The following is a 56,499-nucleotide window of genomic DNA, read 5'->3' as shown; positions in this document are numbered from 1 at the left end:
CTTCGGCCGGGCACAGGCTCACATCGATGAGGTCGCTCCAGCCGAGCTTCTCGATGAGTGTGTCCTGCGTTGCCCGGGAGAATCCGGTGACGAGGGCCACCTTCACCCCGGCGTTACGGAGTTCCTGGAACAGGTCGGCGGCGCCAGCGATAGCCGTCACACCGACCTCGTCGACGAGTTCCCCGTAGGCGGTCTCGAATGCGGCGGTCGCTGCGACCGCCGCCTCTTCGGAATCGGTGAGTTCGCGAAAGACATCGAGCTTGGACTGGCCCATCGTCTCGCGCACGAACGCGACGGCTTCTTCGAGTTCGTCGGCGGTGTCGGCCAGGCCGCTGCGCTCGGCGGCGAGCACGAACGCCCGCTCAACGAGGCCGTCGTCGCTCACCGTGGTGCCGGCCATGTCGAAGACGACGAGCTCGACGTCAACATCTTCCGTGTCGAAATCGGCGGGGTCGAAGTCATCGGAGCCGTAAAGGGCGGGGTCCAGATCGAGAGAGAGGGGTGCGGTATTCATGAGATTCCTTTCAGGATGGGGATGGATGAATCGCAGACGGAGGCAATGACGTGCTCGGCCAGCCCGAGACCGGTCGTCATGCCGATCCCGGTCGTGGCAGCCACCAGGTGCACGCCGGGTTCGGGCTCATCGATGAGAAAGTCGTCACGGCCACTGGCGTAGACGCCCTGCCACCGTTCGAGCACCCGCGGGCGCGGCACACCAAAGAGCTCGGCGGTGAGCCGCAGCAACTCCTCGAACGCATTCTCATTTTGGAATGGAGAAACGGATGCCCCGCGATAGTGGGTGTCACCTACGATCAGCGAGCCGTCGGGCAGCTGGGTGTACATCTGGTTGAGGTCCAGCTCGGCGAGCGCCGGATACTGCCGCCTGAGGCGATCGCCGAGCAGGGCGGCGGCCGGCAGCTCGGCAAACGCTCCATAGCGCAGCAGTGACCAGCCGGTGAGTACGGGTGCGGGCAGCGGCGAACGCAGGCCCGCGTCGACGCGGAGCATGTCCAGGCCACACCGACGGATACCCTCGCGTAGTGCGACCTCGGGGTAGAGCTGGTCGATGTCGTGGTTCACCGCCACGATCACCGTTCCGGCGTCGACCGATCCTCGCGTGGTCGTGACCCGCCCGGGACGAACGGCCGTGACTGCGGTGCGGTAACGAAACTCGACCCCGCGACCGGCGAGGCCGGCGGCGAGGCCGGCGCCCGCCTGGCGCGGATTGACCTGCAGGTCCCAGGGCAGCAATGCCCCACCAACGGCCATGCCGGCGGCCAGGGGCAGGCGGGTCTCGACCTCCGCGGCGCTCAGCAGCATCACGTCGGGCTGGCCGGAGCCGAAGACCGACTCGCTGCCCCGCTCGGCCGCAAGCTGACGCAGCACCGCCAGTTCGTCATCGTGGCGGGCGACGACGACCGTGCCCGATTCACGCAGCCAGAGGCCGGCATCCGCTGCCAGCCGCAGCCAGACCGGGCGGGAACGTGCGGCGAATTCACGGGCCAGCCCGCCCTGCGGGGTGAAACACAGATGCCCGAAATTGCGAACGGATGCCCCGCCCAGGGCTGCCGCGCGGTCCACGACGACCACGGACAGCCCCCGGTCGCTGGCGGCGAGCGCGTGCCCGAGGCCCACGATGCCGCTGCCGACGACGACCACGTCGAAGGCCGTCATCGGAACACCCGACGCATCCACATGGCGAGGCCCTCGACCAGGAGCACCGTGACGAGAATCATCGCCACGATGGTGGTGACCAGGTCGTAGCGAGACCCCTGCCCAGCGTTCAGCAGGTAGTAGCCAACCCCGCCGCCACCGACCAGTCCGAGAATGGTCGCCGCCCGAATGTTGGTGTCAAGCATATAGAAACTGTGGCCGACGAGTGCTGTCATGCCCTGCGGCACGGTCGCGCCAGCATAGACCTGCAGGCGGGTCGCGCCGGCGGCGGTCAGTGCCTGTTCCGGACCGGGCTTGACCTCTTCGAGCGAGTCGGCGAGCAGCTTGCCGAGCAGGCCCACTCCACCGATCGCGAGGGCGATGGTGCCGGCCTGGGCGCCGAGGCCGGTCACGACGATGAGCACGATGGCCAGGATGATCTCGGGGATGCCCCGGATCGAGACGAGAACCAGTCGCATCCCGCTGCGCACCCGACTCGAAGGCGCAACATTACGGGCGGCGAGGGAGCCGATCACGATCGAGGCGACGATGGTGAGGATCGTCGCGGCGAGGGCGATCGCGATCGTCTCGCCCATTGCGGCCAACATGACGGGCGCGGTGTAACTGCCGAAACTCGGCGGCCAGAACTTCGCGGCAGTCTCGGGCAGGTACGACCAGACCATGAGAAAGTCGCCCCACTTGATGTCGCAGATCCAGACGCTGCCGACGACAATCAGGGTGGCAAGCACGCCCCACACGACGTTTCGCACCCGGGCGTAGGTCCAGGGGCGAAGCGAGGCATCCGCTTTCATGCCGGTGACGCCGAGACGCCGCAGCAGCCGGTCGCCGAGCCCGCGGCCGGTCGGGGACTGGCCGAGCATGACGACACGTATGGCGCTCGACACGATCTCCATGACCACGCACAGCATGAAAATGACCAGGGCGATGCCGAGCCCGAGCGAGTAGTTGAGCGATTTGAAGGCGTACGACATCTCCAGACCGAGCCCGGCCACACCGACGTAGCCGAGGATGACCGAGCCGCGCAGGTTGATGTCGTTGCGGTGCAGCACTGTGGCGACCCAGGAGGGCAGCACCTGCGGCAGCACGCCGGCGCAGAACTCTTGCGAGCTGCTGCCTCCGGCTGCTCGGATGGCCAGTCGGGGCCCTTCGTCGATCTGCTCGATCGCATCGGCGAACATCTTGCTGATCATGCCGATCGAGTGGATGCCGATGGCCAGGATTCCGGGCAGGGTGCCCAGCGAGAACATGAGCACGAATACCATCGCGAACACGACGTCGGGTACGGACCGGGCCAGCACGCCGAGAAAACGGGCGAGGCCCATCCAGCCCCGGCCGGGCGAGGTGTTCGCGGCGGCCAGCCAGGCCAGCGGCACCGAGCAGAACGCGGCGAACAGCGTACCGAGCAGCACGAGACCCACCGTGAGGCCGGTCAGGTAGAGCAGCTCGCCCGGCGCGGGAAAGCTGACGACCCCGACCCGGTCGAAGAAGCGGGCAGCGTTCGACCAGCTCGCCGCCATCTGTGGCAGTGAGATATCCACGCTGACCAGCGAGAGAACGGATGCCACGACCAGCGCCACCAACGTCAGCCCGGCCGCGATCTTCTCCGGCTGGGCGCGGTGCCGCGGGGCGCGCACCGGCGCGGTGGCGGCATCCGCTTCGCCGGGCTGGGGGCGGTCGAGCGCGAGGGTCATCTGCGGTTGTCCCGCGAGGAGGTGAACGTCTGCAGGTCGAGCTCACCGGTCGACGTTGTGACCCGGCCGTAGATCTCCATGACGTTCTGCTTGGAGAGGCCCTGCGTGGCGGTATCGAGCACAACCTCGCCGTGGCGCAGGCCGACGATGCGATCGCCCCACGAGAGGGCTAGGTCGACCTGGTGCAGGCTGCACACCACGGTGAGGCCACTGTCGATCGCGATTTCCCGAATGAGCGCCATAACCTGGGCGCTGGACTCGGGGTCGAGCGAGGCGACCGGTTCATCGGCGAGGAGGATGCACGGATTCTGCATGAGCGCCCGGGCGATGCCGACCCGTTGTTGCTGCCCGCCGGAGAGGGTATCGGCGCGCTGGTAGCTCTGCGCGAGTAGCCCGACGCGGTCGAGGTGGCCGAGCGCTGCCAGTTTCAGATCGAGACGGTAGCCCCAGAGACCGAGTCGCGGGCCGCGCACCCGGAACAGCGCCCCGGACAGCACATTTTCGAGCACAGTCAGCGACCCGACCAGTTCGAACTGCTGAAAAACGAAACCGACCTGCCCGCGCAGGGCCCGCAACGACCGGCCGCGGAGTCGCGATACCGCAGCACCGAGTACGGTCACCGTGCCGGTATCGGGCCGGTCCAGACCGTCGAGGTGGCGGAGCAGGGTCGATTTGCCCGAACCCGACAGCCCGAGCAACACCACAATTTCGCCGCGGGCAACCGTGAGCGACACGTCTTTGAGGGCCGTGGTTTCCCCAAAGGTTTTCGTCACACCGCGCACGTCGATCACCGGTTCCGCCGCGAGGGCGGTACCGGTCACAACGCCAGGAGTCGCTGTCAGCCCTGGCACTGCGAGGCCGACGTCTTCACGCAGATGTCGCGAATGGTGTCGTAGTACTCGTCATCGACCGGTTCGGTCGCATAGAACGTGTCGCGGAAGGCTTGGGTATCGGCGCTCTCGATGCCGGCAGCGATGATGTCGTCGATGGTGACCTCGGCGAGGATCTCGATGAGCTGGGACTTCAGGTCGTCCGGCAGGGTGTCGGAGACGACGATCGGGGCACCGGGAACCATGGTCTCGCCGATCACCTTGACCTTGTCACTCTTGGCGACCTCGCTGTCCTCGGCGAAGCCGACCTCGCACTCCTTGCCCTCGCCCACCTTCTGCACGCTGACGTCGTGCTTGCCCGCGAACACCGGCGTGACGTCGGCGACCGGGTCGACGCCCGCTTCGAGCAGGTTGTAGGAGGGGAACAGGTAGCCGCTCGTCGACGACGGGTCGACGAAGCAGACCTTCTTGCCGGCGAATTCCTCGAGCGACGTGATGTCGCTGTCGGCCGGAACGATGGCCTGGGAGTAGTAGCCGGGCACCTCACCCTCGGTCGTGACAATCGAGGAGATCGGGGTGATGGCCGCGCCGTTGTTGGTCGCGGTGATGTAGGTGAAGCCGGAGAACGACGCCACGTCGATCTTGCCGGCGATCGCGGCCTCGATCAGAGCGGCGTAGTCGGTCGACTCGTGGTACTCGACGGTCTTGCCCGTCTCCTGCTCGATGTAGTCCATCAGCGGCTGATAGTTGGTCTGCGTGTCGACCGAGTCGGGAACCACGCCGAAGACGAGGGTGTTCTCATCGGCGGCGTAGCTCACGCCGGTCGCGTCGTTGTCCGCCGCGTCGGCGCTTGCGCCGGAGCAGGAGGCCAGGCTGAGGGTCAGCAGAACGGCGGCACCAGCGGCGACCGCCGTCCTGGTGAGCATGCTGCGGGTGCTTGGAGCGCTGTGGATTGCCACGTGAAACCTTCCAGGGTTGAAGTCGATCCGTTGAGGTCGATACGTTAAGTCACGTTAGGCAGCCGACGCCAACAACGATGGCGAGCGGGGTTACCGGGAGGTGAACGAGCAATGGCAGGTGAACACCGACCACTGGGGCCACACGCACAGTTTCAGTGGAGCACCGAGCGGTACCGTGAAACGTCGCATCTGATCAAAGGAGATCCCCGTGTTCACGAGCCCCTACGCTCCCGTCGAAATTCCCGATCTGAGCATCTTCGACTACCTCTTCGGTGACTTGAGCGAGGCAGAACTCGAGCGCACCGCCGTCGTCGACGGGGCAAGCGGCGAAAGCTTCAGCTATCGCACCCTGATCGACCAGATCACCCGGGTGGCCGGAGCTCTCGCCACGGACGGCGTCGGCCCCGGCACGGTCGTTGGCCTGCTGTGCCCGAACACACCGCAATTCACGGCCGTATTCCACGGAATCCTCCGCGCGGGCGCCACGGTCACCACCATCAATTCGCTCTACACGCCCGACGATATCCAGCGACAGCTGGTCGATTCCGGTGCCACCTGGCTCGTCACCGTCTCACCGCTGCTGGCCGGCGCCAAGTCGGCAGCGCACGCGGCGGGCCTGGCGAACGAGCACATCGTGGTGATCGATGGTGAGCCGGGATATCCGTCCCTAGCTGATCTTCTCCAGGCGGATGCCGCCGCTCCCGTTGTGGACATCGACCCGTCCGCACACGTCGCGGTTCTGCCGTACTCGTCGGGAACCACCGCGGCGCCGAAGGGCGTCAGGCTCAGCCACCGCAACCTGGTCGCGAATGTGCAGCAGGCGCGCGACCTGATCGGCGTCGTTCCAGAGGACAAGGTACTCGCACTGCTGCCGTTCTATCACATCTACGGAATGACGGTGCTGCTGAACCTCGCCTTCAAACAGCGGGCCGCCCTCGTCACCATGGCCAGGTTCGACTTCGCCGAGTTTCTGCGCATGATCCAGGATCACCGCTGCAGCTACGTCTTCATCGCGCCGCCGATCGCGGTAGCCGTGGCGAAGCATCCGCTGGTGGAAAGCTACGACCTGTCGAGCGTGCACACCATCCTCTCGGGGGCAGCACCCCTCGACGGAGCCCTCGCCGCGGCCGTGGCCGCCCGACTGGACTGCCGTATTCTGCAGGGCTATGGCATGACCGAGGTCAGCCCGGTCAGCCACCTGATACCGATCGACGCTGCGCACCTGTCGCGCGCCTCGGTCGGGGTGACCGTGCCGAACATGGATTGCAAGCTGGTCTCCACCGAAACCGGTGCGGAGATCGAGGTTCCAGAAAGCGGAGTGAGCGAGCCCGGCGAGCTACTCGTGCGCGGGCCGAACGTGATGCTCGGCTACCTGAACAACGATCAGGCCACCCGCGAGACCATCGACGCCGACGGTTTTCTGCACACCGGCGACATCGCCACGGTCAGTGCGCATGGCGAGGTGACCATCGTCGATCGCAGCAAGGAGCTGATCAAGTACAAGGGGTACCAGATCGCGCCAGCCGAGCTTGAGGCCCTGCTGCTCACCCACCCGCAGATCGCGGATGCGGCCGTGATCGGGGTAGCGGATGCCGACGGTCAGGAGATTCCCAAGGCCTTCGTCGTGATCGTGGCCGAGTCGGCCCTCACCGCCGACGAGGTCATGACGTTCGTCACCGAGCGGGTCGCCCCGCACAAGAAGGTGCGGGCAGTGGAGTTCATCGAGCGGATTCCCAAGTCGGCATCCGGCAAGATCCTGCGGAAGGACCTGCGCGCACAGGAGCGTGCAGCGACGGTTTAGCGGCCAGCACGGTCACTCGTGGCGTCGATCCCGGTTGTGCGTTTGTGAAGCGCGCAATCTGCTGCTGCATCCGGCGCAGATGGTGAGCATCCACAGCGAGGCGAAGGAGGGTGCACGATCGTGTCGCTTTTCCTGATCTGCAGTGATGGGTCAGCCGATGCGGATGAGTTTCTTGTTCACGAATTCGCTGGCACCGTAGCGTCCGAGTTCGCGCCCGAAGCCGCTTCTTTTCACCCCGCCGAACGGTAGCTCCGCGCTGCCGGCGTCGACGAGGTTGACGTAGACCATGCCCGCATCGATGCGGTCGGCAACGCGCAGTGCCTGCTCGGAATCGGTCGTGAACAGGTAGGAGCTGAGTCCGAACGGGGTGTCATTTGCGAGGGCGATGGCGTCATCCTCGGAGCTTGCCCGGTAGACGAATGCTATGGGTCCGAAGAACTCCTCGTGGTATGTGTCGTTGTCTCGCGTGACATCGGTGAGCACGCCAGACGGGTAGAAGTTACCAGACCGTTTGCCAGTGCTCGCCAGGGTCGCTCCCTGTGCAACTGCGCGCTCGACCTGCTCCGCGAGATGTTCGGCCGCGTCGAGGGACGAGAGGGGTCCGTAGTCTGCCCCGGGGACGGTCGGGTCGCTGGGGGAGCACGCCAGGATGGCGGCGGTGAACTTCTCCGTGAACTCATCGTAAAGTTCATCGATCACGATAAATCGCTTGGCGGCGTCGCAGGCCTGCCCGCCATTGCGGAGGCGACCGGCAACGGCGGCATCCACTGCGGCGGCCATGTCGTCGGTGCTCAGCAGAATGAACGGGTCTGATCCGCCCAGCTCCAGCACGACCTTCTTAAGGTGACGACCAGCCACCTCGGCAACGGCCGCGCCGGCGCCCTCCGAACCGGTGAGGGAGACACCCTGCACCCGCGGGTCGGCGATGATCGTGGCGACCTGCTCGCTGTCCGCGTACACATTTGTATAGGCGCCAGCCGGGAAGCCTGCGTCATGAAAGATTTGCTCAATCGCCGCGGACGACTCCGGGCACTGCGACGCATGCTTGAGGATGATCGTGTTGCCCGTCATGAGGTTCGGTGCGGCGAAGCGCGCAACCTGGTAATACGGAAAATTCCACGGCATGACACCGATCAGCACACCCAGCGATTTGGGGCGCATGAACGCGGAACCCTCGCCGCCGAGCAGGGTGATTGGTTCGTCCTTCAGAAATTCCTGCGCGTTGTCGGCGTAGTACCGGTAGATGTCGGCGGCGTAGTCGACCTCGCCGAGCGCTTGATCGACGGGCTTGCCCATCTCGCGCACGATCATGGCCGCCAGCTCTGCGCGGCGCTCCTCATGCAAATCGCCGACCTTGCGCAGGAGTGCGGCCCGCTCGTCGATTGAAGAGTTCCGTGACCAGCCGACGTGGGCCTTATCCGCCGCTGCGATGACCTGCTCGAGTTCATTTTCCGAAATCTGGGGGTACGTCTTGATGGTCTCGCCTGTGGCGGGGTTGATAACGGCGTGGTGGCTCACGAGCCACCTCCTTTCACAATCGGGTGGTCTGCCGAAAATTATCGCGTGGTACGAGCCAATCATGGTCGCGGAATTTGTCAAGGCGAATGAGGCCAGTGAACGTCTAACCGGCTGGTTTCGTCGCGGAGGCTTATTTTGAGTTGCGCAGGGGACCCTCGAAGCCAGGAGGCGATGCAGCCAATCGAATAGAGCGTCTTCCCAAAGATGGCGGCACGTCGGACGCTTCACACGACAAACCACACCAGCACGACCACCCCGATCACACCGGAGTAGGCGGCTGGGGCGATGAGGCGCAGGCGCCACTGCTTTGTCCAGGGGGCGAGAAGCAGAACACCAGCGGAGAGAGCTGCACGTATTGGGACCGCGCCAGAGCCTCCCCGACCTGCGACTCGGGGCTACCGACCCAAGAAATGCGAGTCCCAGTCCCGCGAAAGTGACCCCGAATCGGGTCGCGACGCCATCCAACGCAAGGCTGCAGGAAGTCACCGAGACGGATTCTGAAGTTCCGGCAGCGACCAGCGTTTCAGCGACACGCCCTCCCCGAGCGGCCCGGTTATGGCTGGGCCTGCTCCCCTGCGTGGCTGGACACTTCGGCGATCCGCTTGATCGCGGCGAGGGTTTTCGGGATGCCATCGAGGGCCTGCTGGGTGCGGTCGGTGATCTGAGCGTGCGCCTCGTCGCCGAACTTCTCTTCGAACATGGCGATCCCGTCCGGCAAGAACTCCCAGGACTCGGTGAGCATGGTCCCGGTCTCCGCGGCGGTGAAGCTGAAGCCCCAGCGCACGAAGCTGCCGCCCACCACCCAGGCGAACTCGCGACCATGCTCTGCCGCCACCACCTCGGACCGGGTCTGCCAGGTCCGGTGTGGGAGCTCGTTGTGCCCGGTGAACCAGGCACCGACCCGGCCGGCCTCGGCCTCGTCGTCCCACCAGCACGACGTGCAGACCGGGCTCCACTCGCCGGTACGGGTGATGTCGGAGAGCAGATCGTAGAGAAACGCGGCCGACGCCTCGACGATGACGGACTCCTGGTGACTGAGGATGCGTGTCTCACTCATGCTTTTACTCTAGGGAACGGGGTCATTTCTTCTGCCGCCGACTGCCGCCGTGCCAGTCCTCCTGCTTTCCGACCGTGTCCGCGTCGACTCCGAACGCGGCCAGCTGTGGCTGCTCGCGCAGGCTGCGTTTGAGCTCGGCAAATCCCGGGAAGCGGGCCAGTCCGACCACGTGGTCCCACAACTCGACCGCTGAGTCCTCGTGGGGCAGCCGGCTGATCACCGGCCCGAAGAAGGCCGCACCGGCGGGCGGCTCAAAGTGGATGATGGGCGTGCCCACGTCTTTTCCCGTCAGTGAGAGCGCCTCGTCTGTCTCCCGCTGGATCTCCCGGTCCCACGACTCGTCATCGAGAGCTTCCGCCAGCTCGAGCGGCAGGTCCGCCTCGGCGAGGATCGGCTCCGCAAACTCACGCGTCCCGCGGAGCTCACGCACCTCGCCCTCGGTCCGATGGTCGTCCGGGCCGGGGGCAGTGTCGAAGATGTGGGCCCCGAAGGCGGCGTACAGCGGCGCTATCGCCTCGCGGCCGTGCTCCGCTCGCGTCCGGGCGGCTACCCGCAGGAGCCGGAGCCCGGCGGTGTGACCGGCCTCGTACTCGGGAGGGAAGTGCGCGTCGTAGTCGACCTGGGCATTGATCAGGCGTAACGAGATGAACCGCCAGTCCACGGTGTAGTCGCGCTGCTTTTGCACCTGCCGCACCCACTTGCTGGTCATCCAGGCGAAGGGGCAGACCGGGTCGAAGTAGAAATTGATGTCAGCGTCCATGCGTCCACCCTAGGTCAGGGCCGCAAGCACGGCCGAGATCGATCTGGCGAGGGGGCTCGACTAATGCCTACCACCATTTGGACAGGCGCTCTTCTTGCAACCCCGGCGATCCTCCGGCCTCACCCCGTTTTTCGGAAGTTCCCTACTTCCTCACCTCAGGGCTCTGGTGGCTCTCCCGATTGCCCTCGCCGGCCTAATTTGCGGTCTTGTCCTCGCCCGGCCACCTGCGTCTAAGCCCAACAAGCCCTAGCGGGTCGGTTCAAGGTTAGGAAGCGGACTGAGCTGCCGCCCGCCGGCGGCGACTACCCGTGACTATCCATCTGAACACGGCAGCATTGGTCGCAGCCAAGAGGAAGAATCCCAGATAATGCAGTGCCGCGTTCGCGGACAGCACCCCATCTGGCGAATCCACCCTGGCCCGAGCCTTGCGAAGGACCAGTGTACCGACGACATGGTAGGCAGTTGACAGTGGCAACGTCAGAATGACGATGACCAGAACCAGCACTGCGAATGATCCCGCCCGGGGTTCATCTCAAAGGCGCGCATCACGGACATCTGATGGAGGTCTAAGGCGCCAGAAGGCACACAACAGCCGAGCTTGCTGAGCTCGTCAATGTCGCCCGCTCCATTTTCTATCGCACCATTCAGCGCCAACATCCGGCACCTGTTTTCGTTCTGCACCCCGAAAGTGTTGCCGCTGGCGTTGACGCCCCAGGGAACGTCGTTTGCTCCTGTCGGCAGTACGGCGGCAGGGTTTAGAGCGGGAATTTTTGTCTGTCGCGGGGCCAGCAGCTACAGCTAGTGTGGAAAACGGCGTCCAAGTAGACGGGAACCTGCCGGACATTCCAGATAAAACGCGACGACGGAAGCGTTCATAAAGCGCAGTTCATGTTCCGCACATGACCACAACAAAGTTTGGTGAAGTGATGACACCGAGTTGGGGCCGGCCCTTACTCTGGGTTGCAGTCCTCGTTTCACGGTCTGCGCTCATCGTCGGCGGACTCAGCTTGATTGGGATTGGCCTCAACCAAACCTGGTACTTCGAGCCGACCGGCGAGGCTCTCGAGGACGCCCGCGTCGGAAGGCTCCTTATCCTCGCTGGTGCGGTCGCACTCATCGCGGCAGCGGGCTGGGCGCGATGGATGCACACCCCGATTTGGGCGTGCATTCTTGTAGCCGCCCCAGCCGCCCTTGTGGGCGGGCTGTCTCTCCTGTTCGAAAATTCCCTATTTCCCCAACTCAGCGCCTTAGTGGCTTTTCCGGTGGCCCTCGCCGGCCTGATTAGCGGGATTGTCCTCGCCCGACCGCTGCTTCGCGCGGGCTCCGCACGCCGCAATGCCTCAGTTGGCCGTCACGAGTCGGACTGAGCGGCCGTCTTCCGTCGGCGAGTGCCGAGGACTACCCACCTGAACACGGCGGCATTGAGCGCAGCCAACAGGAAAAACCCCAGGTAGTACAGCGCTGCACTCACGGACAGCGCTCCGACGGCAAATTCTCCCGGCTCCGACCCTTGCGAAGAACCCAGTGTACCGACGGCATAGTACGCAGTAGACAGCGGCACTGTCAGCACGACCATCAACAAAATCAGCGCTTCGGATGCTCCCGTCCCGGCACCCACCCCAAAAGCACGCATCACGGACACCGTCGCCACGAGCCCGGCGACTGCCGCCAAGTAAGCGCTTATCGATGCCACGGCCCACGCGGACAGGCGGCCATTCCCTCTCGGAGTTGCGCGACCAGTGGTCATATCCGAAATCTACACAGGTGTCAGTTGACGGACGTCTTTAAACGCAGAGTCGGTGCCAATCGGCCGACGTTCCGGAGTCTCGGGAGTGGCGTTTGGGAACCTTCTACTGGAGTGTCCTGTGGGAGCGACCGAGTCTTCCGGTGATTCGTTGCAGGCGGGAAGGTCTTGTTGAGAGCGCAGGTGCGGCCGCTCAAAGAACAGTGGAGGGGCTTTGCGAATGACCCTCGTCATGAGGGGACGCTGTCAGCCGCAGCGACCTCGTTGATCAGCATGGATCATGGGTACACCGTCGACGGTACAGGCGACAGGGGGGCGGAACCCTCGGCGGGACGCCTTGTCAGTCGATCACTGCCGCGACGGTTTCCATCTCAACGAGCTGCTCCGGGTAGCCGAGGAGGGTGACTCCCAGTAGTGTGCTCGGTACGTCATGCGTGCCGAAGGCCTCGCGGGAGACGGTGACCTCCGCCTCGGTCAACACGAATCCCGATCCCGATCCCGACAGGTTACGCGCGCTGCGGGCCATCAGCTCGGCGGCGAGGAAACTCATCAGAGCCTGGTGCTCGTCGACGCGGCCCGAACCGAATGCTCCGGCCGCCCTCGGTGTCTAGCTCCAGAACACGTACACCGAACGAAGCAGGACCGGTCGGGTCTTCGCGAAGCACTAGCCGCAGGGCGCTGAACTCAGCAGCGTCAGCCAGTGCGCCGGCGACACTCACGACACTCACGACACAATACACGCGCCTATTCACTGCCTGCGGGCGGGGTCGGGGCGACCGGTAGACTTATTGGGTCAAGCATCCGCTATCTCGGGGAGAATTCCACACGTGACCGCTGTTTCCAAAACTTCTTCCCACGGCGTCGCCGACACCGTTTCCAACGCCATTGCGACGCCCGAGAAGGAGCAGCCCTACGGCGCGCTCGGGCTCAAGGCCGACGAGTACGCGAAGATCCGCGACATTCTGGGCCGCCGCCCGACGAGCGGCGAGCTCGCCATGTACTCGGTCATGTGGAGCGAGCACTGCTCCTATAAGAGCTCGAAGATGTACCTGCGCCAGTTCGGCGACAAGGTCACCCCCGCCATGAAGAAAAACCTCATGGTCGGCATGGGCGAAAACGCCGGCGTGCTCGACGTCGGTGAGGGCTGGGCGGTCACGTTCAAGATCGAATCGCACAACCACCCCTCTTACATCGAACCGTTCCAGGGCGCCGCGACCGGCGTCGGCGGAATCGTGCGCGACATCATCTCGATGGGCGCCCGCCCGGTCGCCGTGATGGATGCCCTCCGCTTCGGCGATATCAACGACCCCGATACCGCCCGCGTCGTGCACGGCGTGGTCTCGGGCATCAGCTTCTACGGCAACTGCCTCGGCCTGCCCAACATTGGCGGCGAAACCGTGTTCGACCGGGTCTACCAAGGCAACCCGCTCGTCAACGCTCTCTCGGTTGGCGTGCTGCGCCACGAAGACCTGCACCTTGCCAACGCCCGCGGTGTCGGCAACCAGGTCGTGTTGTTTGGAGCCCGCACCGGCGGCGACGGCATCGGCGGGGCATCCATTCTCGCCTCGGACACGTTCAGCGCCGGCGGGCCCACCAAGCGCCCCGCGGTGCAGGTCGGCGACCCGTTCGCCGAGAAGGTGCTCATCGAGTGCTGCCTCGAACTGTTTGCGGGCAAACTCGTCGAGGGAATCCAGGACCTCGGAGCGGCGGGCATCTCGTGCGCGACTAGCGAACTCGCCTCCAACGGCGACGGTGGCATGTTCATCGAACTCGAGAAGGTGCTGCTGCGCGACCCCACGCTCACCGCCGAAGAGATTCTCATGAGCGAGAGCCAGGAGCGCATGATGGCGATCGTCACGCCCGAAAAGCTCGAGGGCTTTCTCGCCGTCACCAAGAAGTGGGACGTCGAGACCAGCGTGCTCGGCGAGGTCACCGATACCGGCCGGTTGATCATCAACTGGCACGGCGAAGAAATCGTCAACGTACTGCCACGCACCGTCGCCGTCGACGGCCCGGTCTACGAGCGCCCGCTCGCCTACCCGACCTGGATCGACGCCCTGCAGGCCGACACTGCCTCCGTGCTGCCGCGTGCGCTCGACGGCGAGACCCTGCGAGAGCAGTTCCTCGATCTGCTCGGCTCGCCCAACCTCGCCGACCCGAGCTGGATCACCGACCAGTACGACCACTATGTACAGGGCAACACGGCGCTGGCTTTTCCCGACGACGGTGGAATGATCCGCGTCGATGAAGAAAGCGGACTCGGCTTTAGTATCGCCACCGACGCGAACGGCCGCTACTGCCAGCTCGACCCGTACCGCGGCGCGCAGCTCGCCCTCGCCGAGGCCTATCGCAATGTCGCCGCGACCGGCGCGATCCCGGCCGGTGTCAGCGACTGCCTCAATTTCGGCTCCCCCGAGAACCCCGAGGTCATGTGGCAGTTCCGTGAGGCCGTAACGGCTCTCGCCGACGGATGCCTCGAGCTGGAGATCCCGGTCACCGGCGGCAACGTCTCGTTCTACAACCAGACCGGCGACCAGCCGATCCACCCCACCCCGGTCGTGGCCGTGCTCGGCGTGATCGACGACGTCGCACGTCGCATCCCAAGCGGATGGCAGGACGACGGGCACAACATCTACCTGCTCGGCACGACCCGCCTCGAACTCGACGGCTCAGCCTGGGCCGGTGTCGTGCACAACCACCTCGGCGGCCGTCCTCCGATGGTCGATCTGGCAGGGGAGAAGGCCCTCGCCGGCCTGCTGCACGCCGCGTCGAAGGAAGCCCTCATCGACAGCGCCCACGACCTCAGCGAGGGCGGGCTCGCCCAGGCCCTCGCCGAAGCCGTGCTGCGCTTCGGGGTGGGCGCGCGGGTCTGGCTGGGCGACATCCTGGATCGGGACGGGGTGGACGCATCCACTGCCCTGTTCTCGGAATCAGCCGGTCGCGTCATCGTGAGCGTGCCGCGCGAAGACGACGTGAAGTTTCTTGGTTTGTGTGCCGGTCGCTACATTCCGGTGCTGCGCATCGGCGTGACCGACGCCACCCTGCACGCCCTAGAGGTGCAGGACGTCTTCGCTGCTTCACTCGCAGAGATGCGCAACCGTCACGCGTCCACCCTCCCCGCAGCCTTCGCCTAACCCTGCCTCCTCCCCGCGAGAGCGCAAAAAGTGCCCGATTGAGACGTCCAATCGGGCACTTTTTGCGCTCTCGTGAACCTTGATGAGCCCTCGGGTGTGGATAACTTGATGGACACCGAGACGTTCGGTCACACTATGGGCATGAATCGGTCTCGCAGGCTGCCGCCGCACATTGAGGGACGTCCATTCAGCACGGCCGAGGGTAGTGGCGCCGGTCTGTCAAAGAAGCGGATGCGCGCGTCCGACTTGGCGCGCCCCTATCCGGCAACCCGCACCCCGCGTGGAGATGGCCACTCGATAGACCTGCTCATCCACGCATACGCACACCGCATGTCCAAATCAGACTTCTTTAGTCATCTGACGGCTGCGCGCGTGCACGGGCTTCCTTTGCCTTTTGCCGTCGAACGAACCCAAACTCTTGATGTATCGACCGAGGCACCCGCCCTGCGCGACCGGGTATGCGGCATCCGCGGCCACCATGTCGCACCCAAGACGATCGCCGTGGTTGAAGTGCAGGGCCTACGCGTCACGAGCGCGGTGGACACTTGGTGCCAGCTGTCCACCGTGCTCGGGCTCGACGACCTCATCCGGATTGGCGACGCACTTGTGCGCCGCCGGCATCCGTTCGCCGTGATGGGTGACCTGCTCGCCGCCGTTCGACGGTATTCGGGGCACCGGGGCGTCAAGCTGCTGCGTGAGGCGCTCATCTGGATTCGACCGGGCGTCGATTCACCGCGCGAGACCGACCTGCGGCTGCTCCTCGTGCGGGCCGGCCTGCCCGAGCCCGAAGTCAATGGCGTGATTCTGAACCGCATGGGCGTGAAACTCGCCACCGGCGATCTGGTCTACCGGCGTTATCGCGTTCTGCTCGAGTACGACGGTGGGCAGCACCGCACTGACGAGGAGCAGTATCACTGGGACATCGACCGCCTGGACAACCTCATGGAGGACACGTGGCGGGTGATTCGCATCAACAAGTCCCACCTGCGCACGCGCCCCGCCCTAGTCATCCGCAAAGTACAAACGGCCCTGCGAGCCGCAGGTTGGCAACCCGATCCCCGTCTAGCGAGAGCGCAAAAAGTGCCCGATTGAGAGGTCCAATCGGGCACTTTTTGCACTTTCGCGGTCATGAGAAAACCTAGAGGAAGGGCTCCCCGATCAGGGTTTCGGCTCGCTCCCACAGGCGGGAAGCCACGGCTCGGTCGCGGGACGTGCGGGTTGCCGGCTGGCGCGTCGGTGCACCGCGGGTGAGCAGACGCGGGCCGAAGTAGTCGCCGCCGTGGGCATCCGGGTCGATCGCGGCTCGCACGGTCGACCAGGCTCCAAACTCTTTGCTCTGCGCTCCGACGAGCAGCTGCAGGCCGTCCATAACCCGTTTGCAACGCGACACCTCGTTGACCGATCGGATGCCGGGGGTCAACCCCGAAATGGAATATCCTGGATGCGCGACCAGCGACTGAACCGTGCCGGCACCATTGGCCCGTAAGCGCCGGTCGAGCTCGAATCCGAACACCTGCATCGCGATCTTGGACTGCGCGTAGGCTTTCCACCCGTTGTAGGTGGTGGCCAACTGAAGATCGTCGAGGGAGGAGTCCATCAGCCGCGAAATCAGCGACCCAAGGGATACCACTCGGCTGCCGGGCGTGCGGCGGAGCGCCACGAGGGTGCCAGCGGTGAGCGCGAAGTGCCCAAGAAAATTTGTGGCGAAGATCAGCTCGTTGCCGTCGAGACTCACTTGGCGATCCGTGGACGGATGCACGATTCCAGCGTTGAGAATCAGCCCGTCAAGGCGCGGCAGAGCGCGCAAGGTCTCACTCGCATCGCGCACGGACTGCAGGTCCGCCACATCGAGTTGCAACATCGAAACGGATGCCCCCGGCACGCGGGCGCGGATGGCCGCCGCCGCGGCATCCGCTTTGGCGAGGTTGCGACAGGCGAGCACGACGTGGGCGCCGGCACTGGCGAACTGTTCGCTCGTGAAGTAACCGAGGCCGGCGTTGGCACCGGTGACGACGAAGGTTTTGCCGGCCTGGTCGGGCAGCGAGCGCGGGTTCCAGCTCACCCGGCTAGGAGGCCGCTCGGGGCGCAGCGTTCGGGGCAACGCCGGCAGCTCCCGCTGACCGCGTCGCGTCCATCGGCTCGCCGCCCGCGATCTTCACGTGGTGATGGATCACCTCGGCGATGATGAAATTGAGAAACTTCTCGGCGAAAGCCGGGTCGAGGTGCGCCTCTCCAGCGAGGCCGCGCAGACGGTCGATCTGCATGAGTTCGCGCGCCGGATCGGCGGCCGGCAGCCCGTGCGCGGCTTTGAGCCGACCCACCGACTGGGTGAACTTAAACCGCTCGGCCAGCAGGTGGATGAGCGCGGCGTCGATATTGTCGATACTCTCGCGAATGCTGTGCAGCTGCAGGATCGCAGCCGCGTCGGCATCGGCGGGTAGTTCCTCGTGTACGGCCATACTTTTACGATAATGCATGCCCACGCGGTCAAACGGATGCCGCAGCCTCCCGACTGCGGGCACCGAACGACCCGAGTCGCATCCGTTTCTGCGTGAGCAGTATGCCCACGAGCACGAGGAACGCCCCGGCCGGCTCGTGCCAGGAGAACGTTTCGGCGAGCACGAGCACCCCGAGCACCACGCCGACCACGGGCGTCACGTAGGTCACCGTGGACGCATTGGTCGGCCCCCAGGCGCGCAGCACGTTGATATTCCAGATGTAGGCCAGGCCGGTGCCGAGCGCGCCGAGCGTGAGCAGGCACAGCACGATCGGAACGGTCAGCGTTACCGCGCTCCAAGCCAGAACCGGCGTTAGCAGCAGCATGATGAAACCGGCTATGCCGATGTTTAGAAAGGCGAACGTCGATGCGTATATCGCCCGCCCACTCAGGAAGCGGCGGGTGTAGCCAAAGGTGAAGCCGTAGCAGACGGCCGCGCCAAGGCAGGCGATCTGACCCCAGAGGTCGCCGGTGAGCGAGGAATACTGCCATGGACCGATGATCACGATGACGCCGACGATGCCGAGCACGATGCCGGCGACCTGCGCGCGCACGAGTTTCTCCACCCGAAAGGCGAGCGTGGCCATCAACGCTGTCATGATCGGGGTGACGGCGTTGTAGATGCTTGCGAGGCTTGAGGAAACGTATTGTTCGGCCCAGGCGAAGAGCAGGTGCGGAATCACGCATCCGCTGACCGCGATCACCAGGAAGTGCAGCCAAACCACGCGCTCCCGCGGCAGCACTGGCCCGTTCCCGATGCGTGGACGGGTCACGAGCACGATCAGCCCGAGGGTCAGCCCACCGAGCACGAGCCGCGACCAGGCGATCTGGCCGAAGCTGACGCCGTCAAGCGCGATCTTCATGAACAGAAAACTCGCGCCCCAGATCAGCCCCATCCCAAGAAATTGCAGTACGACGAGGGTCTTGCTGGCGGCAGGGGTCAGAGGCACGATCCGAGCCTATAGCGCAGGCACCCCGCCGCCGGTCGGCACGAACTCAACGGCCGAAAAGCGCCGAACAATGGCAGCCGATGCCGCGACTACGAGGCGTCGGCCCCCGCGTTGCTCTGCGTATCGGTTCCGGCCGGGCTGCCGCCGCGAATGCCGCCCTGCGGTCCGCCGCCCGTGATAGTGCCGCTCGGACCGGTCGGGCGCAGGCTGCGGTACGAGACAAACCGGCCCTTGAAAGCGTCGAGTCGCGCTTCGAGCCCGGCGCGCACGGCCGGCCATTCGTCGGCGAGGATGGAGTAGATGGCGCTGTCGCGCCAGGTTCCGTCGGCGCGGGGGCGATCGCGGCGCAGGATGCCCTCGAACGTGGCGCCGATGCCGAGGATGGCAGCGCGGGAACGCAAGTTGATGGCATCCGCCTGAATTTTGACCCGGCCGAAGCCGTTCTCGAAGGACGTGCCGAGCACGAGCAATTTGGTTTCAGCGTTGACGACGGTGCCCCAGACGCGCGGGTCGTAGGCGGTCCAGCCGAGGTGAATCGACTCGTTGACGACGTCGATGTCGCCGAGGGTTGTCGTGCCGACGACATCGCCGTCGTTCGGACCGCCGAGCAGGCGCACCACATAGGGCAGGCCTTCCCACTGAAAGTAGTCGTCTGCCCACTTGATGAAGCCGTCGACATCCCGGCGCAGGGCCGCGAGGCCGCCGCCGTAGCCGGCCGCGAACACCTCGGGGTGCGCGATGGCGCGCGCCAGTTCGGGCAGCACCGCACTTCCGAGCGGTTGCAGCTGCACAAAACGACCGGTCAAGGTCAGGGAATGGGGTCTCACGGCGTTCACCCGCTTAGTTTGGCAGGTCAAAGTGAGGAATCGTGCGCGCTTCGCGGCAACCCGCAAAGAAATTCAGTCGATCAGGTCGTGGCGCACCACAATGGCTTCGCGGTCGGGGCCGACGCCGATCGCCGACACGCGCGACCCGCTCATCGACTCGAGGGCGAGCACATAGTTCTGCGCTGCCTGCGGAAGCTCCTCGAAGGTGCGCACGCCGGTGATGTCCTCGGTCCAGCCGGGGAAGTTCTCGTAAATCGGAGTAGCGTGGTGAAAGTCGCTCTGCGAGACCGGAACTTCGTCAACGCGCACACCGTCGACCGAATAGGCGACGCAGACCGGTATCTCAGCCAGGCCGGTGAGCACATCGAGCTTGGTCAGCACGAAGTCGGTGACGCCGTTTATGCGCGCGGTGTAGCGGGCGATGGGGGCGTCGTACCAGCCGCAGCGGCGCGGGCGGCCGGTGGTGGTACCGAACTCGAAGCCGTTGACGCGCAGGTACTCGCCCGACTCGTCGGACAGCTCGGTGGGGAACGGGCCGCTGCCGACCCGTGTCGTGTAGGCCTTGACCACGCCGATGACCCGGTCGATGCGGTTCGGAGCGATGCCGGAACCGGTCACCGCGCCCCCCGACGTAGCGTTCGACGACGTGACGAAGGGATAGGTGCCGTGGTCGACGTCGAGCATGGTGGCCTGGCCGCCCTCGAACAGCACTGTCTTGCCGTCATTCAGCGCCTGGTGTAGCAGCAGGGCGGTGTCGGTGACCATGGGGCGCAGGCGTTCGGCGTAGCTGAGCAGTTCGGTGACGATCTCCTCGACCTCGATGGCGCGGCGGTTGTAGACCTTGACCAGCATGTGGTTCTTCTGGTCAAGGGCTCCCTCGACCTTCTGCCGCAGGATGTTCTCGTCGAACAGGTCCTGCACACGAATACCGACGCGGTTGATCTTGTCGGCGTAGGCCGGGCCGATGCCGCGGCCGGTGGTGCCGATCTGGCGCTTGCCGAGAAAACGTTCGGTGACCTTGTCGAGGGTGCGGTGATATGCGGTGATGACGTGGGCGTTGAGGCTGACCTTGAGCCGGGAGACGTCGACGCCGCGCTCGGAGAGGGCGTCAAGCTCTTCGAACAGCACCTCGACGTCGACGACGACGCCGTTGGCGATGACCGGGGTGACTCCGGGGCTCAGGATGCCGGACGGCAGCAGGTGCAGCGCATACTTCTCGTCGCCGACGACGACGGTGTGGCCGGCGTTGTTGCCGCCGTTGAACTTGACGACATAGTCGACCCGGCTGCCGAGCAGGTCGGTGGCCTTACCCTTGCCCTCGTCGCCCCACTGGGCTCCGATGAGTACGATCGCGGGCATTTAGTCTTCTCCTCGAATTACAAAAGCTTCGGTGGGCGGCGCCGGGTCGGACCCTGGGCTGCCGGTGTGCAGGGTGGCGATGATGGAGATGGCGCTCGTATCGGCATCCGTCAGAAAAGCCGTGAGGCGGGAGACTTCGTCGGCCTCGCCGATCTCTTCGGCGCCGCGGCGCAGCGCGAACAGGGCGCGCAGCACTCCGCGGTTGGGTTCGTGGCGCCACGGAATGGGGCCGTGGCCGCGCCAGCCGGCCTTGCGCAGGGCGTCGAGTCCGCGATGGTAGCCGACCCGGGCGTAAGCGTACGACTCGAGGATGCGACCCTCAGCGTAGGTGGCGTCGGCCAGTTCAGCCCAGGCCAGCGGGGAGGTCGGGTGCACCTGAACAACGCCGGCGATCTCGCTTCTCGCGGTTCGGCGCAGGGCCTCGAGCACCTCCGGTTCCGCGGGAAGAAGGGTCTCGGGCTCTGAAATCAAATTGTCGCCAGTCACACTGAATCCTACCAAGGCCGCAGGCCCCCACCGCGGCGACGGGCCCGGCCGGCCATAACGGCTAGGCCGGGCTTTGTTGCCGGGCCGCGACCCGCCAGCCGCCGTTGACGAACAGGTAGGTCGTCGACATGTTGAGCTCGGCCACGATATCGCCGCGGCGGGCGATCGCCTTGTACACGACGACGCCGGCACGCTCGCCGAGGCGGATGATGGCTGGCTCGTGAATTCCGTAGCTCTCCCACGGAGCGGCCTGGTCGAAGTAGGCGGTGACCTGGTCGCGGGTGATGACGGCGCCCGGCACGATCATCAGGGCGTCGTCGGTCATCTCGCGTTGGTAGTACGCGCCACCCTGGCCACCCAGGATGGCCTGCCATCCTGCGTTTTCTTCGTGAAGGAGCCGTGCGGGGAGATCGTCAGTGATCGCAGTCATACCGCCACGCTAGCCCCAAACCGTCACCGAATGCAGAAAAGGTCAGAACCGGTGCTGAACCACCCAGGAGTGCATCGTGACGGCGGCGGCGGCCGAGGCGTTGATCGATCGGGTCGACCCGAACTGACTGATTTCGACGACGGAATCGGCGGCGGCGATGGCCTCCTCCGATAGTCCGGGGCCTTCCTGGCCGAACAGGAGCACGCAGCGTTCGGGAAAGCTGAACGTCTCGATGATGACGCTGCCCGGCACGTTGTCGATCGCGATAATCGGCAGCGACCCGCTCGCGCACCACTCGACGAAAGCGGCGACATCCGCGTGGTGCAGCACATGCTGATACCGGTCAGTGACCATGGCGCCGCGCTTGTTCCAGCGCTTGCGGCCGATGATGTGCACGGTGTCGGCGCCGAACGCGTTGGCGCTGCGCACGATCGAGCCGATGTTCATGTCGTGCTGCCAGTTCTCAATAGCCACGTGGAACGGATGCCGGTGCTCATCCAGGTCAGCCACGATCGCCGCCATGGTCCAGTATCGGTAGCGGTCGATCACGTTACGGGTGTCGCCGTGTTCGAGTAGCTCGGCGTCGTAGCGGTCCTCCCCGGGCCACTCTCCCGGCCACGGACCGACGCCGTAGGTGGATCGCTCGGGCGTGGGATTCTCAGCCGACGCGGGCACTGGCAGGTTGACTATTCTTTCGTTCACTGCTTAACCGTATCCCGCGGCCGAGACGGTCTCACCCGCTGCGAGACCGGCCGCGCCCTTCCCCGATACTGCTCGTCGGCAGTCCTTACTAAGGTGAAGCTGTGAGCGAGACCATGATCCTGATCAAGGACTTTCGCAAGTCCTATGGCGGCTTCATCGCGGTCGACGGGATCAGCTTCGAGGTGAGCCGTGGAGAGGTCTTCGGCCTGCTCGGACCTAATGGTGCCGGCAAGACCACGACGCTCGAATGTCTTGAGGGGTTGAGGCGCTCCGACGGCGGTACCTTGCGAGTCGACAACGTCGACCCCGGCCGGGTCGGGCGGCGGCTCAGTCGACTCATCGGGGTGCAACTCCAGGCTTCGGCCCTGCCGGACAGTATCGCGTGGACGAGGCAATGCGCTTCTTCTGCACGTACCACAAGATCGCACCGCGCTTCGATTTGATCGAACGAGTCGGCCTCACGGAGAAGCACCATGCCCAGTACCACGAGTTGTCCGGCGGTCAGCAGCGCCGACTGTCTCTCGCGCTCGCCGTGGCGCACCGTCCCGCGGTGGTCATCCTCGATGAGCCGACCTCCGGCCTAGATGTGGCGTCTCGGGTCATGCGTCACGAGCTCATCCGGGAACTCCAGAGCGACGGTACAACGATCCTTCTTGCCACGCACGACATGGCCGAGGCGTCCGACCTGGCCAGCAGGGTCGCGATCCTGCTCCGGGGGCGGATCGCCGCGATCGGCACCCCGATGGAACTGACGGCCACGGGTGGAAGCCTCACACGCATCTCGGTTCTCACCGAGGGCGACTGCCTGAGCCTTCCGGACGCCGTCTTCCCCGCCGTGCAACAAACACAGAGTCGCGACGCGTACGTGATCTACTTCAGCACCGACGTCGGGCGGACCGTTTCAGCACTCATCTCGTTCATCACGGACCGGAAAGACGTGCTGATCGATCTGCGCGTCGAGCGGCCGAGCCTTGAAGACCGGTTTCTCGAAATCACGACGGAGCACACGAATCCATGAAGGCCTCCATCATGCACCTCGGCTTTGAGTTTCGAGTTGGCATCCGCAATAAGACGCTTATGCTGATGAATTACCTGTTTCCCCTGGGCGGCTACTTAATGTTCGGGGCCCTCCTGGGGGAGATCAATCCGGGCTTTCTGACCACCATCGTGCCAGCGATGTCGCTGTTCGCGATAATGAGCGGGGCTCTACTCGGAATGCCAGACACGCTCGTCAGCGCGAGAAACGCCGGAGTGTTTCGCTCATTCAAGATCAACGGTGTGCCCGCCCCGTCTCTGCTGTTGATCCCCGTAATCACCAGCATGCTCCATGCATTCCTGGTGACGGTAGTCATCGCTGTCACGGCGCCCCTGATCTTTGGCGGCGAAGCACCCGTCAACTGGGCGGGATTCCTGCTCGTCTTCCTGACGTCGGCCTTCGCACTCGCTGGGGCCGGAGCGCTGATCGGCGTTGTGGCGGCGAACTCCCGATTAACGGTCCTGCTATCGCAACTTATCTTTCTGCCGTCAATGATCCTCGGCGGCCTCATGCTCCCCGCCAGCATTCTTCCCCCGACACTTGCTCAGGTCGCGCTGCTCCTTCCGACGACCCACGCGATGGATGCCTTCGCAGGACTGGCGATGGGGCAGGCGACAACGCAGCCATGGTGGTCACTCGCGATCCTCGTTACGGGAGGAGCCGTCGCCTTCGTCCTGGCAGTCGCCCTTTTCAGCTGGGATCCGAAGAGCGCCACGCGACGCGCGCACCCCGTCTGGGCGCTTCTAGCCCTGGCACCCTACGCGGCTGGTCTGATCGCGTCGTTCTCGTCAGCGGCCAACTAATCGCAATCGTCACATTCATTTATTGGACGACCAGAATTGTCGACAGCGAGGTTTCGGTTTGCCGAAAGTTTGGCTAGGGTTTCGGCATGACTAAAACGGATGCTCCCGCTCCCGATCGCGTGCTCGCCAACGCTCCCACCACGGTCGCCTCCAGCCGCTTGCTCTGGCTTCTGGGTCCGGCCCTCGTAGCAGGGGTCGCCTACCTCGATCCCGGCAATGTCGCGAGCAATATGACTGCCGGAGCCCGCTACGGTTACCTGCTGGTCTGGGTGGTCGTGGCCGGCAACGTCATGGCCTGGCTGATCCAATACCTCTCGGCCAAGCTCGGAATCGTCACCGGGGCGAGCCTGCCCGAGATTCTCGGGGTGCGCATGAAACGGCCGATGGCCCGGCGGCTGTACTGGGTGCAGGCGGAGCTGGTGGCCATGGCCACCGACCTCGCCGAGATCATCGGCGGTGCCGTCGCCCTCAATCTGCTGTTCAACCTGCCGCTGATCTGGGGCGGGGTCATCACCGGCACCATTTCGATGATCGTGCTGATGGTGCACTCTCGGCGGGGACCGCGCATTTTCGAGCGCGTTATCATCATGCTCATGCTCATCATCGTCGTCGGTTTCACGGCGGGGGTCTTCGCTTCTCCGCCCGACGCTGGCGGTGTGCTCTCCGGCCTGGTGCCGCGGTTCGAGGGCTCCAACTCGGTACTTCTCGCCGCGTCCATCCTCGGCGCCACGATCATGCCGCACGCCATCTACGCGCACTCCTCGCTCGCCCGCGACCGGTTTCCAGAGTGGCAGGGCGTCGTCGCCACTCGCCGCCTGCTCTGGGCCACGAAGTGGGACGTCACCATCGCCATGGCCATTGCCGGAACGGTGAACCTCGCAATTCTGCTGCTCGCGGCATCCGCTCTGCAAGGGGTCGACGGCACCGACACGCTCGAGGGAGCCTATGCAGCGCTCAAGGACACGCTCGGACCGGTCGTCGCGATACTGTTCGCCGTCGGCTTGCTCGCATCGGGGCTCGCCTCGACCTCGGTCGGCGCCTATGCCGGGGCGGAGATCATGCACGGCCTGTTGCACGTGCGTATTCCGCTTTTGCTGCGCCGACTGGTCACCCTGATTCCGGCGCTGCTCATTCTCGGCGTGGGGTTCGACCCGACCCAGGCACTCGTGCTCAGCCAGGTGGTGTTGTCGTTCGGCATTCCGTTCGCGCTGATCCCGTTGGTCTGGCTTACTGCTCAGCGCGGCCTGCTGGGCAGCTTCACCAACCGGTGGTTCACGACCGCCGCCGGGGCTGTCTGCGCACTGGCCCTCGTTGCACTGAACGTCGTGCTGCTCGTGCTCGTCTTCACCGGCGCCTGAACGGATATCCTGAAACAGATATGACGTACACGACCGGCGCCGCCGAGGACTACCTCAAGACCATCTACGCCCATACCGAGTGGCAGACCGACCTGATCACCCCCTCGGCGCTCGCGGTGCGACTGGGGGTGGCGCCATCTTCCGTAACCGAAATGGTCAAGAAGCTCGCTGCGAGCGGGCTCATCACCCACGTTCCCTACGGTCCGCTGGCGTTGACGGATGCCGGCCGGCTGCGCGCGACCGCCGTCGTGCGGCGGCATCGCCTGATCGAGACCTGGCTGGTCGGCGAGATGGGCTACGACTGGGACGAGGTGCACGACGAGGCTGAGATTCTCGAGCACTCCATCTCGGATCGTCTGCTCGAGGCCATCAACGCCCGCCTCGGGTTTCCGGCGCACGATCCGCACGGCGATCCCATTCCGGCCGCCGACGGTACCGTACAGCGGCCAGCGGCACTGCTGCTGGCCGACGCCGAAGTCTCGCATTCGGGAACCGTGCTGCGCATCAGCGACCGGGACCCGGCTGTGTTGCGCGAGCTCGCCGCCGACCTGATCGGGCCAGGCACCCAGTTCACGCTCGCGGCCCCGTTCACCATCGTTTTAGCGGATGGCCAGAGCCGGCTGGTCACGCCGGCCGCGGCCAGGTCGATCTGGGTGACCGCCTGATTTGACTCGCGCAGCTAGGCTGGACCCGACGAGAAGGAGCGCCTGATGGCACGACGCGACGAAATCGAATGCTGGCTCACCGATATGGACGGTGTGCTCGTGCATGAGAACCAGGCCCTCCCGGGGGCCGCCGAATTGCTGCAGCAGTGGACCGATGCGGGAACGCCATTTTTGGTGCTCACTAATAACTCCATTTTCACGCCCCGGGACCTGAGCGCCCGGTTGCGCTCGAGCGGGCTCAACGTGCCGGAGGACCGCATCTGGACCTCGGCTCTCGCAACGGCGGATTTTCTGAGATCGCAGGTTTCCGGCGGTACGGCGTTCGTGATCGGCGAGGTCGGAATCACGACCGCCCTGCACGAGGCCGGGTTCATCATGACCGAAACCGACCCCGACTATGTGGTCGTCGGCGAGACGCGCAATTACTCGTTCGAGGCGATCACCAAGGCGATTCGGCTGATTCTGGGCGGTGCGCGGTTCATCGCGACGAATCCGGATGCGACCGGACCGAGCAAGGACGGCCCGATGCCGGCGACCGGCGCGATTTCGGCGCTGATCTCCAAGGCCACCGGTATGGAACCCTATGTCGTCGGCAAGCCCAACCCCATGATGTTCCGTTCCGCGATGAACAAGATCGGTGCGCACTCGGAGAACACCGGCATGATCGGTGACCGCATGGACACCGACATCGTCGCGGGCATCGAGGCCGGGCTGCACACCATTCTCGTGATGACCGGCATCAGCGACGAAGCCGAGATCAACCGCTACCCGTTCCGGCCAGACGAGATCGTGGCCGGGGTGCACGAACTGCTCGTCACCGAGCCGATCGAGAGCGACGAGATCTAGACCGTAGCGTTCGAAGAGTTAGTTCGGGTAGACGATGGACTTGAGGCTGTTCTCGTCGCGGTCGCTGTCAAGCGCTTCCGCGACGTGCGCCAAGTCGAATTTTCCGGTAACCAGGGCGTCCAGGTCCACCTGCCCCGAAGCAACGAGATGGATGGCGGTCGGCCAGGTGTCGACGTAGCGGAAGATGCCGGTGACCGTGATCTCCAGGTTCTGAATGTGCGACACCGGCAGAACCATCTCGGAGTTTCCCAGTCCAACCAGAACGACCGTACCGGCCGGTCGCACCGAGCGGATGCCGCTGTCGACTGCCCGCGCAGACCCGCTCGCGTCGATAAACGCGTTCACGTCGAGGTTGAGCGAGGCGGGGTCGTCGGCCACGGGATCGATGACCCGGGTGGCGCCGAATTTCAAGGCCCGTTCCCGCTTGGCCGGCACGAGGTCGGAGACGATGATTTCGCTTGCCCCGAAGGCCCGCGCGGTCTGGGCCGTGATGATGCCGATCGGGCCGGCCCCGGCAATCAGAATCGAGGAGCCCGGAACGATCTGGGCTTTGCGGATACTCGCAATGGCGACGGAGAGCGGCTCTAGCAGGGCGCCCGCCTCAAACGACACCGAGTCGGGAATCACGTGGGCAAATTCGGCCTGAATCGTCACGTAGCCGCAGAAGGCGCCGTCGATGGGCGGAGTCGCGTAGAACTCCATCTTCCAGCACAGGTTGTACCGACCGGCGCGGCACTCGCGGCAGAGGCGGCACGGACGCTGGGGTTCCACGGCTACGCGTTCCCCAATGCGGGCGGGGTCGACGTCGACCCCGACCGCAGCGATGGTGCCGCTGAGCTCGTGGCCGAGAACCAGGGGGGCGTCGACGATGAAGTCACCGATTCTCCCCTCGCGGTAGTAGTGCACGTCGGAGCCGCAGACACCGACCGCGGCGACCTTGACGAGCACCTCGTCGGCGCCGGGCGCTGGCACGACCCGGTCCTCGATCGTCAGTGACTCTTGTTTCAGCAGAACGCTAGCGCGCATGGTCGCGGGCAGAGTGGATGCGTCGGTCATGGTGGATCTTCCTTCGTGCGCGAGTGGGTGGGTTACGTCGGTGTCGCTCGGGCGGGGTCAGGCGGTTGGGCCAGCTCCCATGATGCTCGCCGTGAGCGGCTCGGCTGAGGCTCGACTCGCGAAACAGAAGTAATAGCGAGGCTCGTCGGTCCACTGTTCTTCACTGATCGGGTAGCTGCCCTGCATCTGCAGATTGGGGTAGGCGCCGGCCGCATTCAGGTCCAGGATGCCGGGAGCCGTGCACAGCACGTTGATCTGGGCGGCCAGTGCGGCCTCCCCTGGAAAAGCAGTGGCCGCATCGCCGCCGAAATTGCCGCGATACACGAGCTGGGCCGGATGTGCCGCGGCGCAATCGACGACCGTGAAGTCTTCCTCCCACGGCGAGCCATACGGTTCAAAACATTCGCCACCGAACAGGGTGTTCCACTCGTGCACACCGGCCGGCTGCATCGCGGTGATCTCCGGCGTGGGTGTCGGCGTCGGCGTGGGCGTCGGCGTAGCGGATACCGTCGGCTGCGGCGCCGCCACTGGGCTCGCGACGAACCGCTGGCCGAGATAGAACAGGCCGACGAGCACGATGGCGGCGAGCAGCCCGACGGCCGTCCAGATCAGGGCAGCCTGGGTCGCTATGGGAGCGCCGCGCCGGGACCTGTGGCGGCTCGGCGGCTCGGGGCTTGGTGCGGCTTCCGCAGCAGCTGTACCCGCTGCCCCTGCGGGCACACCCTCACCGCCGGCGGGCTGAGCGGGCAGCAGTTCTGTCGGCTGGTCACTTTCCGCTTCGGCTTCTGTCTCGGTCAAGCGGATGACCGCTGTTTCGACGTCGGCTGATGCTTCAGAAACTGGCAGGAACACGGTCGGCTCAACCGGAATTGACGTGACGGGAGCCGACTCGATAGGCACCGACCGGTTTGGGACCAGCTCAGCAGGGGCCGGCACGGCAGATTCGTGCCCGACTCCAGCGGCAGCTACAAGGGGATCGCTGAACTCTGCCGCAGCAGCATCGGTCTCGACCGGTTGCGGCAGGGGGGTCGTCCACCAGGGCGCCGGACCGGCCGGAACCGCAGCAACCGGGGGTGCTGCCGGCGTAACGAGAACGGGTTCCTCGATCCGTTCAGCGACGCGGGCGCGACGACCGAACCGGCTCGTGGGCGCGCCGGCATCCGCCTTTTCAGCTCGTGGAGTCTTGACCGCGGGAGCCAGGCCGTCGTCGGCGGTGTCACCGGAGCTCGTATCATCGGCGCTCGTGTCATCGGCGCTCGTGTCATCGGCGCTCGTGTCGAGCTGCGACGCGAGCCAGTCGATTCCGCGCTCGTCGTCGTCTACTGCCACTAGTTCAGCCCCAGGTCCTCAAGGGAGATCGCGGCAAAGTAAAGGTAGCCGGCGGCCTCGATCACTTCGCGCGCACCGGTGTTGCGGTCGACGACGACGGCGACGCCCGCGATCTCGGCGCCCACCTTGAGCAGGGCTTCGATGGCGGCCAGGGGGGACCCGCCGGTGGTCGAGGTGTCCTCGAGCACGATCACGCGCTTGCCAGCGAGATCAGGGCCCTCGACCTGGCGGCCGCGGCCGTGGTCTTTGGGTTCTTTGCGCACGACGAACGCGTCGTAGCTTGCGCCGCGGGCTGCGCCCTGGTGCATGACGGCCGCGGCGATCGGGTCGGCTCCCATCGTCATTCCGCCGACGGCGACGACATCGGGCACGGCCTTGATGAGATCGAGCATGACCTGCCCGATCAGCGGGGCGACCCGGTGGTCGAGGCTGACCCGGCGCAGGTCTACGTAGTACGTGGCCTTCTTGCCGCTCGTGAGAACGAAGTCTCCGTGAAAAACGGCTTCGGCCGAGATGAAGTCGATGAGTTTCTGCCGTGTATCGGTCACGCTCGCCAGTTTAGGGCATGCCCCGCTGGCACCCCGTGCTAAAAGATGCGCACCAGGTTGCGACGCTCGATCTGGCGGTAACCATCGCGGTGCACCTCGACGACGAGAGCGGCGATGGAGACAACGGCGAGGAGCAGAATAGCGATGAGGACGAACACGAGGTGCCTTTCGAAGGAGGTGGAGTGGCCCGGCACGGAGGCGACATTGCTCGTGTATGACACCCTCATTTGATCACCCCTGACCGTTCAGCACAATCGCTTTATTCTGTATCAATAATTTAGACTAACTACATGGACGTACAACGGCTCGAACTGCTCCGTGAACTCGCCGACCGCGGCAGCGTCACGGCGGTCGCGCTCGCCACCCACCGCACCCCGTCGGCGGTCTCCCAACAACTCAAGGTGCTCGAACGAGAAGCCGGCCTGCCACTCACCCAGCGGCAGGGGCGCGGCCTCGTGCTCACCGACGCTGGTCGCGCCCTCGCCCGCAGCGCAGCGGATGTCGCGGTGTCACTCGCGAAGGCCACCGCGCTCTGGGACGAATTTCGAAACCATGCCAGCGGAGAGGTGAGCCTCGTCACCTTTCCCACCGCCGGCCAGATGCTCCTCCCCGGCGTCATCAAGAACCTCGGCCCCGACCTCGTGCTCAACTGCGCCGATGAAGACCCCGAACTGAGTGACTTTCCCGCGTTCACCGCCGAGTACGACATCGTGCTGGCGCACTCAATGAGCGGGCAGCTGTCCTGGGCTGGCCGAGGCCTGAAAGTCGTGCCGCTCATGACCGAGCCGCTCGATGTGGGACTGCCGGTCGGGCATCCGCTCGCCGATCGCGCCTGGGTCGGTCCGCGCGACCTGATCGGGGAGACCTGGATTGGTGTCACCGACGGCTACCCGTTCGAGCGCATCCTGCACGCGATCGAGCAGGAAGCCGGCGCCCGCCTGTCGGTGTCGCAGCGGTTCGCCGACCTGGCCCTGATTGAATCGTTCGTGATCGCCGGGCTCGGCATCGCGCTCGTGCCGCGCTATACCTCCGGAGGCGGCCAGCCAGGCCGCCTCGTGCTCAAACCCCTGCGCGGCGTCGAATCCCAGCGCCAGATCGTGGCCCTAATGCGTCCCGACCGGGCCGAGCGCGTAGCCGTGCGTACCGTATTGGAGGCCCTGCAATGCGAGGCGTCGAGAGTACAACAATCCCAAAACACGAAATAGCTCAGCGAGAGCGCAAAAAGTGCCCGATTGGAGGCCCCGAACGGGCACTTTTTGCGCTCTCGCGGTAAAAAGAGCTATTGGTTCTGGGGAAAGCCCAGATTGATGCCGCCGTGGCTCGGGTCAAGCCACCGGCTCGTTACCGCCTTCTCCCGCGTGAAGAAGTTCACTCCGGCGGGGCCATAGGCCTTGGCGTCGCCGAACAGCGAGTTCTTCCAGCCGCCGAAGGAGTGGTACGCGACCGGCACCGGAATCGGAACGTTGATGCCGACCATACCGACCTGCACCTCGTTCTGGAACCGGCGAGCGGCCCCGCCGTCGTTGGTGAAGATAGCCGTTCCGTTGCCGTACTGGCTCGCGTTGATCAGGTCGAGGCCCTCCTGATAGGTGGCCACACGCACGATCGACAGCACCGGTCCGAAGATCTCGTCGAGGTACACGGCCGAATCGACACTGACCTTGTCAAACAGGGTCGGGCCGAGCCAGAAACCGTTGGGGTCGCCGTCGACCTTGACGCCGCGACCGTCGATGACCACGTCGGCGCCGTCAGCCTGGGCGATATCGATGTAGCCGGCGACCTTGTCGCGGTGCACCTGTGTGATCAGCGGGCCCATGTCGCAATTGCGGGTGCCATCACCGACAGTGAGGCCCTTGACCCGTTCGGCGATCTTCGCGATCAGTTCGTCGGCGACGGGCTCGACGGCGACGATGACGCTGATCGCCATGCAGCGCTCACCGGCGGATCCGAAACCGGCGTTGACAGCGGCATCCGCTGTCAGTTCGAGGTCGGCGTCTGGCAGCACGAGCATGTGGTTCTTCGCGCCGCCGAGAGACTGCACGCGTTTGCCATGCTTGGCGGCAGTCTCGTAGATATAGCGAGCGATCGGGGTGGAGCCGACGAAGGAGATCGCCTGCACGTCGGGGTGCACGAGAAGCGCGTCGACGGCTTCCTTGTCGCCGTGCACGACGTTGAGCACACCGGCCGGAAGACCAGCCTCGGTGAACAGCTCGGCGAGCCAGTTCGACGCGGTTGGGTCCTTCTCGCTCGGCTTGAGCACGACGGTGTTGCCGGCCGCGATCGCGATCGGAAAGTACCACAGCGGCACCATGGCCGGAAAGTTGAACGGGCTGATGATGCCCACGACCCCGAGGGGCTGACGAATGGAGTACACGTCAACGCCGGTCGAGACGTTCTCGGAGTACTCGCCCTTGATCAGGTGCGGCATGCCGAGTGCGAATTCGACGACCTCGAGTCCGCGAATGATCTCACCGAGTGCGTCTGCGATGACCTTGCCGTGTTCGGCGGTGAGGATCTCGGCAAGGTCGCCCTTGCGGGCGTTCAGCAGCTCGCGGAAGTTGTACATGATGGTCTGGCGGCGGGCCTGGCTCATATCCCGCCAGGCCGGGTAGGCGGCCTGGGCGACGGCGACGGCGTCGTCGAGGTCGGCGGTGCTGGCCAGCAGCACGTTCTTGGCAACTTTGCCGGTAGCCGGGTTGTAGACGGGAGCGGTGCGGGTGGAGGTGCCCGCAGCCGGTGTGCCGTTGACGTAGTGCTGGATGGTGGGAACGTCGGTCATGAGTGATGCCTTTCAGTGAATCGGTTAGGAGAGCAGGTCGAGGCTGAGCACCTCGTCGTAGATGGCGAGTGCCTCGGCGACCTCAGCGTCGGAGACGACACACGGCGGTACGACGTGGATGCGGTTCTCCATGAGGAACGGCAGCAGGCCCCGGCCGAGCAGCTCGGCCTTCACGCGCGCCATGACGGCGGCGCTCACCGGCGCGCGGGTATCAGGGTCGGCGACGAGTTCGAGGGCCCAGAACACCCCGACACCGCGCACTTCGCCGATGATCGGATGTTTGGCCTGCAGCGCCTTCAGGCCCGGTTCGAGCACGTCGTGGCCGATGCGGGCTGCGTTCTCGACGATGCCCTCGGCCTCCATCGCGTCGAGGGCGCCGACAATCGACGCCATGGCGAGCGGATGCCCGCTGTAGGTGAGTCCGCCGGGAAAGACCGTGTCGTCGAAGGTCGCGGCGATGGCGTCGGAGATGATCACACCGCCGGTAGGCACATACCCGGAGTTGACGCCCTTTGCGAAGGTGATCAGGTCGGGCACGACGTCGTAGGCCTGGAACGCGAACCAGTTGCCGGTGCGGCCGAAGCCGCACATGACCTCGTCGAGGATGAGCACGATGCCGTACCTGTCGCAGAGGGCGCGCACGCCGGGCAGGTAGCCGGCCGGCGGCATCATGATGCCGGCGGTACCGGGAATCGACTCGAGCAGAATGGCCGCGACCGACGCCACTCCCTCGCCCTGGATGACGCGTTCCAGGTGGTGCAGCGCGCGGGCGCATTCCTCGGCCTCGCTCGTCGCCCAGAATTCGCTGCGGTAGAGGAACGGGCCGAAGAAGTGCACGTGGCCGCGCGAATACTCGTTGGGGACGCGGCGCCAGTCGCCGGTCGCGACGATCGCCGCGCCGGTGTTGCCGTGGTAGGACTTGTAGAGCGAGAGCACCTTGTCGCGGCCGGTGTGCAGGCGGGCCATGCGCATGGCGTTCTCGTTCGCATCCGCTCCCCCGTTGGTGAAGAAGACCTTGTTGAAACCGGCCGGGGCTCGGTCCGTGATGCGCTGGGCCGCCTCGCCGCGGGCGAGGTTGGCCGTGGACGGCGCGATGGTCGTCAGCAGTGCGGCCTGCTCGATGATGGCCTTGACGACGGCCGGATGCTGGTGGCCGATATTCACGTTCACCAACTGACTCGAGAAGTCGAGATAGGTACGTCCGTCGTTATCCCAGATGCGGCAGCCCAACCCGCCGGCGATGACGAGCGGTTTCAGTGCCGCTTGCGCCGACCAGGAATGGAAGACGTGCGCCCGGTCGAGTTCGCTCGTGTGCGCGTTGAGGCTTTTGGTGCTGGTATCAGTCACGTATATCGCTGGCTTTCTGTGTTGGTGGTGGTGGTGAAACGATGAAAATTGTGTCGATGACGTTGAGCTCATCGGGCTGGTAGAGCTCGACAGTGTCTTCGTTCACGATCGCGAGAACCTGGGCGTATTCGTTGTAGGTCATCACCTGGGCCGCGTCGATGTCGCCGGAGAGGAAGGCGTTCATGTCGAAGGCCTGCTGGATCAGGGAAATGTCGTCCTGGGCGACATCGGCCTGCTCCATGCCGACGAAGCGTTCCCACTCGATGCTGATGTTCGCACCCTGTTCGATCGAGCCGTGCACCTCGGGCACACAAGAAATGGCGTAGTCCACGTGGCCGGCCGCGAGCACATCCGGGGGAACGATGTTGGGGCCGCCCTCGACCATGGTCAGGTCGAGTCCCTCATCTTCGGAGAGGCCTCCGCGCAGGCGCCGGTGCACACCCATGGGGCTACTGGGCAGGCGCCGGTGCACACCCATGGGGCTACTGGGCAGGCGCCGGTGCACACCCATGGGGCTACTGGGCAGGCGCCGGTGCACACCCATGGGGCTACTGGGCAGGCGCAGTTCAGCTACCCCGCGCGCGCCGCGGGTGAGCGGGGCGGTCTGCTCGCTGGTGGCCGGCATCCGCATGGCTATTTCTTGGCCGTGATGGCGTCGGTCAGGGCCGGGATCACGGTTTCGCCGTAAACCCGCATGGTCTCTTCTTTGTTGTCGTGTTGCAGGTAGCCTGCGAACTGGTCGACGCCGAGCTCTTTGAGCGCCTCGAGCTTCTCCACGTGGTTTTTGGCCGTGCCGAGCAGGCAGAACCGGTCGACGATGTCGTCGGGCACGAACGCGGCGTGCTCGTTCCCCGCCTTGCCGTGCTGGTTGTAGTCGTAGCCCTCGCGGTCCTTGATGTAGTCGGTGAGGGCCTTCGGCACGGCGGATTCAGCGCCGTACTTGGCGACGATGTCCGCTACGTGGTTGCCGACCATGCCGCCGAACCAGCGGCACTGGTCGCGCATATGCTCCCAGTCCTCGCCGATGTAGGCGGGGGCGGCAACGCAGAACTTGATCGACAGCGGGTCGCGGCCGGCGTTGGAGGCTGCGGTGCGCACGCTTTCGATCATCCATGCGGCGACGTCGAGGTCGGCCATTTGCAAAATGAAGCCGTCGCCCACCTCACCGGCGAGTTTGAGCGCAAGGGGTCCGTAGGCGGCGACCCACACCTCCAGGCTGGAACCGCGGCTCCACGGAAACTGCACGGTGGCGCCGTTGTATTCGACCGGGCGGGAGTTGGCGAGCTCGCGAATGACGTGGATCGACTCGCGCAGGGTCTTCAGGGTGGCCGGGGCGCCGTTGGTGGTGCGCACCGCCGAGTCGCCCCGGCCGATGCCGCAGATGGTGCGGTTGCCGTACATCTCGTTGAGGGTTGCGTAGGTCGACGCCGTGACGGTCCAGTCACGGGTAGCCGGGTTGGTGACCATGGGGCCGACGAGGATCTTGCTGGTCTCGGCCAGAATGCGGCTGTAGATCACGTAGGGCTCCTGCCAGAGCAGGTGCGAGTCGAAGGTCCAGACGTGGCTGAATCCGTGGGCCTCGGCCAGTTTGGCCAGTTGCACAGTGCGCGCCGACGGCGGGTTGGTCTGCAGTACTGCTCCAAAATCCATGGCTCCCCCTCAGATCAGGTACTGGCTCAGGCCGCGCTTGATAAAGCGACCGTCACCCTTGGTACCGAGATAGGCGTTGTCGTCGATGACGACCTTGCCGCGGGAGATGACGGTGTCGACGTGGCCGTCGATCTCGTAGCCCTCCCAAGCGGAGTAGTCCATGTTCATGTGGTGCGACTTGCCGACACCGATGGACGTGTGCCCGTTCGGGTCGTAGATCACCACGTCGCCGTCGGCGCCGGGGGCGATGACACCCTTCTGGCCGTACATGCCGAACATGCGGGCCGGGGTGGTGGAGCACACCTCGACCCAGCGTTCGAGCGAGATCTTGTTGTCGACGACGCCCTGGTATAGCAGGTCCATGCGGTGCTCGACCGAGCCGATGCCGTTGGGAATCTTGGAGAAGTCGGTCAGGCCCAGGTCTTTCTGGCCCTTCATGCAGAACGGGCAGTGGTCGGTGGAGACCATCTGGATGTCGTTCGTGCGCAGACTCTGCCACATATGGTGCTGGTGGCCTTCGGCCTTGGCGCGCAGTGGCGTAGAGCAGACCCACTTGGCGCCCTCGAAGCTGCCCCACTCGTCACTCTTGGCGCCCAAGTTGTCCTCGAGCGAGAGGTAGAGGTATTGCGGGCAGGTCTCACCGAATACATTCTGGCCTTTGTCGCGGGCCTGGGAAATCTGGTCAACGGCCTGCTTCGCCGACACGTGCACTATGTACAGGGGAGCGCCCGTGAGGTTGGCGAGCATGATCGCCCGGTGAGTGGCCTCTTCTTCGGCCTGCCAGGGCCGGGTGAGACCGTGATAGAGCGGGCCCGTGTTGCCCGCGGCGACCGCCTGCTGCACGAGCAGGTCGATGACGCTACCGTTCTCGGCGTGCATCATGATCATGCTGCCATTCGTTGCTGCGCGCTGCATGGCCTTGACGATCTGGCCGTCGTCACTCAGGAACACGCCCTTGTAGGCCATGAACAGCTTGAAGCTCGTGACGCCCTCGTCGACGAGCTCGTCCATCGCGGTCAGCGACGTGTCCTGCACGTCGGAGAGGATCTGGTGAAAGCCGTAGTCGATGGCGCACTGACCGGCGGCCTTTTGCTGCCAGGCCGCGTAGCGTTCGAGAACGCTTTCGCCGGCGTACTGCACGACGAAATCGACGATGCTCGTGGTGCCACCCCAGGCGGCCGCGCGGGTGCCGGTTTCAAAGGTGTCGCTGGCCTGGGTGCCGCCGAACGGCATCTCCATGTGGGTGTGGGCGTCGATGCCGCCGGGAATGACGTACTTGCCGCCGGCATCGATGACACGGTCGACGTTGCCCTCCACATCGAAGCCGAGCAGGCCCCCGCCGGGGGCGAGCACCGCGACGATCTTTTCGTCGTCGATGAGTACATCGGCGAGCCCTCGGCCCGTGGCGTTGACCACGGTGCCGTTCTTGATCAGGGTCTTCATGGCATCCTCCGTTGTGGTCTGCTCGGGCTACGGCGCGACGAGGGACTCGTAGGAGTCGGGGCGGCGGTCACGGTAGAACTGCCAGGAGTTGCGCACCTCGCGGATCACGGCGAGGTCGAGATCGCGCACAAGGATTTCCTCGGAGTCGGCCGAGGCGCGTTCTCCCACGTAGTTGCCCTTGGGGTCGACGAAGTAGGAGCTGCCGTAGAAGGTCACGGCCTCGTCGCCGAATTCGGCTTGCTCGTTGCCGATGCGGTTGTTCGCGCCGACGTAGTACTGGTTGGCGACGGCGGCGGCCGGCTGCTCGAGCTCCCACAGGCGGTTCGATAACCCGGGCTTGGTGGCCGAGGGGTTGAACACGATCTCGGCGCCGTTCAGGCCGAGCGCGCGCCAGCCCTCGGGGAAGTGACGGTCGTAGCAGATGTATACGCCGATCTTGCCGTACTGGGTGTCGAAGACGGGGTAGTCGGTGTTGCCGGGGCGAAAGTAGAATTTTTCCCAGAACTGCGGCAGGTGTGGGATGTGGTGCTTGCGGTATTTGCCGAGGTAGGTTCCGTCGGCGTCGATGACCGCGGCGGTGTTGTAGAGCACGCCGGGCTGTTCTTCCTCGTACATTGGAACGACGATGACCATCTTGTACTCAGCGGCGAGCTTTTGGAAGCGCTCGACAATGGGGCCGGGAACGGCCTGCGCGTAGTCGTAATATTTGGCGTCCTGCACGATGCCGAAATAGGGGCCATGGAAGAGTTCCTGGAAGCAGATTACCTGCACGCCCGTGGCGGCAGCGGCGCGCACGAAGCCCTCGTGCTTTTGGATCATGGATTCTTCGTCGCCGGTCCAGGCGGCCTGGGTGATGGCGGTTCGAACAATCTGGCTGGTGTCAACAGTCATGCTGTGCCTTCCACTTGCTTTCGTTAGTCAAGGGCCAATACCAACTGCGCTGTTCTTATTGTTATTATTTGATGTAAACATTTCAAATGTGTTTTTCTATGTATCGCACGCACTAATCATCCTGTCGTCCGACGCAGCCAGGGGCAAGAGCAATGCAGAACTTTATCGACGAAATCGAGCAGCGCACCCCCGCGGGGATCGCCGCGGCCGTCGGGCGACTCATCGCTTCCGGCCGCCTCGCCCCCGGGGACCGCCTGCCCACCGTGCGAGTGCTCGCCGGTGAGCTCGGAGTGAGTCCCGCGACGGTCAGTCACGCTTGGCAGGCCCTCTCAGCGGTCGGCCTGATCGTGTCGCGTGGTCGCGGCGGCACCTTCGTGCAGGATGCCGCGCCCAAGTGGCTGCCGGCGCGCAGTCAGTCCATGATCGGCACGGTCGGTCCGGCCCGCCTCGACCTCTCCCGCGGCACGCCCGACCCGCGGTTATTGCCGGCGCTCGGGCCGGCCCTCTCCCGGGTATCGCAGCGCGCGGTGACGCCGAGTTATCAGGACCTGCCCATCATTCCGGAGCTGCTCGAGGTGCTGCGGGCTTCGTGGCCGTACCCGGTCGAGACGATCACCATCGTCGACGGCGCCCTCGACGCCATTTCGCGCTGCCTCGACGCCGTCACCCGTTTCGGCGACCGGGTGATCGTGGAGAACCCCTCGTTTCCACCATTCTTCGACCTGCTCGACCAGCTCGGCCTGGAACGACTGCCGGTGTCCGTCGACGCGCACGGCATCATTCCGGCCGATTTCGCCGCGGCTCTCCAGCTCGGCCCGGCCGTCGTGCTGCTGCAGCCGCGCGCGCAGAACCCCACCGGGGCGTCGATGACCGCGCACCGAGCCGAGGAACTCGCCCGGCTGCTGCGCACGACCACGGCGAGCGCCGACACCATCGTGATCGAAGACGACCACTCCGCCGAGATCAGCATCGCCCCCGACGTGAGCCTCGGTCGGTGGCTGCCGGGCCGCACCCTGCACGTGCGCAGCTTCTCGAAGTCGCACGGCCCCGACCTGCGCATGGCGGCGCTCGGCGGCCCGTCCGCGCTGATCGACCCGATCGTGTCGCGGCGCATGCTCGGCCCGGGCTGGACCAGCCGCATGCTGCAGACGATTCTGCACGACCTGCTCACCAACGGTGAGAGCATGGCGCAGGTCAGCGAGGCTCGCCGCATCTACTTCGCCCGCCAGCGTGCCCTCGCCGATGCCCTAGCCGTGTTCGGGGTCGAGGTAGTGCAGGCCGACGGCATCAACACCTGGCTGCCCGTGCAGAACGAGCAGGGCGCCCTGGTGCGCCTCGCCGCCTCGGGAATTCGCGTGGCCGGCGGCTCGCCGTTTCTGGCGACCCCGTTCCTGTCGACCCCGTTCCAGCCGAACATCGGCGTCCCCGCGTTCATTCGAGTGACGGCCGGTGCCCTCCCGGACGACGTCGCACCGGTAGCGGAGGCCCTCGCCGCGGCGGCGCATCCGCTTGAGTCGGCCGTGCACCCGGTCAGGGCGCGCTGGTCGTAGTGCTGCGCGGGGCCTAGGGTTGAGGCAGACCACCGGTTTGCTTTGACCGGTTCTACTGGCCTGGATTTGGGCTGAGGTCCATACTGTTCCGCCAGTTTCGCGCCCAAGGTGCCTCGTGTATCGGCCGCGAAAAGCCGAAAGAGACCTCATGAATAGAATCACCATGCGCCTCACCGCGCTGGTCGCCGCGTCACTGCTGCTCAGCGGATGCGCCGCCGCGGCACCGCCCGCCGCCACGCTCGGCACGACCCCGGTTTCCAATGCGAGCTACCCGGTCACCGTTGAGAACTGCGGCACGAGCGTCACCGTCACGGCCGCCCCTGCACGCATCGTGTCGATCAAGTCCTCGGCGACCGAGTTGCTGCTCGCCCTCGGGCTCGGCGACCGCATCGTGGGCTCGGCCTTCCTTGACGGCCCGCTGCCAGAAACACTCGCCGCGGCCGGGGCAGATCTCAACGTGATCAGCGACTTTCTTCCCAGCCAGGAAGCCGTGCTTGGTTTGAACCCTGACTTCATCTACGGCGGCTGGGAGTCCAACTTCAGCGCCGACGGCGTGGGCGAACGCCCCGCCCTCGCGGACCTCGGCGTCGGCAGCTACGTCTCTCCCGCCGCCTGCAAGGGCGATTTCATGCCCCAGCCGCTCACTTTTGACACGGTATTCGCTGAGATCGACGAGGCCGGTGCCATCTTCGGCGCGTCGCTTGCCGCGGATGAGTTGGTCAGCACGCTGGAAGGCGACCTCGCGGCGCTCGAGCCGAACACCGCCGAGATCAGCGCGCTCTGGTATTCCAGCGGCACGACCACCCCGTACGTCGGTGCCGGAATCGGTTCGCCGGCCATGATCATGGAGGCCGCCGGGCTCACCAACATCTTCGCGGACGTCAACGACACCTGGACCTCGGTCGGCTGGGAATCGATCATCGAGGCCAACCCGAGCGTCATCGTGCTCGTGGACGCCACCTGGAACACCGCCGCCGCGAAGATCGCCCAGCTCGAATCGGACCCGGCCACGCAGGTGCTCGGTGCCGTGAAGAAGCGGCGCTACATCATCCTGCCGTTCGCCTCCACCGAGGCCGGCCTCCGCAATGTCGAGGCGGCGTCCTCTACCATCGCGCAGCTAGCCGACCTGAACGAGTGACTCGCGCGCGATACCTCGCGTGGCTCGTCGCGGCCACGAGTGCGCTCATTCTCGTGTGCGGGGTGGCGGTGACCATCGGGCCGGCGGCGGTGAGCCTCGCCCAGGTGGCGGGTAGCATCGCCGCGCATATCGGTCTCGCGACCGAGCCGGTGCCGATTTTGATCGACTCGATCGTCTGGCAGCTGCGGCTTCCCCGGGTGCTCACCGCCGCGCTGGTCGGCGCCGGCCTCGCTCTCAGCGGCGCGGTCATGCAGAGCGTGACGCGCAACCCCCTCGCCGACCCGTACCTGCTCGGGCTGTCGAGCGGGGCATCCGTCGGCGCGGTCTGCGTGGTCATTCTCGGCATCGGTTTTATTCTGCCGGCCGCAGCGTTTCTCGGCGCGCTTTTGGCCCTCGTGGCAACGCTCAGCATCGCGAAGGCCGGCGGCACGATCACCCCGGTACGGGCCGTGCTCGCCGGCCTTGCCATCGCACAGCTCGCCGGAGCCCTGACCTCGTTCATCATCTTCTGGGCCGCCAAGGGTGATTCCTACCGTGAGATCCTCAACTGGCTGCTCGGCTCGGTGGCCGGCGCCACCTGGAGCAGCGTCGCGATCGCGGCGACGGCCGTCGCCGCGGTGGGCACCGGTATCCTCCTGTCGGCGACCCGGCTCGACGCCTTCGCCTTCGGCGACACCTCGGCGGCGAGCCTCGGTATCCATGTCACCCGCACCCGCTGGGCACTGCTCGGCGCGGTCGCCCTGCTGACCGGTGCGATGGTGGCCGTCAGCGGTTCGATCGGATTCGTCGGGCTTATCCTGCCGCACCTCGTGCGCGGTGTGAGCGGGCCCGGCCACCGCCGGCTGTTGCCGCTCGTGGCCGTCTTCGGCGGGCTATTTCTGGTCATCGCCGATACGCTCGCACGCACGGCGTTCGAGCCACGTGAACTCCCGGTGGGCATCATCACGGCGTTCATCGGCGTGCCGGTGTTCATTCTGCTGATCAAGAGAAAGAAGTCCCACCTGTGGGCGTAGACCTCGACGGTTTGTCGTTCACCATCGACGGCACCAGAATTCTGCGACAGGTGTCGGCGTCGCTGCCGACCGGCAGCGTCACCGGCCTACTCGGGCCGAACGGCGCAGGCAAATCCACCCTGCTGCGAGTAATCGCCGGCATCGACAAAGCGGATGCCGGTACCGCCTCCCTCGACGGCATCACGATCGGCTCCCTGCCCCGACGCGACGCGGCCCGGCGCATCGCCCTGCTCGAACAGAATGCGGCACCGAGTGTGGAACTGACCGTGCTCGAAGTCGTGCTGCTCGGGCGCATTCCGCACCGCACGAAACTCATGGGCTCGTTCAGCGGCGAGGAGGATCGCGCCGTAGCGTTCGACGCCCTCGAAGCCGTCGGCGCCGGGACGCTGGCCGACCGATCCTGGCACACGCTGAGCGGCGGTCAACAACAGCGGGTGCAGATCGCGCGGGCGATGGCGCAGCAGCCGAGCCTGATGCTGCTCGACGAACCGACCAACCACCTCGACGTGAGTGCCCAGCTCTCCCTGCTCGGGCAGGTGCGCGAGCTCGGAGTGACGGCGATCATGGCCCTGCACGACCTCAATCTCGCGGCGGCGTACTGCGACCACATCCTGATGCTCGACGGCGGCCTGCTCGTAGCTTCGGGCGCGCCCGCCGAGGTGCTCACCCCCGAGATCATCGGTGCCGTGTACGGAGTCGATTGCTTCATTCTGAAACATCCACGCGGCGGGCATCCGGTCATCGTGTATTCGGCCGCGTCATGAGAAATGTCACCGTACTGGCCGGCGGGGTCGGCGGCGCCCGGTTCACCCGCGGCCTGCTAGCCCACCTCGCCGTCGCCGCGCCCGACGCGACCGTCACGGTGATCGTCAACACCGGCGACGACATGTGGCTCGACGGGCTGCGAATCTGCCCCGACCTCGACACCGTCATGTACACCCTCGGCGGCGGCATCAACGAGGAGCAGGGCTGGGGCCGACCCGACGAGTCCCGGCGGGCCTCGGCCGAGATCGCCGCCTACGGCCGCGGCTGGTCCTGGTTCACACTCGGAGACCTCGACCTCGCCACCCACATCGTGCGCACCGACCTGCTGCGTGATGGATCGACACTGAGCGCGGCGACCGAGTTTCTCTGCCGTCGCTGGCAGCCGGGAGCCAGACTTCTGCCCATGAGCGACCAGCCGGTCGAAACCTATGTATGCCTCGCCAAGAATATTGACGAGCATGTCGCGGGTGACTATATTCACTTTGAAGAATGGTGGGTACGGTACCGCGCACGGGTTGCCATCACCGGTTTTGAGCAGCGGGGGCTGGCTGAAGCCGTCGCCGCGCCCGGCGTGCTCGAAGCCATCGGAGAGGCCGACCTGGTCGTGCTTCCGCCATCGAACCCCGTCGTGTCGGTTGGCACCATCCTCGCCGTGCCGGGGGTGCGCGCCGCACTCCGTTCGACGGCCGCGCGGGTGGTCGGGGTATCGCCGATCATCGGCGGCGCAGCGGTGCGCGGCATGGCCGACGCCTGCCTGCACACGATCGGCGTCGAAACCAGCGCACTCGCGGTCGGGCGGCACTACGGTGCACGCAGCGCAGGTGGACTCCTGGATGCCTGGCTCATCGACGAAACGGATGCCGCGGCGTTGCCCGCGCTGGCGGCCGCCGGCATTCGTTCCGCTGCCGTACCGCTGTGGATGACCGACCTGTCGGCCACGACCGCGATGGCTGCTGCCGTGCTGGCGCTCTGACGTCCCGTTGAACTAGGACTGCCCCAACAGCGTGCTCGTGTGCGGACCGAGCCCGAGCACCCGGGCAGCGTCGAGGTCGGCTGCCGTGTCGACGTCCCGCCGCAGCGGCGAGGTGAGCGGCAGGTCGAGCACCACGTGGCCGGCGGCGGCGTGCGCGGCGCGGGAGCCGACACCGAACTGTGGCGTGAGGGCCGCGCCCGCGCGGGCGAACAGGGTCGTCGTTCCCCCTCCGTCGGCGTCGGCCACCATCGACCGCGCGTACCCAGCTGCGAGCCCGAACACGCTCTCGAGATCGGTCGGGCGAAGGGCGGGCAGGTCTCCCGTCATCACGGCCACAGACGCATCGGGGCAGGCGATCCGCGCGGCCGTGATCCCCTGCGCGATCGCGGCGTTCAACCGGGCATGCCCCAATTTTGGCCCCGGCACTTCGAAAACAATGACCGCGCCGAGCCCGGCGAGCAGCGTGCCGAGATGCGCGCTCCCGGTCACCACGAATACCTGTTCCACAGCGAATGCCGCCACCAGCGCCGCCACGGTGTCGAGCGCGAAAGCCTCCGCGAGCGCCGTTCGCTCGGGCAGATCACGAAGTCGACTCTTCGCCCCCTGGTTCCCCTTGACGGGAACGATGACCACCCAGCGTGGCGTGGCAGGGTGTAGCGACGCTGTTCCGTCGTCGACGCGCTGGGTGTGGTCCATAGCAGAACGCTACCAGCGCCGTTGTTGCGTCTGCCTGCAACCGCTGGCAACATCGTGCAGGCTTGCGCGCGGTAGCCTGAAGGGTCGAGGATGCATATCCGTCGACCCGAGTACGTTCGTTTGGACGGTCCAGGAGGTTCCATGTCACCCACTACCCAGTCGCGCCCGCTGCCCATGGCCATCACCACATACCTCGAACGCAGCGTCAGCGCCAAACCAGCCTCAGCCAGAGCCACCTTCGCCGAAAACGCGGTCGTCGTCGATGACGGCAAGACCTACACCGGTGAGGCGGCCATCGCAGCCTGGCTCGCCGAGACCGTCACCGAATTCGAGTACACGACCACCCAGCTGCGCATCGAGAAAGACGAAACGGCCACGACCGTCGTCAACCGAATCGCGGGTAACTTTCCGGGCCGCAGCGTCGACCTCAGCTACCGCTTCGAACTCGACGCCGAGAGCGGCCTGATCCAGGCCCTCACCATCTCGATCTAGACCTCTCCTTTCGCCGCACGCCCGGCGGCATACCCCTCCGCATACCCTTCGGCGCGGGCCTCCGCCGTGCCAAGACGAAACATGTCGGTGTCGCTCGGGCGTTGCAGCGCCCGGGCGCCGACGGCGTCCAGGTCGCCGACCAGCCGGCCGAGTCCGCGCACCACGGCGACCGGGTTGCCGCTGGTCTTGCCCTTGACCAGGTCGGCGGCACCGGCGATCTCGTCGGCGACGGCCGCAACGGTGACCTCGAGGCGACGACCGGAGGCATCCGGTGTGCCGCGCAGGTCGTCGAGCACCGCGAGTCCGGCCGCGCCGATGGCAATGTCGGTCTGACCCTCGCGCCACGGGCGTCCGGCGGTATCGGTCACGAGCACGCCCAGCCGTAGCCCGGTGCGCTCGCGCAGGGCCGCGCAGAGGGCGCGCGCCGAGGCATCCGGATCGAGCGGCAGCAGCAAGACCACGCCGTCTGGCGCGTTGCTGGTGTCAACGCCGGCCGCGGCCATCACCAGGCCCTGCCGGTTCTCGACGATGCGGGTGAGGCCGCCTGGGTGCGCCCGCGAGGCCACGACGCGCACGGTCTCGTCGGTGATCGCCTGTTCCCGATCGGCCGAAGCGACGGTGCGCCCCTCTGCCTTGGAGACGATCTTGCTGGTCACCGCCACGATATCGCCGTCGAGCAGGCGGGACTGCGCGGCCTCCGCGACCAGTTCGGCGAGGTCGTCGCCGGCCCGAATCTCGCCGAAGCCGCCGAGCGTGAACACCTTGAGCCCGAACAGCTCCATGGCGCCCACTTCTGCGGCAGCCGCGTCGGGCAGCGAATCGTGCGGCATCTACCGAACGAGCTTCGGCAGAACGGATGCGCCAAAGACGTCGATCCACTGCTTCTGGTTGCGGCCCACGTTGTGCAGGTAGATGCGATCGAAGCCGAGGTCGACGAACTTCTGAATGTACCTGCGGTGCTCGTCGGGATCTGCCGAGATGATCATGCGGCCCTCGAAGTCCTCCGGACGTACGAGCTTGGCCATCTGCTCGAACTCGAACGGCGAACGGATATCTCCCTTCGGAAACTTCATGCCACCGTTCGGCCACTCGTGCAGCGCGTTGGTCATGGCCTCTTCGTCGGTCTCGGCCCAGCTCATGTGCAACTGCAGCACCTTGGGCATGAGTGAGGGGTCCTTACCGGCCTCGCGGGCGCCGTCGTCGAACTTGCCGAACAGCATCGAGATCTTCTCCAGCGGAGCCCCGACCGTAATGAGGCCGTCGGCCAGCCTTCCGGCGCGCTTGGCGGTGACCGGGCCGGCAGTGGCGACCAAAATCTCGGGGGCAACTTCAGGCATCGTCCACAGCCGGGTTGATTCCAGCTTGAAGAACTGGCCGGAATGCTTGACGTCCTTACCGGCGATCGAGCCGGCGAACAGCTTCGAGATGATCTCGATGGCCTCGAACATGCGGTTGATGCGTTCGGGCGCTTCGGGCCAGTAGCCGCCCACGATGTGCTCGTTCAGGGCCTCGCCGGAACCGAGCCCGAGCCAGTGCCGGCCGGGATACATCGAGGCGAGGGTCGCGGATGCCTGAGCGACCATGGCCGGGTGCCAGCGAAAAGTCGGTGCGGTCACACCGGGCCCGAAGTCGCCCCTGGTGCGCTCGGCGATCGCGGCGAGCACGCTCCAGACGAAGCTCGACTGCCCCTGGGCCGGAACCCACGGTTGAAAGTGATCGGCCGCCATGACGCCGGTGAAGCCGTGCTCCTCGGCGTAGGCCGAAAGGGCGACCGCCTCGGCCGGTGCGAACTGCTCCAACATGGCCGCATAGCCAATCTGCAACTGCGTCATTGTGACCTTTCTGCACTGGATGTTTTGTACTATTCAATCGCACTACCGCGTGCGGCGGCATCCTCTTCGGCCTGCGAACTGGAGGCTGGCCCCTTATAGGCTGAAGGCATGCGCATTGCCACCTGGAACGTCAACTCCGTTCGTGCCCGCTCCGGGCGAATCGTCGATTGGATGGAACGCGAGGACATCGACGTTCTCGCCATGCAGGAGATCAAGTGCAAACCGGAACAGTTTCCGTCGCAGGTGTTCGAGGACGCCGGCTACGACCTCGCCATTCACGGCCTGAGCCAGTGGAACGGTGTGGCGTTCGCGAGCCGCGAACCGATGACGGATGTCGTCACCGCCTTTCCCAATATGCCCGGCTTTTTGAAGGGTGCGGTCGGGCCCGACCAGCCGCTCGAGGCGCGAGCCCTCGGTGTGACGGTGAACGACCTGCGATTGTGGAGCCTGTACGTGCCGAACGGGCGTGCGCTCGGCGACTCGCACTATGCCTACAAGCTGGCCTGGCTGGGGGCCCTGGAGACCCACGCGGCCGAGGAACTCGCCGCAAACCCCGCGCTGGCCCTGGCCATGATGGGCGACTGGAACGTTGCGCCCCGTGACGAGGATATGGGCGACCCGAGCTTCGTGCCCGGCCAGTCGACCCACATCTCACCCGAGGAGCGGGCGGCGTTCGACGCCTTCGAGCGGGCCGGCCTAGCCGACGTCGTGCGGCCGATCGTACCGGAGGGTTTCACCTTCTGGGACTACAAGCAGCTGCGGTTTCCGCGCAACGAGGGCATGCGCATCGACTTCATCCTCGGCTCGCCCGCGTTCGCCGATCTCGTGACGGATGCCAGCATCCACCGCAACGAGCGCAAGGGCGACGCCCCGAGCGACCACGTGCCGGTGCTCGTCGACCTCGACCTGGGCGGCGATGACGACGACCGCCCAATGATCTTCTAGACCTGATGACGGCCGCCCACCCGCGTCAGCATCCGTGACCATTTCGAACACCCGCGTCAGCGTCCGTGACCATTTCGAACACCCGCGTCAGCATCCGTGACCATTTCGAACACCCGCACGGTCGATCAGTGGGGGAGTTGGCCCCGACGGCTCCGGCTTCCGCGACCCTCTTTCTCTTTCGAGAAAAATTGGATACAGTATCCAAATGACTCGGTTTGAGGACGTGACGCTCACGACCGGGCCGCTGGACGGCATCCGTGTGGCCGATTTTTCCCGCGTGCTCGCCGGGCCTTTCGCGACGATGATTCTCGCCGATTTCGGCGCCGATGTCATTAAGATCGAGCATCCGCTCGGCGATGACACTCGCGCCTGGGTACCGCCGGTCGATGAGAACGGCATGGGCAGCTACTTCGCGAGCGTCAACCGCAATAAGCGTTCGGTCGTCTGCGATCTGCACACCGACAGCGGCCTGGCCGAGGCGCGCGCGCTCGCCCTGGGTGCCGATGTTGTGATCGAGAACTTTCGCCCCGGCGTCATGGAGCAGTATGGCCTCGACTATGCCACCCTGACTGCGGAGCGCCCCGAGCTCGTCTACTGCTCGATCACCGGATTCGGCCGCACCGGCGGCGCTGCGCTGCCCGGTTACGACCTGCTCGTGCAGGCCGTCGGCGGTCTCATGAGCGTGACCGGCGCACCCGATTCGGAACCGAGCAAGGTCGGCGTTGCCCTCGTCGACGTATTGACCGGGCAGAACGCGGTCGTGGGTATTCTCGCTGCACTGCGCTGGCGCGACCAGAGCGGCCTCGGCCAGCGGGTCGACGTGAACCTGCTCTCGTCCCTGCTCGCCGGCCTCGTCAACCAGGCCTCGAGCACGCTCGCCACGGGGGTCGCGCCGACGCGACTCGGCAATGCCCACCCGAGCATCGCTCCCTACGAGACTTTTCGCACCCTCGACGACCCGATCGCGATCGCCGTCGGCACCGACAAGCAGTTCAGCAACCTCGTCGAGGTGCTCGGGCTACCCGACCTCGCCGCCGACACGCGTTTCGACCGCAACGCGAACCGCCTCGCGCACCGCGCCGTGCTCAAGGCACTGCTCGAAGAACGGCTCGAGACGCGGTCGGCCGCCGCGTGGACTGCTCAGCTTTCCCTGGCGCGGGTGCCCGCCGGCAAGGTGAATTCGATCGCCGAGGCTCTCGACCTGGCCACTCTGCTCGGCCTGGCTCCCGTCGTTCCGGTGAAAGATGCCGCGGGTTTCCGCGTGAGCCAGCAGATCGCGAACCCGATCAGCCTGTCCGCCACCCCCGCCCGCTACCTGCGCCCGCCGCCGCTGCTCGGCGAGCACACCGGCGCGTCTTTTTATGATGCTGGGGGCGCGCTCAGCACTCGCTGACCAACCAGCCGACCCCGGGCATCCGCTCTACCGACCGAAAGACGACTCATGACCGCTCTGCTTGACACCGACCTGACCGACGCCGCCGACCTCGTGGGCATCGATTCCCTGCTGACCGAGACAGAAATAGCCCTGCGAGGCGAGGTGCGGGCCTTTGTCAACACCATCATCAAGCCGAATATTGCGGGTTGGTACGAGGAGGCAGTCTTTCCGCTTGAGATCATTCCGCAGATGGCGAAGCTCGGCCTGCTCGGCATGCACCTGAAGGGTTACGGTTGTCCCGGGCGCACCGCGGTCGAATACGGCCTTGCCGCACTCGAGCTGGAGGCCGGCGATTCCGGACTGCGCACCTTCGTCAGCGTGCAGGGTTCGCTCGCGATGAGCGCCATCCACAAGCACGGCTCTGAGGAACAGAAGAACGAGTGGCTGCCGCGCATGGCCGAAGGTTCGGTCATCGGTTGTTTCGGATTGACGGAACCATCTGCCGGTTCCGACCCCGCAAGCATGACCACCTTCGCGCGCCGCGACGGCACCGACTGGGTGATTAACGGTACCAAACGCTGGATCGGCCTCGCCACGGTCGCGCAGGTCGCGATCATCTGGGCGATGACGGATGAAGGGATCCGCGGCTTCGTCGTTCCAACGAACACCCCCGGTTTCGTCGCCACGCTGATCGAGCCGAAGCTCTCGATGCGTGCCTCCATCCAGTGCGAGATCGAACTGAACGAGCTGCGCCTTCCCGACTCGGCCATGCTGCCCAAGGCGCGCGGCCTACGCGGTCCGTTCGAGTGTCTGGGCGAGGCCCGCTACGGCATCGTCTGGGGTGTCATGGGCGCCGCCCGCGACAGCTACCTGACGGCGCTGGCCTTCTCCCGGGAGCGGATGCAGTTCGGCAAGCCGCTCGCCGGCTACCAGCTCACCCAACAAAAGCTCGTGAACATGGCCCTCGAAATCAACAAGGGCACCCTCCTCGCCCTGCAGCTCGGCCGGCTCAAGGATGCCGGAACGCTCGCCCCTCACCAGATCTCGGTGGGCAAGCTCAACAACTGCCGCGAAGCCATCGCCATCTGCCGTGAGGCCCGCGCGATGCTCGGCGGCAACGGGATTACCCTCGACTATTCCCCGATGCGGCACGCGAACAACCTCGAGAGCGTGCGCACTTATGAGGGCACCGACGAGGTGCACACCCTCATTCTCGGCCAGCACATCACCGGCATCGCGGCGTTCCGTTGAGTTGTTAGGGTTTTGAGCGTGCCTTCCCCCGAGCGAATCCAGCATCCAACCCAGCGGCCGCCGACCGTTCCGGCCTTCGTTCTCGGGGAGCTGCGGCGGCTGATCGCCGTCGGCGAGCTGGTTCCCGGTCAGCCGTTGCGGCAGGAGGACCTGGCCGAGCGCCTCGGTGTCAGCCGGGTTCCGGTGCGTGAGGCGCTCAACACGCTCGAAACCGAGGGGCATGTCGTGCACGAGCCGCATCGCGGCTACCGGGTGACCGAACTGTCCCTCGCCGACCTGCTCGAGGTCTACCGGCTGCGCCAACTGCTGGAGGCCGAAGCCGTGCGCGCCACGATCGCGCTTGGCAGCGCGCGGGTACTCACCGACCTGCGCACGGCGGGCGCCGACGTCGAACGCACCAACGCGGCCGGCGATCTGCTCGCCATGAACGAGGCCAACCGACGGTTTCACTTCGTGCTCGTGACGTCATCCGGGCTGCCCAGGCTCGAACGTATTTTGCGCGCGCTCTGGGATTCGACCGAAGCCTACCGGCGTCTCTACTACGAACAGTCGGGCAACCGGGCACGGGTCGAAGACGAGCACGCGGGCATCGTTGAGGCCTTCGCCGCGGAGGATGCCGAGTTGGTCATCCGCTTGCTCGATGAGCATCGCGGCCATGCCACGACTGCGCTCGGTACGCTGCTTCACTCCTGACGGGGACTGATCACGCGAAACGCGAGGTCGCCGACCCCGTCGATTCCCGCCACGACGGTGCTTCCCGGCACGATGCGGCCGACACCGGCGGGCGTGCCGGTGAAGATCAAGTCACCGGGGCGCAGGGTGACGAACCGAGACAGGGCCGCGATCACGTCTGACACCGGCCAGATCTGGTCGGCGAGGTCACCCTTCTGGCGCTTCTCACCGTCGACGTCGAGCCAGATTCGAGCCCTGTCGGGGTGGCCGATCACCGCCACGGGTGCGATCGACGTGCACGGTCCGGAAAAATCAAAGCCCTTGGAGAGGTCCCACGGTCGGCGCAGGGCCTTGGCGGTATCCTGCAGGTCCCGTCGGGTGAGGTCGACGCCGGCGCCGTAACCGAATACGTGGGTGAGGGCATCCGCTGAAGCGATGTCGGCGCCGCCGACACCGATCGCGACGACGAGTTCCATCTCGAAGTGCAGGTCGTCGGTCTCGGGAGGATACGGCACCGTGTTGGGAGCGACATTCTGCGCGTCAACGCCCTCGTCGACGGCGTACACCGCGTCGGCCGGTTTTGCGAAGAAGAACGGCGGCTCCCTATCGGGGTCGTTTCCCAATTCGCGCGCGTGATCGGCGTAGTTTCGGCCCACGCAGTACACCCGGTTCAGGTAGAACCGCTCGGCAGAGTGCACGATCGGCAGGCTGGAGGGTGTCGGCGGAGAGAACGGGGTGGTCGGGCCGGTTTCCGGGGCGCTGAGCGGCATTTTCATCCTTTCTGGAGCGGTCGTCGTGCAGAACTGCCGAGACTCGTGATCTTTCAGGCGAGCACCGCGGCGATGACGAGCAGTGCAGGCATCGACATGACCGTGGTGAGCAAAACGGTATCTCGGGTGACGACCACCGCTCGGTCATAGCGCGACGCAAAGTTGAAGATGTTCTGCGCGGTCGGTAACGCCGACACGGCGACCACGGCAAACAGCTCGACACCGTCGAGGTCGAACACGAAATGCGCGAACAGGTACGCGATGATCGGCATCAACACGACCTTAATCGTGGTGGCGGCCACGACCTGTTTACGCCCCGTTCCAGCCTTGAGCAGGCGCTGCCCGTGCAACGACATGCCAAATGACAGCAGCACCATCGGAATCGCCGCACCTCCGATCAGTTCGAACGGTGCGAGCACCGGATCCGGCAGGGCGATGCCGAACGTCGCCACGAGCACGCCGGCAAGCGACGCGAGAATCATCGGGTTGCGAAACGGCTGGGTCAGAATCGACACGAACGATGCCCGACCGCGGGTAGCGACGTCGAGGATGGCCAGGATGGTCGGTGCCAGGATCACCAGCTGCAGCAGCAATACGGGTGCCACATATTGGGCGCTGCCGAGCACGTAGATCGCTACCGGCAACCCGATGTTATTGGCATTCACATAGGTCGCGCTCGACGCTCCGAGCACCGTCTCGGCCAGGGGCGTGCGAAAAAACAGTCGGGCAGCAGTGATGTAGACAAGTACGCCGGCCGCGATCGTGCAGACGATCGCGACCAGAAACTCGGAGAACAGCACCGAGACGTCGGCGTGGGAAAGCACGGTGAACAGCAGCGCGGGAGTCGCGATGAAGAAAGCCATACGGTTGAGCACCCGGCCGGCGCCTTTTCCGGCAATGCCGAACCGTTCGACGAAGTACCCGATCAGAATCACAAATCCGATAATCGAAAACCCGATTAGCACACCATTCATTCTGTCGAGCCTAGGGCTTTGCTTGGCCGGTGGCTCGAGCGACTCTTTCGAGCCGGCCCGTCACGTTGCTACGCTCAACGCATGCCCCGACTCGACGTTCCTGGCGCTTCCCTCTACTACGAGACTGAGGGCGACCCCGACGGGCCAGCCCTGCTGCTGCTGCACGCTGGCATCGCGACCCTGCGCATGTGGGATCCGCAGGTCGCCGCCCTCGCGGCGCACCACTACGTCATTCGCTTCGACACGCGCGGTTTCGGCCAGACGACGACCGAGAATGTCGAATTCTCCAACCGAGCGGATGCCACGGCGCTGCTCGATCATCTCGGCATCGCCCGCGCTACCCTCATCGGGTGCTCTCGCGGCGGCACGATTGCGATCGATCTGGCTGTGGAAAGCCCCGAACGGGTCGCCGGCCTGGTCACGATCGGATCCGGGCCGAGTGGGTTTCCCGTCGTGGAGCTCACCGAAAAAGAAGACGCCCTGTTCGATAAACTGGATGCGGCCTTCACGGCCCGCCAGTGGCCGCGGCTGGCCCGGCTGGAGGTCACCCTGTGGGCGGTCGGGCCGACCCGCAAAGCGGCCGACATCGACCCGGCTTTTCTGGCCCTCGCGCAGGAGCTCAACCTGCGCAACGTCATCCATGCCACGGAAACTCCCAGTTCATTGCCGCTCGAACCGCCCGCACTCGACCGGGTCAGTGACATCGAGATTCCGGCGCTCATCACCGTCGGTGAGCTCGACGTCACGAGCGCGCTGGCCCACTATGAGTTCCTGTTGGAGATGCTGCCGCAGGCGAGCGGATGCACCTTCCGCGACACTGCTCACCTGCCGAGCGTGGAGCATCCGCTGGAATTTCAGCGCGTGCTGGTGAGCTGGCTCGCGACCAACAGCCTCTGACCGCGTCCCTCCTCCCCTTGCATAAGTTCTCCACAGGTCGTCGCGTTGTCGGCCCCGGATCTTCGTCGCCCGGTAGCCTGTGGCAAGAGTGACCGACCGCGGGGAGATCGATGTCAGCGCACGAGCCAGTCCATTCCGGGGAGTTCTACCTTCGGCATGTGGGCCGAATCATCTGGCCGCGCCACATCGCCGACCTCACCGATACGACGCTCTGCCCGGCCTGTCACACTCCGCTGAAGTCCCCGATCTGTTCCGCGTGCCGACTCGACCTGCGGCATGCCACTGCAACCGCGTTGCTGGACAGCTCAGCGGATGCCGCGGCAGCCCTGGAGAAGCGCGCCGAGCTGATCGGTCACATCCGCTACGAGACTGAAACCGGCCCGATCAGCACGCCCGTACAGCCGAGAGCGACCGTTTCCGCCGGACCGCGCACCGCGCTCCCCGTCGGGCCGCCGGTCTTCGACCCGGCGGCCAGCACCAGGGTTGCGCGCGCTCTCTCGCCGCCACAGCCACCGCCGCCCCAACTGCCGGTAGCCGACCTTGCGACGGCCGTGCCCGGCCGGCCCCAGCGTTCCAGTGTTCAGGTCGTGCTGCTGTCCATCGGTGTGCTGTTGGTTTCTGTTGCCGCAATCTTTTTTCTCACCGTCGCCTGGATCGTCGCCGGCCTCGTTTCCGCTCCAATGTCGTCGCGCTTTTGACCGTGGCGGCCCTCGTGGTCGCCGCTCGCATGCGTCGCTCACGACTCACCTCCACCGCAGAGGGCATCGGCAGCTTCGCCGTCGTGCTCGTGCTGCTCGACGTCTGGGGCGTGCGGCAGAACAACCTGTTCGGGCTCGCAGCCGGCGATGGCGCACTGTACTGGGGCATCGCCCTGCTCGGCTGCACAGCGTTGTTCCTCAGCTGGCACGCCCGGTCGAACCTGCGGGTGGGGAGCGTTGCCGGCTTCGCCGTCGCGGCTCCGGGCTTCGGGCTGTTCGCGGCGGGCATCTTTCAGAGCCAGGACACCCTCACCCGCGTCTACGTAGGCTTTCTCGGTGCTGCCGTCGGAGCGCTGCTACAGTGGCGACGGTTTGTCGAAAACAGCGGATGCGGCGGCCTGCGCAACGACGGCCCGGGCGCGCTTATTCTTCCCGCTGATCAGGCGCCGCACAACTCGTCTTTGAACTCTTGGGTGAAACGCCTACGTGCTGCGGTCATGCCGATCTCTACTCTCAGTGAACCCTCATTTTAAGAGGGCCCACTGTCCGAGATATCCGCAGCAGCTCACTCCTCATCGTGAACGAAGTCGGCTACATCCCATTCGAACAAGACGCCGCGAACCTGTTCTTCCAACTCGTGTCATCTCGTTACGAACACGCCTCGCTGATCCTGACCGGCAACTTACCCTTCGCCCGATGAGGCGACGCCTTCGGCGACCAAGCCGTCGCAGCAGCCATGATCGACCGCATCGTTCACCACGCCGACGTCATCTGCCTCAAAAGCGCCAGCTACCGACTCAAAGACAGCGGCATCACCACCCTGCCTTTCGCCAGACCAGAAAACACCACAGAATAAACACACAACAGTGGCCTACTTTTCAAAGAGCACCCACGGACCACTTTTCAACGAGCGTCGACAGTTTTCATGGCCGCGGGTGACGGGTAATGCTGGAGCAGATCTAGCATCGCTGGGTGGGCCAGGTGCGGGCCCACGACCCGCTTCAACGCTGGGTGAATCTGGATCAGCAGCCCGCGAATTCGGTTGCTGGTCGCCGTCATCTGACCCACGATGTCATCGTCAAAACCACACAGCATGGACAGCTCCGCGACCGATTCATCAGCCAGGTGGATCGACCGGAACGCATGCGGCAGCGTTCGGGCGGCTTGGGCGATGATCGCGGCGTCGCGGGCATCGGTCTTCGCCTCACCCGTGTGGAGGTCGGCGATGCGCCGCATCGCCAGGCCAGGCAGGTAGCCGACGAGGACTCCTTCGGCTTGAGCGACGGCGATCGGCAGGGCACCGATCGTGGCCGGTTGGTCGACGATAACGAGCACCGTGCCGGACTGAGCTTCTGCAGCACCGCCCGCATCTTGCCTTCATCGTTCGGCAATGCCTTATCGAAAGCGACTTTCCCTGCCCTGTTCAAGGCGACGGCGTGGTGTTCGCCTTTCCCGACGTCGACACCGACGAACCCCGTCGACGCTGTCATAGTTTTCGATCATGACTGCTCCCGTCCACTCATTGTCCGGCGGCCTGGTCCACGGCGTCAACTCTCGGCATCCACGTTACGAACGACCTCGGCTTTGGGTCTAGTCGAGCTCCTATCAGCGATCACCCGACACCAATCGAGTCCGGTGACAACACCCCCGGATCATCCACGACTGGGGGCAAGTATCATGCCGGACCCGGCAGGCCAACACCCTTAGATACTCACACCATCCGAGGTTACGAACAAGGTGGGGGGTGCCGGTGTTGAGGTCGTGAGCACATGACGTACCAGATGGTCGCGAGAATCACGGCGACGACGACAAGCTCGCTGGCCTACCCTGGATTTGTCACCGTCACAGGGTGACCCGTCACCCCAATCAACGATTGCTAACCGCGGCCGACCCACCGATCCATCGAGCGGTACACGCCGAAGACGCGACCGGCGACGGCGTCCCAGGCGGCCAACGGCAGCACGCCGCGCAGCACCTTCGACAGACTGACCGTCCACGGCAGGAGCAGCTGGGGTTTGCCACAGAGCATCGCCCGCCAGACCCGGTCGACCACATACTCCGGGGTCATCAGCGGGGTAAGCAGCGGCCCGCGCGCGCCCTCGAACATGCCGGTGTCGATATAGCTCGGGCAGACCGTGGTCACCTTGACGTGGCCATGGCCCTGCTGCACGAGTTCGAGCCGCAGCGAATCGCTCCAGCCGATCAGGGCTGCTTTCGAGGCGACATAGACGCTCATGCGCGGATTGCTGAGGGTTCCAGCGGCCGACGCGATGTTCACGATTCGAGAC

The 56,499-nt window shown here is 65.5% G+C and carries 56 protein-coding genes and 3 pseudogenes (2 of these 59 cut by a window edge); 25 read left to right on the top strand and 34 right to left on the bottom strand.

The window, feature by feature from the left end; all coding sequences use genetic code 11:
- The 5 genes in view from E3T47_RS13175 to E3T47_RS13155 are tightly spaced (at most 17 nt apart) and all read right to left on the bottom strand, a layout consistent with a single transcriptional unit that may run on beyond the window.
- A protein-coding gene (locus tag E3T47_RS13175) for a phosphonatase-like hydrolase (protein ID WP_134556485.1) crosses the window boundary here: on the bottom strand, positions 1-514 show its 5' portion. Its footprint begins 263 nt before the window's first position; 514 of the gene's 777 nt are visible here — the first part of the coding sequence; its start codon is at positions 512-514; its stop codon lies off the left edge, out of view.
- Positions 511-1,674: a TIGR03364 family FAD-dependent oxidoreductase gene (locus E3T47_RS13170; protein WP_134556484.1), complete on the bottom strand. Its 1,164-nt coding sequence runs from the start codon at positions 1,672-1,674 to the stop codon at positions 511-513. The genes E3T47_RS13175 and E3T47_RS13170 overlap by 4 nt, the downstream gene beginning before the upstream one ends.
- Positions 1,671-3,365 (bottom strand): PhnE/PtxC family ABC transporter permease, encoded by a 1,695-nt coding sequence (locus E3T47_RS13165; RefSeq protein WP_134556483.1) that lies wholly within the window; start codon positions 3,363-3,365, stop codon positions 1,671-1,673. Before E3T47_RS13165 ends, E3T47_RS13170 begins: the two co-directional genes overlap by 4 nt.
- The gene (gene phnC / locus E3T47_RS13160) at positions 3,362-4,186 is read right to left on the bottom strand and encodes a phosphonate ABC transporter ATP-binding protein (RefSeq protein WP_134556482.1); all 825 of its coding nucleotides are present in this window, start codon (positions 4,184-4,186) and stop codon (positions 3,362-3,364) included. Before phnC ends, E3T47_RS13165 begins: the two co-directional genes overlap by 4 nt.
- 17 nt (positions 4,187-4,203) lie before the next feature.
- Positions 4,204-5,154, bottom strand: coding sequence for a phosphate/phosphite/phosphonate ABC transporter substrate-binding protein (locus tag E3T47_RS13155; protein ID WP_241982262.1), 951 nt, complete (start codon positions 5,152-5,154; stop codon positions 4,204-4,206).
- 208 nt (positions 5,155-5,362) lie between these two features.
- On the opposite strand from E3T47_RS13155, the gene E3T47_RS13150 reads away from it, so the two are divergent.
- Positions 5,363-6,955: an AMP-binding protein gene (locus E3T47_RS13150; RefSeq protein WP_134556481.1), complete on the top strand. Its 1,593-nt coding sequence runs from the start codon at positions 5,363-5,365 to the stop codon at positions 6,953-6,955.
- 150 nt (positions 6,956-7,105) lie between these two features.
- Here E3T47_RS13150 and E3T47_RS13145 read toward each other — a convergent pair whose 3' ends face one another.
- The 3 genes from E3T47_RS13145 to E3T47_RS13135 form a co-directional block, all read right to left on the bottom strand.
- Positions 7,106-8,473, bottom strand: coding sequence for an NAD-dependent succinate-semialdehyde dehydrogenase (locus tag E3T47_RS13145; protein WP_166805718.1), 1,368 nt, complete (start codon positions 8,471-8,473; stop codon positions 7,106-7,108).
- 553 nt (positions 8,474-9,026) lie between these two features.
- The gene (locus tag E3T47_RS13140; RefSeq protein ID WP_134556479.1) at positions 9,027-9,530 is read right to left on the bottom strand and encodes an SRPBCC family protein; all 504 of its coding nucleotides are present in this window, start codon (positions 9,528-9,530) and stop codon (positions 9,027-9,029) included.
- Positions 9,531-9,552: 22 nt separating this feature from the next.
- Positions 9,553-10,290, bottom strand: coding sequence for a DsbA family protein (locus E3T47_RS13135; RefSeq protein ID WP_134556478.1), 738 nt, complete (start codon positions 10,288-10,290; stop codon positions 9,553-9,555).
- Positions 10,291-11,189: 899 nt separating this feature from the next.
- On the opposite strand from E3T47_RS13135, the gene E3T47_RS13130 reads away from it, so the two are divergent.
- A complete protein-coding gene (locus tag E3T47_RS13130; RefSeq protein WP_134556477.1) occupies positions 11,190-11,657 on the top strand; it encodes a hypothetical protein in 468 nt (155 codons plus the stop codon).
- A gap of 717 nt (positions 11,658-12,374) precedes the next feature.
- On the opposite strand, the pseudogene E3T47_RS13120 reads toward E3T47_RS13130, so the two are convergent.
- A pseudogene (locus E3T47_RS13120) lies at positions 12,375-12,491 on the bottom strand (RidA family protein); the annotation flags it as partial.
- 370 nt (positions 12,492-12,861) lie between these two features.
- Between E3T47_RS13120 and purL the strand changes: the two are divergent.
- The gene (gene purL / locus E3T47_RS13115; protein ID WP_134556475.1) at positions 12,862-15,168 is read left to right on the top strand and encodes a phosphoribosylformylglycinamidine synthase subunit PurL; all 2,307 of its coding nucleotides are present in this window, start codon (positions 12,862-12,864) and stop codon (positions 15,166-15,168) included.
- A 330-nt stretch (positions 15,169-15,498) separates the two neighbouring features.
- Positions 15,499-16,260 (top strand): DUF559 domain-containing protein, encoded by a 762-nt coding sequence (locus tag E3T47_RS13110; protein WP_134556474.1) that lies wholly within the window; start codon positions 15,499-15,501, stop codon positions 16,258-16,260.
- A 46-nt stretch (positions 16,261-16,306) separates the two neighbouring features.
- Here E3T47_RS13110 and E3T47_RS13105 read toward each other — a convergent pair whose 3' ends face one another.
- From E3T47_RS13105 to E3T47_RS13070, 8 genes are all read right to left on the bottom strand, one after another.
- On the bottom strand, positions 16,307-17,230 hold the full coding sequence (locus tag E3T47_RS13105) for an SDR family NAD(P)-dependent oxidoreductase (RefSeq protein ID WP_134556473.1): 924 nt from the start codon (positions 17,228-17,230) through the stop codon (positions 16,307-16,309).
- Between the two features lie 4 nt (positions 17,231-17,234).
- Positions 17,235-17,627, bottom strand: coding sequence for a chorismate mutase (locus E3T47_RS13100; RefSeq protein WP_134556472.1), 393 nt, complete (start codon positions 17,625-17,627; stop codon positions 17,235-17,237).
- 28 nt (positions 17,628-17,655) lie between these two features.
- Positions 17,656-18,615 carry a DMT family transporter gene (locus E3T47_RS13095; protein WP_277871831.1) on the bottom strand — a complete coding sequence of 320 codons (960 nt, stop codon included), beginning with the start codon at positions 18,613-18,615 and terminating at the stop codon, positions 17,656-17,658.
- Positions 18,616-18,704: 89 nt separating this feature from the next.
- Positions 18,705-19,451 carry a GNAT family N-acetyltransferase gene (locus E3T47_RS13090; RefSeq protein ID WP_134556471.1) on the bottom strand — a complete coding sequence of 249 codons (747 nt, stop codon included), beginning with the start codon at positions 19,449-19,451 and terminating at the stop codon, positions 18,705-18,707.
- A gap of 63 nt (positions 19,452-19,514) precedes the next feature.
- Complete coding sequence (locus tag E3T47_RS13085; protein ID WP_134556470.1) at positions 19,515-20,801, bottom strand: adenylosuccinate synthase; 1,287 nt, start codon at positions 20,799-20,801, stop codon at positions 19,515-19,517.
- Complete coding sequence (locus E3T47_RS13080; protein WP_134556469.1) at positions 20,802-21,287, bottom strand: DUF3151 domain-containing protein; 486 nt, start codon at positions 21,285-21,287, stop codon at positions 20,802-20,804.
- A gap of 61 nt (positions 21,288-21,348) precedes the next feature.
- Positions 21,349-21,717, bottom strand: a complete 369-nt coding sequence (locus E3T47_RS13075) for a nuclear transport factor 2 family protein (protein ID WP_134556468.1) — start codon at positions 21,715-21,717, stop codon at positions 21,349-21,351.
- A gap of 42 nt (positions 21,718-21,759) precedes the next feature.
- Entirely contained in the window at positions 21,760-22,392 is a 633-nt protein-coding gene (locus E3T47_RS13070; protein WP_134556546.1) for an RNA methyltransferase, read from the bottom strand.
- Positions 22,393-22,520: 128 nt separating this feature from the next.
- Between E3T47_RS13070 and E3T47_RS16155 the strand changes: the two genes are divergently transcribed.
- The 6 genes from E3T47_RS16155 to E3T47_RS13045 all read left to right on the top strand — a co-directional run bounded on the left by E3T47_RS16155 (position 22,521) and on the right by E3T47_RS13045 (position 27,127).
- Positions 22,521-22,862, top strand: coding sequence for an ATP-binding cassette domain-containing protein (locus tag E3T47_RS16155; RefSeq protein WP_198416637.1), 342 nt, complete (start codon positions 22,521-22,523; stop codon positions 22,860-22,862).
- A complete protein-coding gene (locus E3T47_RS13065; protein ID WP_206751338.1) occupies positions 22,814-23,437 on the top strand; it encodes an ATP-binding cassette domain-containing protein in 624 nt (207 codons plus the stop codon). The genes E3T47_RS16155 and E3T47_RS13065 overlap by 49 nt, the downstream gene beginning before the upstream one ends.
- Positions 23,434-24,258, top strand: a complete 825-nt coding sequence (locus tag E3T47_RS13060; RefSeq protein ID WP_134556467.1) for an ABC transporter permease — start codon at positions 23,434-23,436, stop codon at positions 24,256-24,258. The genes E3T47_RS13065 and E3T47_RS13060 overlap by 4 nt, the downstream gene beginning before the upstream one ends.
- An 86-nt stretch (positions 24,259-24,344) precedes the next feature.
- The gene (locus E3T47_RS13055) at positions 24,345-25,616 is read left to right on the top strand and encodes an Nramp family divalent metal transporter (protein WP_134556466.1); all 1,272 of its coding nucleotides are present in this window, start codon (positions 24,345-24,347) and stop codon (positions 25,614-25,616) included.
- A gap of 20 nt (positions 25,617-25,636) precedes the next feature.
- Complete coding sequence (locus E3T47_RS13050; protein ID WP_134556465.1) at positions 25,637-26,281, top strand: metal-dependent transcriptional regulator; 645 nt, start codon at positions 25,637-25,639, stop codon at positions 26,279-26,281.
- A gap of 45 nt (positions 26,282-26,326) precedes the next feature.
- Positions 26,327-27,127: an HAD-IIA family hydrolase gene (locus E3T47_RS13045; protein WP_134556464.1), complete on the top strand. Its 801-nt coding sequence runs from the start codon at positions 26,327-26,329 to the stop codon at positions 27,125-27,127.
- An 18-nt stretch (positions 27,128-27,145) separates the two neighbouring features.
- Here the strand turns inward: E3T47_RS13045 and E3T47_RS13040 are convergent, their stop codons facing one another.
- Genes E3T47_RS13040 through E3T47_RS13025 form a run of 4 tightly spaced genes read right to left on the bottom strand, consistent with a single transcriptional unit; the run spans position 27,146 to position 30,287 of the window.
- Complete coding sequence (locus E3T47_RS13040; RefSeq protein WP_134556463.1) at positions 27,146-28,183, bottom strand: NAD(P)-dependent alcohol dehydrogenase; 1,038 nt, start codon at positions 28,181-28,183, stop codon at positions 27,146-27,148.
- A 57-nt stretch (positions 28,184-28,240) separates the two neighbouring features.
- Entirely contained in the window at positions 28,241-29,512 is a 1,272-nt protein-coding gene (locus tag E3T47_RS13035; protein ID WP_134556462.1) for a hypothetical protein, read from the bottom strand.
- Positions 29,512-30,060, bottom strand: a complete 549-nt coding sequence (gene pyrE / locus E3T47_RS13030) for an orotate phosphoribosyltransferase (RefSeq protein WP_134556461.1) — start codon at positions 30,058-30,060, stop codon at positions 29,512-29,514. The genes E3T47_RS13035 and pyrE overlap by 1 nt, the downstream gene beginning before the upstream one ends.
- A 38-nt stretch (positions 30,061-30,098) precedes the next feature.
- Complete coding sequence (locus tag E3T47_RS13025) at positions 30,099-30,287, bottom strand: hypothetical protein (RefSeq protein ID WP_134556460.1); 189 nt, start codon at positions 30,285-30,287, stop codon at positions 30,099-30,101.
- 63 nt (positions 30,288-30,350) lie between these two features.
- Between E3T47_RS13025 and E3T47_RS13020 the strand changes: the two genes are divergently transcribed.
- A complete protein-coding gene (locus tag E3T47_RS13020; RefSeq protein WP_134556459.1) occupies positions 30,351-31,265 on the top strand; it encodes a LysR family transcriptional regulator in 915 nt (304 codons plus the stop codon).
- Between the two features lie 74 nt (positions 31,266-31,339).
- Here the strand turns inward: E3T47_RS13020 and E3T47_RS13015 are convergent, their stop codons facing one another.
- From E3T47_RS13015 to E3T47_RS12990, 6 genes are read right to left on the bottom strand one after another with little or no spacing between them, the layout of a single operon-like run.
- Entirely contained in the window at positions 31,340-32,839 is a 1,500-nt protein-coding gene (locus tag E3T47_RS13015) for a CoA-acylating methylmalonate-semialdehyde dehydrogenase (RefSeq protein ID WP_134556458.1), read from the bottom strand.
- A gap of 24 nt (positions 32,840-32,863) precedes the next feature.
- Positions 32,864-34,192: an aspartate aminotransferase family protein gene (locus E3T47_RS13010; protein WP_422386499.1), complete on the bottom strand. Its 1,329-nt coding sequence runs from the start codon at positions 34,190-34,192 to the stop codon at positions 32,864-32,866.
- Positions 34,179-34,811, bottom strand: a complete 633-nt coding sequence (locus E3T47_RS13005; protein ID WP_134556456.1) for a substrate-binding domain-containing protein — start codon at positions 34,809-34,811, stop codon at positions 34,179-34,181. Before E3T47_RS13005 ends, E3T47_RS13010 begins: the two co-directional genes overlap by 14 nt.
- Before the next feature lie 8 nt (positions 34,812-34,819).
- Entirely contained in the window at positions 34,820-35,836 is a 1,017-nt protein-coding gene (locus E3T47_RS13000) for a TIGR03842 family LLM class F420-dependent oxidoreductase (protein ID WP_134556455.1), read from the bottom strand.
- Between the two features lie 9 nt (positions 35,837-35,845).
- Positions 35,846-37,279 (bottom strand): dihydropyrimidinase, encoded by a 1,434-nt coding sequence (gene hydA / locus E3T47_RS12995; protein WP_134556454.1) that lies wholly within the window; start codon positions 37,277-37,279, stop codon positions 35,846-35,848.
- Positions 37,280-37,306: 27 nt separating this feature from the next.
- Complete coding sequence (locus E3T47_RS12990; RefSeq protein ID WP_134556453.1) at positions 37,307-38,170, bottom strand: nitrilase-related carbon-nitrogen hydrolase; 864 nt, start codon at positions 38,168-38,170, stop codon at positions 37,307-37,309.
- Between the two features lie 152 nt (positions 38,171-38,322).
- Here E3T47_RS12990 and E3T47_RS12985 point away from each other — a divergent pair, with 152 nt between their 5' ends.
- The 5 genes from E3T47_RS12985 to cofD all read left to right on the top strand — a co-directional run bounded on the left by E3T47_RS12985 (position 38,323) and on the right by cofD (position 43,609).
- On the top strand, positions 38,323-39,720 hold the full coding sequence (locus E3T47_RS12985) for an aminotransferase class I/II-fold pyridoxal phosphate-dependent enzyme (RefSeq protein WP_134556452.1): 1,398 nt from the start codon (positions 38,323-38,325) through the stop codon (positions 39,718-39,720).
- Between the two features lie 148 nt (positions 39,721-39,868).
- Entirely contained in the window at positions 39,869-40,858 is a 990-nt protein-coding gene (locus E3T47_RS12980) for a putative F420-0 ABC transporter substrate-binding protein (protein WP_134556451.1), read from the top strand.
- Positions 40,855-41,871 carry a putative F420-0 ABC transporter permease subunit gene (locus tag E3T47_RS12975; RefSeq protein ID WP_134556450.1) on the top strand — a complete coding sequence of 339 codons (1,017 nt, stop codon included), beginning with the start codon at positions 40,855-40,857 and terminating at the stop codon, positions 41,869-41,871. The genes E3T47_RS12980 and E3T47_RS12975 overlap by 4 nt, the downstream gene beginning before the upstream one ends.
- Positions 41,862-42,635: an ABC transporter ATP-binding protein gene (locus tag E3T47_RS12970; RefSeq protein ID WP_134556449.1), complete on the top strand. Its 774-nt coding sequence runs from the start codon at positions 41,862-41,864 to the stop codon at positions 42,633-42,635. The genes E3T47_RS12975 and E3T47_RS12970 overlap by 10 nt, the downstream gene beginning before the upstream one ends.
- Positions 42,632-43,609 (top strand): 2-phospho-L-lactate transferase, encoded by a 978-nt coding sequence (cofD, locus tag E3T47_RS12965; protein ID WP_134556448.1) that lies wholly within the window; start codon positions 42,632-42,634, stop codon positions 43,607-43,609. The genes E3T47_RS12970 and cofD overlap by 4 nt, the downstream gene beginning before the upstream one ends.
- A 12-nt stretch (positions 43,610-43,621) precedes the next feature.
- On the opposite strand, the gene cofC is transcribed toward cofD, so the two are convergent.
- The gene (gene cofC, locus E3T47_RS12960; RefSeq protein WP_134556447.1) at positions 43,622-44,305 is read right to left on the bottom strand and encodes a 2-phospho-L-lactate guanylyltransferase; all 684 of its coding nucleotides are present in this window, start codon (positions 44,303-44,305) and stop codon (positions 43,622-43,624) included.
- Positions 44,306-44,446: 141 nt separating this feature from the next.
- On the opposite strand from cofC, the gene E3T47_RS12955 reads away from it, so the two are divergent.
- Complete coding sequence (locus E3T47_RS12955) at positions 44,447-44,797, top strand: nuclear transport factor 2 family protein (protein ID WP_134556446.1); 351 nt, start codon at positions 44,447-44,449, stop codon at positions 44,795-44,797.
- Here the strand turns inward: E3T47_RS12955 and E3T47_RS12950 are convergent.
- Positions 44,794-45,579 (bottom strand): coenzyme F420-0:L-glutamate ligase, encoded by a 786-nt coding sequence (locus E3T47_RS12950; protein WP_134556545.1) that lies wholly within the window; start codon positions 45,577-45,579, stop codon positions 44,794-44,796. The genes E3T47_RS12955 and E3T47_RS12950 overlap by 4 nt on opposite strands.
- Before the next feature lie 48 nt (positions 45,580-45,627).
- Positions 45,628-46,629, bottom strand: a complete 1,002-nt coding sequence (locus E3T47_RS12945) for a TIGR03557 family F420-dependent LLM class oxidoreductase (protein WP_134556445.1) — start codon at positions 46,627-46,629, stop codon at positions 45,628-45,630.
- Positions 46,630-46,737: 108 nt separating this feature from the next.
- Here E3T47_RS12945 and E3T47_RS12940 point away from each other — a divergent pair, with 108 nt between their 5' ends.
- The 4 genes from E3T47_RS12940 to E3T47_RS12925 all read left to right on the top strand — a co-directional run bounded on the left by E3T47_RS12940 (position 46,738) and on the right by E3T47_RS12925 (position 50,893).
- Positions 46,738-47,574 carry an exodeoxyribonuclease III gene (locus tag E3T47_RS12940; protein WP_134556444.1) on the top strand — a complete coding sequence of 279 codons (837 nt, stop codon included), beginning with the start codon at positions 46,738-46,740 and terminating at the stop codon, positions 47,572-47,574.
- A gap of 205 nt (positions 47,575-47,779) precedes the next feature.
- On the top strand, positions 47,780-48,967 hold the full coding sequence (locus tag E3T47_RS12935; protein ID WP_134556443.1) for a CaiB/BaiF CoA transferase family protein: 1,188 nt from the start codon (positions 47,780-47,782) through the stop codon (positions 48,965-48,967).
- 48 nt (positions 48,968-49,015) lie between these two features.
- Positions 49,016-50,200, top strand: a complete 1,185-nt coding sequence (locus E3T47_RS12930) for an acyl-CoA dehydrogenase family protein (RefSeq protein ID WP_134556442.1) — start codon at positions 49,016-49,018, stop codon at positions 50,198-50,200.
- A gap of 18 nt (positions 50,201-50,218) precedes the next feature.
- Positions 50,219-50,893 (top strand): GntR family transcriptional regulator, encoded by a 675-nt coding sequence (locus tag E3T47_RS12925; RefSeq protein WP_241982258.1) that lies wholly within the window; start codon positions 50,219-50,221, stop codon positions 50,891-50,893.
- Here the strand turns inward: E3T47_RS12925 and E3T47_RS12920 are convergent.
- Positions 50,884-51,642, bottom strand: a complete 759-nt coding sequence (locus E3T47_RS12920) for a fumarylacetoacetate hydrolase family protein (protein WP_134556441.1) — start codon at positions 51,640-51,642, stop codon at positions 50,884-50,886. The genes E3T47_RS12925 and E3T47_RS12920 overlap by 10 nt on opposite strands.
- A gap of 53 nt (positions 51,643-51,695) precedes the next feature.
- Positions 51,696-52,616 carry an AEC family transporter gene (locus E3T47_RS12915; RefSeq protein ID WP_134556440.1) on the bottom strand — a complete coding sequence of 307 codons (921 nt, stop codon included), beginning with the start codon at positions 52,614-52,616 and terminating at the stop codon, positions 51,696-51,698.
- An 81-nt stretch (positions 52,617-52,697) separates the two neighbouring features.
- Here E3T47_RS12915 and E3T47_RS12910 point away from each other — a divergent pair, with 81 nt between their 5' ends.
- The 4 genes and pseudogenes from E3T47_RS12910 to E3T47_RS12895 form a co-directional block, all read left to right on the top strand.
- Entirely contained in the window at positions 52,698-53,513 is an 816-nt protein-coding gene (locus tag E3T47_RS12910) for an alpha/beta fold hydrolase (protein WP_134556439.1), read from the top strand.
- Positions 53,514-53,671: 158 nt separating this feature from the next.
- A complete protein-coding gene (locus E3T47_RS12905) occupies positions 53,672-54,211 on the top strand; it encodes an RING finger protein (protein WP_134556438.1) in 540 nt (179 codons plus the stop codon).
- A gap of 2 nt (positions 54,212-54,213) precedes the next feature.
- Positions 54,214-54,744 carry a hypothetical protein gene (locus E3T47_RS16590; RefSeq protein ID WP_134556437.1) on the top strand — a complete coding sequence of 177 codons (531 nt, stop codon included), beginning with the start codon at positions 54,214-54,216 and terminating at the stop codon, positions 54,742-54,744.
- Positions 54,745-54,764: 20 nt separating this feature from the next.
- A pseudogene (locus E3T47_RS12895) lies at positions 54,765-55,067 on the top strand (ATP-binding protein); the annotation flags it as partial.
- Positions 55,068-55,126: 59 nt separating this feature from the next.
- Here the strand turns inward: E3T47_RS12895 and E3T47_RS12890 are convergent.
- Together E3T47_RS12890 and E3T47_RS12885 are read right to left on the bottom strand one after the other, a co-directional pair.
- Positions 55,127-55,714, bottom strand: a pseudogene (locus E3T47_RS12890) (IS110 family transposase); the annotation flags it as partial.
- Between the two features lie 373 nt (positions 55,715-56,087).
- A protein-coding gene (locus E3T47_RS12885; protein WP_134556436.1) for an SDR family NAD(P)-dependent oxidoreductase crosses the window boundary here: on the bottom strand, positions 56,088-56,499 show its 3' portion. It continues 425 nt past the right edge of the window; the window shows 412 of its 837 coding nt (coding positions 426-837); the start codon falls outside the window, past its right edge; the stop codon is at positions 56,088-56,090.

The sequence above is a fragment of the Cryobacterium ruanii genome (genome assembly GCF_004404055.1).
Lineage (GTDB): Bacteria > Actinomycetota > Actinomycetes > Actinomycetales > Microbacteriaceae > Cryobacterium > Cryobacterium ruanii.
Note: the sequence above shows the minus strand (reverse complement) of the source record. Positions and strands in the feature narration are given on the sequence as shown.

Excerpts from the sequence above, each read along its gene's own strand:
- E3T47_RS13050 (WP_134556465.1), top strand. The coding sequence starts at position 25,637 with ATGACGTACACGACCGGCGCCGCCGAGGACTACCTCAAGACCATCTAC.
- E3T47_RS12945 (WP_134556445.1), bottom strand. The coding sequence starts at position 46,629 with ATGACGCAGTTGCAGATTGGCTATGCGGCCATGTTGGAGCAGTTCGCA.
- E3T47_RS13110 (WP_134556474.1), top strand. The coding sequence starts at position 15,499 with ATGTCCAAATCAGACTTCTTTAGTCATCTGACGGCTGCGCGCGTGCAC.
- E3T47_RS13000 (WP_134556455.1), bottom strand. The coding sequence starts at position 35,836 with ATGGATTTTGGAGCAGTACTGCAGACCAACCCGCCGTCGGCGCGCACT.
- E3T47_RS13170 (WP_134556484.1), bottom strand. The coding sequence starts at position 1,674 with ATGACGGCCTTCGACGTGGTCGTCGTCGGCAGCGGCATCGTGGGCCTC.
- E3T47_RS12910 (WP_134556439.1), top strand. The coding sequence starts at position 52,698 with ATGCCCCGACTCGACGTTCCTGGCGCTTCCCTCTACTACGAGACTGAG.
- hydA (WP_134556454.1), bottom strand. The coding sequence starts at position 37,279 with ATGAAGACCCTGATCAAGAACGGCACCGTGGTCAACGCCACGGGCCGA.
- E3T47_RS13025 (WP_134556460.1), bottom strand. The coding sequence starts at position 30,287 with ATGAGGGTGTCATACACGAGCAATGTCGCCTCCGTGCCGGGCCACTCC.
- E3T47_RS12940 (WP_134556444.1), top strand. The coding sequence starts at position 46,738 with ATGCGCATTGCCACCTGGAACGTCAACTCCGTTCGTGCCCGCTCCGGG.
- E3T47_RS12930 (WP_134556442.1), top strand. The coding sequence starts at position 49,016 with ATGACCGCTCTGCTTGACACCGACCTGACCGACGCCGCCGACCTCGTG.
- E3T47_RS13140 (WP_134556479.1), bottom strand. The coding sequence starts at position 9,530 with ATGAGTGAGACACGCATCCTCAGTCACCAGGAGTCCGTCATCGTCGAG.
- cofC (WP_134556447.1), bottom strand. The coding sequence starts at position 44,305 with ATGGACCACACCCAGCGCGTCGACGACGGAACAGCGTCGCTACACCCT.
- E3T47_RS12980 (WP_134556451.1), top strand. The coding sequence starts at position 39,869 with ATGAATAGAATCACCATGCGCCTCACCGCGCTGGTCGCCGCGTCACTG.
- E3T47_RS13040 (WP_134556463.1), bottom strand. The coding sequence starts at position 28,183 with ATGACCGACGCATCCACTCTGCCCGCGACCATGCGCGCTAGCGTTCTG.
- E3T47_RS13005 (WP_134556456.1), bottom strand. The coding sequence starts at position 34,811 with ATGCCGGCCACCAGCGAGCAGACCGCCCCGCTCACCCGCGGCGCGCGC.
- E3T47_RS12935 (WP_134556443.1), top strand. The coding sequence starts at position 47,780 with ATGACTCGGTTTGAGGACGTGACGCTCACGACCGGGCCGCTGGACGGC.
- E3T47_RS13075 (WP_134556468.1), bottom strand. The coding sequence starts at position 21,717 with ATGACTGCGATCACTGACGATCTCCCCGCACGGCTCCTTCACGAAGAA.
- E3T47_RS13135 (WP_134556478.1), bottom strand. The coding sequence starts at position 10,290 with ATGGACGCTGACATCAATTTCTACTTCGACCCGGTCTGCCCCTTCGCC.
- E3T47_RS12985 (WP_134556452.1), top strand. The coding sequence starts at position 38,323 with ATGCAGAACTTTATCGACGAAATCGAGCAGCGCACCCCCGCGGGGATC.
- E3T47_RS13055 (WP_134556466.1), top strand. The coding sequence starts at position 24,345 with ATGACTAAAACGGATGCTCCCGCTCCCGATCGCGTGCTCGCCAACGCT.
- E3T47_RS13165 (WP_134556483.1), bottom strand. The coding sequence starts at position 3,365 with ATGACCCTCGCGCTCGACCGCCCCCAGCCCGGCGAAGCGGATGCCGCC.
- E3T47_RS12955 (WP_134556446.1), top strand. The coding sequence starts at position 44,447 with ATGTCACCCACTACCCAGTCGCGCCCGCTGCCCATGGCCATCACCACA.
- E3T47_RS13085 (WP_134556470.1), bottom strand. The coding sequence starts at position 20,801 with ATGCCCGCGATCGTACTCATCGGAGCCCAGTGGGGCGACGAGGGCAAG.
- E3T47_RS12915 (WP_134556440.1), bottom strand. The coding sequence starts at position 52,616 with ATGAATGGTGTGCTAATCGGGTTTTCGATTATCGGATTTGTGATTCTG.
- E3T47_RS12950 (WP_134556545.1), bottom strand. The coding sequence starts at position 45,579 with ATGGAGCTGTTCGGGCTCAAGGTGTTCACGCTCGGCGGCTTCGGCGAG.
- E3T47_RS13130 (WP_134556477.1), top strand. The coding sequence starts at position 11,190 with ATGACCACAACAAAGTTTGGTGAAGTGATGACACCGAGTTGGGGCCGG.
- E3T47_RS13020 (WP_134556459.1), top strand. The coding sequence starts at position 30,351 with ATGGACGTACAACGGCTCGAACTGCTCCGTGAACTCGCCGACCGCGGC.
- E3T47_RS12920 (WP_134556441.1), bottom strand. The coding sequence starts at position 51,642 with ATGCCGCTCAGCGCCCCGGAAACCGGCCCGACCACCCCGTTCTCTCCG.
- cofD (WP_134556448.1), top strand. The coding sequence starts at position 42,632 with ATGAGAAATGTCACCGTACTGGCCGGCGGGGTCGGCGGCGCCCGGTTC.
- E3T47_RS13065 (WP_206751338.1), top strand. The coding sequence starts at position 22,814 with ATGCGCTTCTTCTGCACGTACCACAAGATCGCACCGCGCTTCGATTTG.
- E3T47_RS12990 (WP_134556453.1), bottom strand. The coding sequence starts at position 38,170 with ATGACTGTTGACACCAGCCAGATTGTTCGAACCGCCATCACCCAGGCC.
- E3T47_RS13045 (WP_134556464.1), top strand. The coding sequence starts at position 26,327 with ATGGCACGACGCGACGAAATCGAATGCTGGCTCACCGATATGGACGGT.
- E3T47_RS13015 (WP_134556458.1), bottom strand. The coding sequence starts at position 32,839 with ATGACCGACGTTCCCACCATCCAGCACTACGTCAACGGCACACCGGCT.
- E3T47_RS13060 (WP_134556467.1), top strand. The coding sequence starts at position 23,434 with ATGAAGGCCTCCATCATGCACCTCGGCTTTGAGTTTCGAGTTGGCATC.
- E3T47_RS13100 (WP_134556472.1), bottom strand. The coding sequence starts at position 17,627 with ATGGCCGTACACGAGGAACTACCCGCCGATGCCGACGCGGCTGCGATC.